The organism is Paracoccus kondratievae (assembly GCF_009301415.1).
Taxonomy (GTDB): Bacteria; Pseudomonadota; Alphaproteobacteria; order Rhodobacterales; family Rhodobacteraceae; genus Paracoccus; species Paracoccus kondratievae.
The window spans coordinates 731,503-789,173 of record NZ_CP045073.1; the positions used below are offsets into that span (position 1 = coordinate 731,503).

General features: G+C 62.9%; 43 protein-coding genes and 6 pseudogenes (2 of these 49 only partly in view). 17 read left to right on the top strand and 32 right to left on the bottom strand.

Going from position 1 to position 57,671, the window contains the following annotated elements; all coding sequences use genetic code 11:
* From tssC to F8A10_RS15020, 15 genes are all read right to left on the bottom strand, one after another.
* A protein-coding gene (gene tssC / locus F8A10_RS14950; RefSeq protein ID WP_152367738.1) for a type VI secretion system contractile sheath large subunit crosses the window boundary here: on the bottom strand, positions 1-598 show its 5' end (the start). The gene continues 890 nt to the left of window position 1, outside the view; only the first 598 of its 1,488 coding nucleotides appear in the window; its start codon is at positions 596-598; its stop codon lies off the left edge, out of view.
* Entirely contained in the window at positions 598-1,119 is a 522-nt protein-coding gene (gene tssB, locus F8A10_RS14955) for a type VI secretion system contractile sheath small subunit (protein ID WP_152367739.1), read from the bottom strand. The genes tssC and tssB overlap by 1 nt, the downstream gene beginning before the upstream one ends.
* Before the next feature lie 67 nt (positions 1,120-1,186).
* Complete coding sequence (locus F8A10_RS14960; protein WP_152367740.1) at positions 1,187-2,524, bottom strand: type VI secretion system ImpA family N-terminal domain-containing protein; 1,338 nt, start codon at positions 2,522-2,524, stop codon at positions 1,187-1,189.
* Positions 2,525-2,557: 33 nt separating this feature from the next.
* Entirely contained in the window at positions 2,558-3,688 is a 1,131-nt protein-coding gene (gene tagH / locus F8A10_RS14965; protein ID WP_152367741.1) for a type VI secretion system-associated FHA domain protein TagH, read from the bottom strand.
* 6 nt (positions 3,689-3,694) lie between these two features.
* Entirely contained in the window at positions 3,695-4,279 is a 585-nt protein-coding gene (locus F8A10_RS14970) for a DUF6931 family protein (protein WP_227493526.1), read from the bottom strand.
* 476 nt (positions 4,280-4,755) lie between these two features.
* Positions 4,756-6,669 carry a serine/threonine-protein kinase gene (locus F8A10_RS14975; protein WP_152367742.1) on the bottom strand — a complete coding sequence of 638 codons (1,914 nt, stop codon included), beginning with the start codon at positions 6,667-6,669 and terminating at the stop codon, positions 4,756-4,758.
* Positions 6,666-7,439, bottom strand: a complete 774-nt coding sequence (locus F8A10_RS14980) for a PP2C family protein-serine/threonine phosphatase (protein ID WP_152367743.1) — start codon at positions 7,437-7,439, stop codon at positions 6,666-6,668. The genes F8A10_RS14975 and F8A10_RS14980 overlap by 4 nt, the downstream gene beginning before the upstream one ends.
* Positions 7,436-8,113: a type VI secretion system-associated protein TagF gene (gene tagF, locus F8A10_RS14985; protein ID WP_152367744.1), complete on the bottom strand. Its 678-nt coding sequence runs from the start codon at positions 8,111-8,113 to the stop codon at positions 7,436-7,438. The genes F8A10_RS14980 and tagF overlap by 4 nt, the downstream gene beginning before the upstream one ends.
* Entirely contained in the window at positions 8,092-11,724 is a 3,633-nt protein-coding gene (gene tssM / locus F8A10_RS14990) for a type VI secretion system membrane subunit TssM (protein ID WP_152367745.1), read from the bottom strand. The genes tagF and tssM overlap by 22 nt, the downstream gene beginning before the upstream one ends.
* Complete coding sequence (gene icmH, locus F8A10_RS14995) at positions 11,721-13,367, bottom strand: type IVB secretion system protein IcmH/DotU (protein ID WP_152367746.1); 1,647 nt, start codon at positions 13,365-13,367, stop codon at positions 11,721-11,723. The genes tssM and icmH overlap by 4 nt, the downstream gene beginning before the upstream one ends.
* Positions 13,367-14,701 carry a type VI secretion system baseplate subunit TssK gene (tssK, locus tag F8A10_RS15000; RefSeq protein WP_152367747.1) on the bottom strand — a complete coding sequence of 445 codons (1,335 nt, stop codon included), beginning with the start codon at positions 14,699-14,701 and terminating at the stop codon, positions 13,367-13,369. The genes icmH and tssK overlap by 1 nt, the downstream gene beginning before the upstream one ends.
* A 99-nt stretch (positions 14,702-14,800) precedes the next feature.
* Positions 14,801-23,122 (bottom strand): hypothetical protein, encoded by an 8,322-nt coding sequence (locus F8A10_RS15005; RefSeq protein ID WP_152367748.1) that lies wholly within the window; start codon positions 23,120-23,122, stop codon positions 14,801-14,803.
* A gap of 222 nt (positions 23,123-23,344) precedes the next feature.
* Positions 23,345-25,486, bottom strand: a complete 2,142-nt coding sequence (locus F8A10_RS15010; protein ID WP_152367749.1) for a M23 family metallopeptidase — start codon at positions 25,484-25,486, stop codon at positions 23,345-23,347.
* Positions 25,487-25,489: 3 nt separating this feature from the next.
* Positions 25,490-26,269 (bottom strand): hypothetical protein, encoded by a 780-nt coding sequence (locus F8A10_RS15015; protein WP_152367750.1) that lies wholly within the window; start codon positions 26,267-26,269, stop codon positions 25,490-25,492.
* 11 nt (positions 26,270-26,280) lie between these two features.
* Entirely contained in the window at positions 26,281-26,718 is a 438-nt protein-coding gene (locus F8A10_RS15020; RefSeq protein WP_152367751.1) for a DUF1036 domain-containing protein, read from the bottom strand.
* 46 nt (positions 26,719-26,764) lie between these two features.
* Between F8A10_RS15020 and F8A10_RS15025 the strand changes: the two genes are divergently transcribed.
* The 5 genes from F8A10_RS15025 to F8A10_RS15045 are packed head-to-tail and all read left to right on the top strand — an operon-like array spanning position 26,765 to position 29,743.
* On the top strand, positions 26,765-27,226 hold the full coding sequence (locus tag F8A10_RS15025) for a hypothetical protein (protein ID WP_152367752.1): 462 nt from the start codon (positions 26,765-26,767) through the stop codon (positions 27,224-27,226).
* Entirely contained in the window at positions 27,223-27,852 is a 630-nt protein-coding gene (locus F8A10_RS15030; RefSeq protein ID WP_227493441.1) for a MotA/TolQ/ExbB proton channel family protein, read from the top strand. The genes F8A10_RS15025 and F8A10_RS15030 overlap by 4 nt, the downstream gene beginning before the upstream one ends.
* A 3-nt stretch (positions 27,853-27,855) precedes the next feature.
* Positions 27,856-28,326, top strand: a complete 471-nt coding sequence (locus tag F8A10_RS15035) for an ExbD/TolR family protein (protein ID WP_152367753.1) — start codon at positions 27,856-27,858, stop codon at positions 28,324-28,326.
* Positions 28,326-28,718 (top strand): biopolymer transporter ExbD, encoded by a 393-nt coding sequence (locus F8A10_RS15040; protein ID WP_152367754.1) that lies wholly within the window; start codon positions 28,326-28,328, stop codon positions 28,716-28,718. Before F8A10_RS15035 ends, F8A10_RS15040 begins: the two co-directional genes overlap by 1 nt.
* On the top strand, positions 28,715-29,743 hold the full coding sequence (locus tag F8A10_RS15045) for a hypothetical protein (protein WP_152367755.1): 1,029 nt from the start codon (positions 28,715-28,717) through the stop codon (positions 29,741-29,743). Before F8A10_RS15040 ends, F8A10_RS15045 begins: the two co-directional genes overlap by 4 nt.
* Before the next feature lie 767 nt (positions 29,744-30,510).
* Here F8A10_RS15045 and F8A10_RS15050 read toward each other — a convergent pair.
* From F8A10_RS15050 to F8A10_RS15080, 7 genes and pseudogenes are all read right to left on the bottom strand, one after another.
* Positions 30,511-30,684 carry a DUF2207 domain-containing protein gene (locus F8A10_RS15050; RefSeq protein WP_264675555.1) on the bottom strand — a complete coding sequence of 58 codons (174 nt, stop codon included), beginning with the start codon at positions 30,682-30,684 and terminating at the stop codon, positions 30,511-30,513.
* Positions 30,684-31,190 (bottom strand): hypothetical protein, encoded by a 507-nt coding sequence (locus F8A10_RS15055; RefSeq protein ID WP_152367757.1) that lies wholly within the window; start codon positions 31,188-31,190, stop codon positions 30,684-30,686. The genes F8A10_RS15050 and F8A10_RS15055 overlap by 1 nt, the downstream gene beginning before the upstream one ends.
* Before the next feature lie 655 nt (positions 31,191-31,845).
* A complete protein-coding gene (locus F8A10_RS15060) occupies positions 31,846-32,037 on the bottom strand; it encodes a hypothetical protein (protein ID WP_193668216.1) in 192 nt (63 codons plus the stop codon).
* 378 nt (positions 32,038-32,415) lie between these two features.
* Positions 32,416-34,896, bottom strand: a complete 2,481-nt coding sequence (locus F8A10_RS15065; RefSeq protein ID WP_152367759.1) for a TonB-dependent siderophore receptor — start codon at positions 34,894-34,896, stop codon at positions 32,416-32,418.
* Between the two features lie 102 nt (positions 34,897-34,998).
* Positions 34,999-36,009, bottom strand: a complete 1,011-nt coding sequence (locus tag F8A10_RS15070; protein ID WP_152367760.1) for a FecR family protein — start codon at positions 36,007-36,009, stop codon at positions 34,999-35,001.
* Positions 36,010-36,107: 98 nt separating this feature from the next.
* Positions 36,108-36,620, bottom strand: a complete 513-nt coding sequence (locus F8A10_RS15075; RefSeq protein ID WP_227493442.1) for an RNA polymerase sigma factor — start codon at positions 36,618-36,620, stop codon at positions 36,108-36,110.
* Between the two features lie 280 nt (positions 36,621-36,900).
* A pseudogene (locus tag F8A10_RS15080) lies at positions 36,901-37,586 on the bottom strand (IS5 family transposase).
* Positions 37,587-37,714: 128 nt separating this feature from the next.
* On the opposite strand from F8A10_RS15080, the pseudogene F8A10_RS15085 reads away from it, so the two are divergent.
* The 4 genes and pseudogenes from F8A10_RS15085 to F8A10_RS21745 all read left to right on the top strand — a co-directional run.
* Positions 37,715-37,813: pseudogene (locus tag F8A10_RS15085) on the top strand (transposase); the annotation flags it as partial.
* Positions 37,814-37,932: 119 nt separating this feature from the next.
* Positions 37,933-38,934 (top strand): cation diffusion facilitator family transporter, encoded by a 1,002-nt coding sequence (locus F8A10_RS15090; RefSeq protein ID WP_152367761.1) that lies wholly within the window; start codon positions 37,933-37,935, stop codon positions 38,932-38,934.
* Positions 38,935-38,966: 32 nt separating this feature from the next.
* Positions 38,967-39,263 carry an ArsR/SmtB family transcription factor gene (locus F8A10_RS15095; protein ID WP_454557386.1) on the top strand — a complete coding sequence of 99 codons (297 nt, stop codon included), beginning with the start codon at positions 38,967-38,969 and terminating at the stop codon, positions 39,261-39,263.
* 248 nt (positions 39,264-39,511) lie between these two features.
* On the top strand, positions 39,512-39,643 hold the full coding sequence (locus F8A10_RS21745; RefSeq protein WP_264675556.1) for a hypothetical protein: 132 nt from the start codon (positions 39,512-39,514) through the stop codon (positions 39,641-39,643).
* 223 nt (positions 39,644-39,866) lie between these two features.
* Here the strand turns inward: F8A10_RS21745 and F8A10_RS15100 are convergent.
* Positions 39,867-40,016 (bottom strand): annotated as a pseudogene (locus F8A10_RS15100) (integrase core domain-containing protein); the annotation flags it as partial.
* 232 nt (positions 40,017-40,248) lie between these two features.
* Here F8A10_RS15100 and F8A10_RS15105 point away from each other — a divergent pair.
* Positions 40,249-41,235, top strand: coding sequence for a tyrosine-type recombinase/integrase (locus F8A10_RS15105; protein WP_227493443.1), 987 nt, complete (start codon positions 40,249-40,251; stop codon positions 41,233-41,235).
* 81 nt (positions 41,236-41,316) lie between these two features.
* The gene (locus tag F8A10_RS21155) at positions 41,317-41,649 is read left to right on the top strand and encodes a hypothetical protein (protein WP_193668339.1); all 333 of its coding nucleotides are present in this window, start codon (positions 41,317-41,319) and stop codon (positions 41,647-41,649) included.
* Between the two features lie 35 nt (positions 41,650-41,684).
* Here F8A10_RS21155 and F8A10_RS15110 read toward each other — a convergent pair.
* From F8A10_RS15110 to F8A10_RS15140, 7 genes and pseudogenes are all read right to left on the bottom strand, one after another.
* A pseudogene (locus tag F8A10_RS15110) lies at positions 41,685-41,867 on the bottom strand (IS110 family transposase); the annotation flags it as partial.
* Positions 41,868-42,010: 143 nt separating this feature from the next.
* The gene (locus F8A10_RS15115) at positions 42,011-43,039 is read right to left on the bottom strand and encodes a methionine synthase (protein WP_152367763.1); all 1,029 of its coding nucleotides are present in this window, start codon (positions 43,037-43,039) and stop codon (positions 42,011-42,013) included.
* 27 nt (positions 43,040-43,066) lie between these two features.
* The gene (locus tag F8A10_RS15120) at positions 43,067-44,053 is read right to left on the bottom strand and encodes a DUF1852 domain-containing protein (protein ID WP_152367764.1); all 987 of its coding nucleotides are present in this window, start codon (positions 44,051-44,053) and stop codon (positions 43,067-43,069) included.
* A gap of 427 nt (positions 44,054-44,480) precedes the next feature.
* Positions 44,481-45,311 carry an isocitrate lyase/phosphoenolpyruvate mutase family protein gene (locus tag F8A10_RS15125; RefSeq protein ID WP_152367765.1) on the bottom strand — a complete coding sequence of 277 codons (831 nt, stop codon included), beginning with the start codon at positions 45,309-45,311 and terminating at the stop codon, positions 44,481-44,483.
* 26 nt (positions 45,312-45,337) lie between these two features.
* Positions 45,338-46,486: a bifunctional 2-methylcitrate synthase/citrate synthase gene (gene prpC, locus F8A10_RS15130; RefSeq protein WP_152367766.1), complete on the bottom strand. Its 1,149-nt coding sequence runs from the start codon at positions 46,484-46,486 to the stop codon at positions 45,338-45,340.
* Positions 46,487-46,525: 39 nt separating this feature from the next.
* Positions 46,526-48,034, bottom strand: coding sequence for an MmgE/PrpD family protein (locus F8A10_RS15135; protein ID WP_152367767.1), 1,509 nt, complete (start codon positions 48,032-48,034; stop codon positions 46,526-46,528).
* Entirely contained in the window at positions 48,031-48,429 is a 399-nt protein-coding gene (locus F8A10_RS15140) for an acyl-CoA thioesterase (protein WP_152367768.1), read from the bottom strand. The genes F8A10_RS15135 and F8A10_RS15140 overlap by 4 nt, the downstream gene beginning before the upstream one ends.
* Positions 48,430-48,548: 119 nt before the next feature.
* Here F8A10_RS15140 and F8A10_RS15145 point away from each other — a divergent pair, with 119 nt between their 5' ends.
* Positions 48,549-49,847 (top strand): short-chain fatty acyl-CoA regulator family protein, encoded by a 1,299-nt coding sequence (locus tag F8A10_RS15145; RefSeq protein ID WP_152367769.1) that lies wholly within the window; start codon positions 48,549-48,551, stop codon positions 49,845-49,847.
* Here F8A10_RS15145 and F8A10_RS15150 read toward each other — a convergent pair.
* Positions 49,829-50,722, bottom strand: coding sequence for a LysR family transcriptional regulator (locus F8A10_RS15150; protein ID WP_152367770.1), 894 nt, complete (start codon positions 50,720-50,722; stop codon positions 49,829-49,831). The genes F8A10_RS15145 and F8A10_RS15150 overlap by 19 nt on opposite strands.
* Before the next feature lie 354 nt (positions 50,723-51,076).
* On the opposite strand from F8A10_RS15150, the gene F8A10_RS15155 reads away from it, so the two are divergent.
* Positions 51,077-51,778, top strand: a complete 702-nt coding sequence (locus tag F8A10_RS15155) for a methylenetetrahydrofolate reductase (RefSeq protein WP_152367771.1) — start codon at positions 51,077-51,079, stop codon at positions 51,776-51,778.
* Positions 51,779-52,212: 434 nt separating this feature from the next.
* Positions 52,213-52,916, top strand: a pseudogene (locus F8A10_RS15160) (IS6 family transposase).
* 84 nt (positions 52,917-53,000) lie between these two features.
* On the opposite strand, the pseudogene F8A10_RS21490 reads toward F8A10_RS15160, so the two are convergent.
* A pseudogene (locus F8A10_RS21490) lies at positions 53,001-53,126 on the bottom strand (IS3 family transposase); the annotation flags it as partial.
* Positions 53,127-53,576: 450 nt separating this feature from the next.
* Between F8A10_RS21490 and F8A10_RS15165 the strand changes: the two are divergent.
* From F8A10_RS15165 to fhuB, 3 genes are all read left to right on the top strand, one after another.
* Positions 53,577-55,673 (top strand): TonB-dependent siderophore receptor, encoded by a 2,097-nt coding sequence (locus F8A10_RS15165; RefSeq protein ID WP_152367772.1) that lies wholly within the window; start codon positions 53,577-53,579, stop codon positions 55,671-55,673.
* Between the two features lie 89 nt (positions 55,674-55,762).
* On the top strand, positions 55,763-56,557 hold the full coding sequence (locus F8A10_RS15170) for an iron-siderophore ABC transporter substrate-binding protein (RefSeq protein WP_152367773.1): 795 nt from the start codon (positions 55,763-55,765) through the stop codon (positions 56,555-56,557).
* Positions 56,554-57,671, top strand: partial view of a Fe(3+)-hydroxamate ABC transporter permease FhuB gene (gene fhuB / locus F8A10_RS15175; protein ID WP_152367774.1) — the 5' portion only. The gene runs 856 nt beyond the window's last position; only the first 1,118 of its 1,974 coding nucleotides appear in the window; it begins with the start codon at positions 56,554-56,556; the stop codon falls past the right edge of the window. The genes F8A10_RS15170 and fhuB overlap by 4 nt, the downstream gene beginning before the upstream one ends.

A 57,671-nucleotide genomic window follows, 5' to 3' on the forward strand; every position in this document is an offset into this window, starting at 1 on the left:
ATTCGGGAGAGGCCGCTGAAATAAAGGGCGCATGAGCAACTGCGGCGATCTTGGAAATATCGCGCAGCAGGGCCACATCAGCCGTCGAATGATCGAAATAATAGTCCCCGATCAGCGCGCCAAAGGGCTTGCCGCCCAACGTGCCGAATTCCGCCTCGTAGATACGCAGGTTCAGCGGAGATTTGTCCCATTTAGCGCCGGGATAGCGCCGGAACATCTGCTGCAGTTCCTTTTTCGAGACGTTCATCACCTTGATTCGCAGTGAAGCGTCCGTCTCGGAGTGGTTGACCGTATAGGCCAAGCCGCGCCAACTGGATTCCAGCTTCTGGAATTCCTCGTGGTGGATGACCTCGTTCAGTTGCTCGGTCAGTTTCTGATCCAGCTTCGACAGAATGGCATCGATCGTGTCGATCACATCCTCGGCGATCAGGCTTTCGTCATCCAACGCTTCGCGCACCAGCGCGGCGACGGCATTGTCCACCTCTTTAGCGGCGACATCGGTGCGCGGCTTGATGGTCTGCTTGAGGATATCCGAAAACTCGTCCAGGCTCCCAAGAGCGTCCTGACTGGCAACCTGGGCCTGCGATTCCTGCGCCATCAGCTATCCTCTTCCTCGGCGGGTTTCGTCTTTTCGCGCTCAGCCAGCGCAGCCATCAGCTCGGGGTCAGCCAAAAGCTTGCGAAGCTGCTCCTGCGCCTTGGGTTTCGAGTTCATGTAGCGTTGCAGGTTGGCCAGATGCTGGCGTGCCTCCAGCAGTTTTTTCAGCGCCGGAATCTGGCGCGCCACGGCAGCCGGATTGAAATCATCCATGCTTTGGAAGGTCAGCGACACGCCCAACCGGTCATCGCCGTCGCTCAGCTTGTTCTCGACATTGAAGCTGACGCCGGGGGCCACGCTTTTCATGTAGTCGTCAAGCGACGAGGCAGTCACATCGACAAAGTCGCGCACGTCCATCTCGGGCTTCTCGACGTCCGAGGCATTACCCGACAGGTCGGACATCACACCCATGACAAAGGGCAACTCGACCATCTTCTCGGAATCGTAGGGATCTTCGTACGAAATATTCACCCGAGGCGGGCGGTTGCGCTTGATAAAATCGGTCGCCTTGTCCGAAGCCATCAGATCAATCCTCCATTGCACAAGGCAAACTGCAAAACCAACACCAAGTCAATGCCCGCAATATCGCCTAGTTTTCACCGGACGGCGGGGCCGCTGCAAGTAACTCCGCGATAATAGCGTCAAAGCGCGCGTGCAGCATGTCACGCCCTTTTGCGAGTAGCAATGGCACAGGACTGGCCGGTTCATTATTTGTATAATATCCCTCAACTCCCAACAGAGTTGCAACAAGATCTGCCCGCCGGACAATGGGTTGCATGGGCTTAGGCGGATTTTCGCCTGCCGGCTGACCATCCAGCCCGGCCTGTGTCAGCGCCTGCAACCGCTCCATCGGCAGGGCGAAGGGTGTGCCTTGTCCGATTTTCAGCAGCGCGCGCCCGGCCTCGGCAGGCATCAGGATCCGCAATGCCTCAACCAGCGGCTTGCCGATAAGCTCCCGCGCCTGCGCCACCAGAACCAGCGCGGGCGAAGATGGTTCGTGCACAGCCAGCCAGTTGCAGGCCGCATCCAGCGCCGCCGCCGCTGTGGCACGGTCGAAAACCGGACGGTCGCCCACCGGCGCCTGCGGAATGGGGACCAGCCCTGCCACCGGCTCATCCCCCTGTGGCTGCGCCGGCTCTTGCACGATGCCCGGCTGCCAGGGGCGCAGCTCTGGCCGGGCCGTAGCAATCATCTGCTGCATGTCCTCGATCGCGCTGCGCAGGGCAGCAAGATCGGGATGAAAGGGTGCCGTCGCCTGCGCTGCCGCTACCCGTGTCAGGCGATGAATGGCATCAGACAGCCGCAGCAGTCGGCCATGCGTCGCAGTCAGGGCCGCAAGCTTTGCGTCGCTGCGCAGCGGCCCCATGAAGTCGGTGCCCTCCAGATCCGCCTCGGAACTGCGGGGCGTGGCCTTGCCGGTCACCACCATATAGCGACGTAGCGTCACATTCGTCTCGGGCAGCAACGGCAGGTGCAGCAGCGGCATCACGACCGTCGCCTGCGTGTTCAGCGCCTCGATGGCCGAGCGCCGGTCGGCGCCCTGCGGATGGATGTCCTCGGGCCATTGCGCCAACGCCGCTGCCATATCCTCGACAGTCGAGGTAAATTCCTCCAGCCTCCCAGCCAGAATCTGGAAGCGTGCCAGCAGACTTAGCAAGCGCAGATCGCGTGAGCGGTGCAACAGCGCGGTAATGGCGGCTGTTTCCTCATCCAACCGAACCGAACGCGGGTCGAACAGCCGGTCTTTCAATGCACGGGGATCTGACTGGTCCTGATTGCCGGTCTGGCTGGGGATGAAATAACGCTCGGGCAGACGAGACTCGGCCTCGAAATAGTAATCCAGGAATTCCTCATCATCCTGCTGTTCGAGGTCGGGGCCGCAAGGCTCCTCGGACGAGATCGGTTCGAGTAAATTGAAATCGGCCAATTCCGAAGCCCCTTTCTGAAAGTCGCGCCCAGGCTAAAGCCCCGGGCCACCGCCGTCATCCGCCTTGCGATAGGCCTCGGCGAACAAACGCAAAAATTCATCCAGAATGCCGTTCTCGCTGGCGGTACGGGCATCCCAGCGGGCGACATATTCGTCCCAGGCACGAGCCTTGCGATTGCCGATAAGCCCGCCAGATTTCGCTGTGCCCTCGATCTCTTCGGGGGCAAGCTCAGCCACCAGACCCAACAGCGCCGGCTGCAAGGCGGCAAACAGCGCGGCCTGGTGGCGGCGCAGATCGCCCAGCGCATTGTCGAAACCCTCGGCACCGGTCATGAAACCGGCACGCGGACGCAGGAATAGCGCATCCAGCGCCTCGCCTGCATCTGGCAGGAATTTCAGCGGATTGTTGTCGGTCGCCCCACGCATGGTACGCGTGGCCGAGCGGGTGAAATGTCGAGCTGCGGCCCGATCCTGAAGCGCGGCCATGACCTGATCGGCAATCGTACGCATTGCCTGGCCCAACGCCCGGGCCAGATCCTCGGCCGCAACATGGCGCGCCATCTCGACCGGGATACCAGCACCCTCGCAAAAAGCGCGCAGGAAGGTCGAGGGGTCCTCAGCCACGGGTTCCGGTACCGGCTCGGCAGAGCGCGGGGCCGGTTGATACACAGGGAACTTCACGAAATCGCTGGCGAAATCCGGGCCGCGGCGCTGCTCGACCCCGGGGCCCACATCTATCGGCTCGACCGCCGGGGCAATTGCCCATGGGTCGTCGATCACCGCTTCGTCCACCGGGCTGTCCACGCGGTGCACCGGCAGCGATTCGGGCGTCATCGGCTGTTCTGCCGGCATGTCGAACAGCGCGACGACGATATACTGCCCGACCTGGAAACGATCGCCATGGCTCAGCGCATGAGGTCCATCCAGACGATGCCGCTGGCCTTGCAGGAATGTCCCGTTGGTCGAACAGTCGCGCAAAACCCAGCGCCCGCCCTCGAACCCGACATCAAAGTGATGGCCCGAAATATAGCGGCTGGCATCGGGCAGCACCCAGTCCATACCGACGCCGCGCCCGACCTGAATACCGCGTTCCGGTACAACGACGCTAACCGGACCACCATCATCCAGGACGTGAAAATTCTCGATTTGCAGGGTCAGCTTCATCTTGCGTCAATAGGCACGGAACAACGCCTCAGCCATGTCCAGAAACCGAGCCAGATAAAATGAGCGCCGGGACAGTTCAGCGCGCGCGAGGCAGGACAATACAGCACTGTTCAGGGCCACCGGGGTCTTATGCGCGGGTGAGCGTTCGGGATCATTCGGTGCGGGCGTACCCGTGGACCAGCCCACCGCCAGCGCCAGTAGCACAGCCGGGCTGCGCGATGGCGCCCAAAGCGCGTCGCGCATAAGTTCGTGCCGCTGTCTGGTACTGGGCGAGGCCAGCCATGTCGCGATACGTTCCATCACCGGGCGATCATGCGGTTGCAGGTGATCGGCCATCAGACGCAGACATTCATAGCCCCACCCCGTCGCCACGCTGGGCAGGGCAGCGAAGGCGGTAAAGGTCACTGCCTCTTCGGGCGTGGTCGAGGCGCGCAGCCGGGCCAGAAAGCTCAGCCCGTCCTCACCCTCCCGCGCGCGCAGCTTGACCAGTTCGGCCAGCTGCGGGATGTCGGCGAAAAGCTCTGCAGGCGTCGCGTCACGCAGCATCCGCCGCGGAGGCTTGGTCCTCTCATCTATAGCTGTCGCATCCATCCCGGGCCGTCACATGCAGAACTCTGAACGTTGGCGACTATGAAACCGCTGGGCAAGATCCGCAACCTCTGTTGCGTCTGGCACGGTTTGGACTGGCAGCCCGACAGATGCCGCGACCAAACCCCTCGCAACGGGCATACCCAGCCGTCGACCTGCTGCGAAAAGAATGCCGGCCCACCATTCTCCGGGTCCGGGCCGGCAGCTCTTGCGGCAGACAAGAAACGCCGCGCCATGAGGCCATGGCCAACAACCCGGGGGCGTGCGAAAACCGAAAGGTCTACCGGGACCCACCATGCTGGTTTCATAAGACGAATCCCGTGCTTTGCCCGGGCAGCAAAGCCGTTCTACCCCAATCGCCGGACAGATGGCTCATATGCTCTGACCCTTCAGGCAGTTCGTCTGCTTCAAAGGTACGGCTCAGTCGGCCTGTCTGTTTGAAACATGCCCCGCGTGCGGCACGCGGTACGGGCACCGGCCTAGGGCGCCGGGTTCGCTCCCAACACCTGCACGGCCATAGAAGGCGCCTCGCCGGCCGCGCGCAACTCATTCAGCACACGCGGCAACAGTTCCGTTGCCGGCACACCCGAGGGGGCCGCCGCCACCGCCGCAATCGGCGCGTTGGTGGACAAAGCGACCAACAGATAGCCGTTTTTCCCGGCCTCCTCGCCACGTGCATCCGCCAGTGCAAAGCCAAAGGACCGGTCGCCACCTTCTGCCGCGCCAAGCTGCGGGGAGAGGTCGTAAACCTCGCCCGAAGGCGGCACGATCCACAGCCACAGGTTCCGCCCTTGCTGCGCATCGACCGAACCGCGCACCTGCAGTTGCCCCCCGGCGCTGGCAGCCTGCGCCTGCAGCAGCACCGCCGGCGCGGGGCGGCCGGAGACTTCGCGCAGGAAATCCAGAACCGGGCATTGATCCGGCGCGACCTCGACCCGACGCAGCGAAGGGGTCACGCCGAACTGAGCGCCATAGGCAGCCAGCAGCGGCCCGGCATCCAGATCGGCCGGGGCCAGCAGCAGGATCTGCCCGGCATGCGGCCCGGCGCCGATCCGCTCGGCCAGCGCGCAGGCGGGCAAAGGCTGCTCCGCAAGAAAACCCTCACGCGTGACCGGATCGCGCGGGATCAGATCAGGGGCCAGAGGTGCGGGTTCGGGACGGGACGTTGTCACCTCGGGACGGGTCAGCAGCAGCGCCGCAACAGCCATCACCGCGACAGCCGCGCCACCGCTGATCAACAGCCAGTTCCGGCGCGGTGCAATCTGCACCGGTTCCGGCACGGGCTGGGGCGAGGACGGCGCAGGAATCATGTCAAAGGGGGTAGCGGAATGCAGCTGCCCCGACGGATCGGGGCCGGTGACAAAGCCGCCGGTGACGGGTTCAGGCGTCCGGCCACCCCAAAGCGGCAGCCGATAGCGCGATGCAATCAGCGACGGGTCATCCATCATCCGCAGCACCGTTCCCATATCCGCCGGACGCCGGGCCGGGTCCGGTTCAAGCATATGCTGCAACAGCGGGAACAGCCGGTGCGAGATGCCGTCCAGATTGGGAATCTCCTGTCGCGCTGCCGAGGCCGAGACCACGGAATCGCCCATCTCAAGCGGTTGGCCGCGCGCCACGGCGGCGATCAGCAGCGCCAGCCCGTAGACATCGGTGTGCGGACCAACGCCACCGCCCCAATGGCCCAGCTGTTCGGGAGCGATATATTTGAACTTACCGGCAAAGCGTCCTGCCAGCCCGTCCCCCAGCTCGGTCGAACGGGCGATGCCAAAGTCGATCAGCACCGCTTCGTCGACCCTGTCGTTACGCAAGATGACATTATCAGGCGAAAGGTCACGATGGGTGACGCCCTGATCATGCGCCCGTGCCAGACCAGCACCGATACGGCGCATCAGCGTCAGCGCGCCGACGTCGTCCAGCGCGCCATCACCCTTTAGCCGGTCGCCCAGATGCCGGCCCTCGACGAACTCCATGATCAGGCAATAGCGGCCCAGATCGGGGTCCAGCACAAAATTGTGGTAGCGCACGATGGCTTCGTCGTGCAGTTGCACCAGCACCCGGGCCTCATGCCGGAACATCTCCAGCACCGCCTGATCATCAGCGAGATTGGGCAGGATCACCTTGACCGCAACCGGATCACCGGTGAAGACGTTTTCGGCCCGATAGACCTCGCCCATACCACCGACGCTGACCAGCGAGATGATACGGTAATTGTTGTTGATCAGGGTACCTGGCTTGACCAGCCGCGCCGCCCCGGGCGGCTGCGCAGTGGCCAGGCAGACCGTCGCATCTGCTGCCGGCACATCGTCAGCGGGCGCGTCCAAAGGTGCCATGATCGTACGGTCGGTATTTGACCCGCTGTCTGCGGGTTCTTCGGGCGGCGTGCCTGTCATGGCCGCTCCATATCCTCCGCCTCGCCCGGTGAAGGTGGCGGGACCAGACAGTCAACCACGATCACACTGACATTGTCGCGCGCACCACGTTCCAGCGTGCCGGCAATCAGCCGCGCGGCAACCTCTGACGCCCGGGCAGCCTCTCCTAGCAGGGCGGCGATCTCGGCATCCTCAAAATGCTCGGTCAGTCCGTCAGAGCAGATCAGAAAGCGATCCCGGTCCTTGGCAAGTCCGGTGACCAGTTCCGGCTCGGCGGCAGGGCCAAGGCCAATGGCGCGGGTAATGACGTTACGCCGGCCCGAGGCGCGCGCCTCGACCTCGGTCATCCGGCCCGAGGCAATCAGCATCTCGACCTCGCTATGGTCGCGGGTCAGCCGGGTCAGCCGGCCATCGCGCAGCAGGTAGATGCGACTATCGCCCGCCCAGACACAGGTCAGCTCGGTTTCGTGCAGCAGCAGCGCCGCCACGGTCGAACCGGCACCGCCATTCTCGCCGGTATGGTTGCGGATGCGGCGATTGGCACGGTCGATACGTTCGATTACCCGGGCGCGCTGGTCCTGCGCGCTGACCGGTATCCCGGTCGAGGCAAGCTCCTCGACGATGATGCCGCTGGCAATCTCTCCGGCCGCATGGCCACCCATGCCGTCAGCGACCGCCCAGACACCGTATTCCGGCAGGGCGATCACGCTGTCCTCATTCTGCTCTCGCCGACATCCACGATCGGTCAGCGCCGCGAAATCGTAGAGGAATCCGGATGCGGTACCGTTCATGCCGGAACCTTCGGCCCCTGACCGGCGCGCAACAGCCAGTCCAGCTCTTCCGTGCTGGGCCAGCCTTGGCAGCACAGCACGCCGGATGGGCCATCCTCGCCACCGGAAAACCACCAGTAGCTGCGCGCCGCCGTCGCATGGGCATGGTCGGCGCCTGCCAGCTGCGCCAACAAAGCCTGCGGTCCCAGAGCCGGATTGCCGGCCCAGAAGCCGGGCCAGCCGGGACCCTCTGCCCCGGGGGACGGCAGGTCCAGCGCCGCCTGCGCCTCGCGCGGCTCGAAACCCGGTGTGGCCAGCAGGGCGGCCAGTGCCTGGGCAGCGGCAGCGTAGAAGTCCTGCGCCGGGTCCAGGACCGGTGCCGCGCCGCCAGTCTGCGCAACTGCCAGGGGAAAGCGCCGCCCGCTACGATCACGCGACGGAGCCATGATGCCCCGCAACGATTGGCCGATACCGCAAAGCACTGGCCCGATCCAGAAGCACAATACGGGCGCGGCGTCGAAACGCGCCTGCCAGTCTTCGCCCAAGCCGTCGCGCCACTGACCCAAAGCAGCCTGCACCCAATCGCCAAAACCGCGCCAGCCTTCGGCAAGCCCGGCCGAAACGAAATCGCCAAAACCGGGATGCTTGCCGTAAAGCCCGGCCTCGCCTGTGATCAGTCGATGCTCTGCGGACATTGGAAATCCCTGATTTCGGGCATGGTAAAGGGGTTGGTCACAGCATTGATGGTAAAATCATAGGTGATATTGCGCCCACCCAGCATGAAGGTCGCACGCAGCGTATCCCCGCGCTGTTCCTTGTAGCGGGCCGAGGCGAGAAACTGCATAAAGGTCCACGAACTACCCTCAAAACGTAGCACCGAATCGCGTTCGAGTGGCGGTTCCAGCACAAGGATCGTGGATTTACCCGTCCCCGGCCAGATCACCGTGCGCGGCAGCGAGCCGGTGGCCGTTTCCACCCGCATGTCGTTGATGACCAGCAAAGCCGAGCGCACTGTCGGATGCGCGTCGACCTGCGCCACCGTCAGTTCGACCGAAGGGCTGGTGCCGCCGCCGGCAAAAAAGGCGCGGCGGATACGCTCGGCCCGCTCGAACTGGCGCAGGGTGGCGGTGGAAAGGCGTTGGGCGATCTCTTTGTCGGCGCGCCATGACAGCCCTTCGGGCGTACGTTCGACATAGGGTTCCAGATACTCGGTGAAATATCTGTCCATCTCGCCGCCCGGTCCAAAGAAACGGGCGAAATTGTCGATGGACAGGCTGCGTGAACTGTCGGCAAAGGGATAGACCGGCGCGATGGTGTCACGGCACATGAAGGTGATGCGGTCGGTCAGCGCCCTGTTCATCACCTCGATCGAGGCATCCGAGGCACCCGAGCGGAAATCCCCCTCGGTCCTGGTGACCATACGTGCCAGCGGCTCGGGCAATTGCGAATTATACTGCGTCAGCGTGTTCAGCAGCGTTGGCAGCGCGGCCGCTGACTGGTCGGGGTTATGCTCGGCCAGCCGCAGGTTTTCCCAGATCGCACCCAGATTCCCCAGAAGCGTGTCGATGGGTCGCCTGCCCGGCTCACCCACGACCAGTAGCTGCCAGTTCTCGAACGCCTTTGAGATTGCCTCAATAGGGGCGGTGACACTGTTGCTTTCAGCCTCGGCGGCACCGACACCGGCGCGGCGCACACCTTTGCCCTGATTTTGCAAGGCGGCATCCATCAGGATACGCTGCACCCCGGTCGAACGCGACTGCGCCCGCGAAGCGACCTGCTTGCCGATAGCATCGGCCAGCCCGCCGGCGTTGCCGCCCTCATCGGACGTACCGGGCTGGGCCTCCTGCATGGTGCCGTCCAGCTGTTCATATTCGCGCGACAGCCGGGTTTCTTCGGCCACCGATTTGACCAGATCCAACAGCGGCGAGTTCTGCGCCTGGGCCGCCGTCCCCAACGCCGCATATTGCGGCTTGTCCGCGACCATCGAGACCAGCGTCAGATTGTCCAGCACCTTGTTCCATGCCGCGATGAATTCCGCACGGTAGCGGTCCAGCAAATCGCGGTCCAGCCGCGCCAGCCGGCCTTCGATTTCGGCCGAGCTGGCGAAATCGCCCAGAACCCACTGGTCGCGGCGCAGATCCTCACCCACCACGGCCAACTGGTCATAGAAGTAGCCCCAGAAACCCTCGTAGGTGTAAAGCCCCGGCACGGTCATCGCCGCCAGATCGCTGCCGTCGCGAGTGGTAAAGACCTGCGTAGCCGCATTGCCTCCCGCCGCCTGCACCAGCTCCCAATCTGGCAATCCGGCGGCCAAGGCCCCATCCTTGATGATGGCATAGGCCTGTTCATCCAGCGGCAATTGCGAAATCGCCGCCCGCGCCTTGTCCACCGTCGCCTGATCCGGTTTGATCAGCGGATTGGTCCGGTCGTCCAGCGCCAGCATCGCTTTCAGATGGCCCGAGAGCTGGTCAATGATTTCCAGCCCGGCCCGGCCCGGGTAATCCTGCCGCCAGCTTTGCACAAACCACGCCTCAATGGCAGGATCGTCGGTCGTCCCGCCCTGCTTGCCCAGCAGCAGATAAACCTTCAGCGCACGATAAATCTCGGTCATCTCGCCCGAGGCGATGATCTGCGGCATCCGCTTTTCCAGATCCAGCATCAGACGAGGGCGCAGCATGCGCTCTAACGCGCTGGAGTAGCTTTCCGTCGCAACCTTCTTCAGCCGCTCGCGCTGCGACAGGCCAAAGCCCTCCCACAGGCCGGGTTTTTCGCTGTCGCCATAGCCCGCCGGCATGGTGGCAAGGTCGTTCAGCAGCGGCAGCACCCCGGTAAGGTTCGGATCGTCGATTACGTCGCGCTGCAGCTCCTCGGCTGCGTCACGGCGCCATGCGGCGATGTCAGCCTGTGCATTGCGCACCAGTTCGCGGTTTTTCCAGTAGCTGACACCCACGGCAGTGCCGAGGCCCAGCGTCACCACAGCGATCGCCGCCAGCATGACCGAGCGCAGCACAAAAGCCCGCCGCACCGCCTTGCGATCATGCGAGACCCAGCCCTGTTCCGGAAAGATCACCCCGCGCAACAGGTCATGGATAAAGAAGCTTTTGCCCCGCCCTGACATGAAGCCCGAGCCGATGCCCATGCCGGGTTCCTGAATAGCCCCCAGCACCTGATCGATGGGCGTGCCCTCTTGTGTGCCCGAGGTGAAGTAGAACCCGCGCAGAATGGCGTTCGTCTTGTAGCGCGTCGGCTCGAACACCTTGCGCAGAAACGCGGCAACGTTGTCGCGCAACAATGCCATCTGTCCCGGCAGGCCGAAAATGGCGATGCGGGCGACGCCATCCGGCTCCTCGGAAAGGCGGTCGATAATCTCATCGGACAGGCGCGAAACAAGGCGGTCGAATTCAGCCGGAACCGCCTCATACGTAAGCGCCTTGCGATCGGCAGTCTGGAAAGTGACCCCCCAGACCAGCTTGCGCCGGTTCAGGCTGAAACTGCTGAAATATTCACGGAAGCCGGCGATCAGGTCAGCCTTGGTGAACATCACATAGACCGGAAAGTCGATCTTTAGATGCTCATGCAGCTCTGCCAGCCGTTCGCGCACCGTCTCGGCATGGGTTTGCAGGGCGGCTGCATCCTCTTTCATCATGTCCTCGGCCGAGAAGGACAGGATCACCCCGTTGATCGGCCGGTTCGGTCGGGTACGCTTCAGCAGGTCAAGGAAAGCGTCCCAGCTGGCCTTGTCAGCCACCTTGTCGCTGTCCTGCGTCGTATAGCGCCCGGCGGTGTCGATCAGCACCGCATCCTCGGCAAACCAGAAATCCATGTTCCGGGTGCCGCCGAAACCGCTGATCGCCTGTGTCTGCGCCAGCGGAAAATCAAGGCCCGAGTTCGCCAATGCCGTCGTCTTGCCCGCACCAGGCGGACCGATAATGACATACCACGGCAGATCGTAAAGCGAGGCCGCGCCGCCGGATTTCTTCAGCACGGCCAGCGCCTCGGTCATCTTTTCGGACAGCGCCTTGCCATCGCCCTCGGGCTCGGCCGGGACCAGAGCCGCCTCGATGGCGCGGGCGGCGCGAACGCGGCGGCGCCAGCGGATCAGCAGTACCGCCAGTGTCGTGACCAGAATAATCCCGATCAGCAAACCACGCCAGAACACCGAGGTGAGCGGTTCCCAGCCCGTCATCGGCCCGCCGATCCAAACCGCCGCGCAAAGCGCCGCGATCCCCAGCAGGGTAACGGTCCAGCGCCACCAGCCATGCTGATTCCAACGTGGGGTGGGCAGGTAGAATCCGAGCAGTCTCAATTCGCGACCTCCTGCGGGGTGGGGGCGTCGTAGGTGCCCTCGCGCGCCAGCATGATCTCGACCCGACGGTTGGCGGCCTGCCCATCGGGGGTGGCGTTGTCACCAACCGGGTCGTCCTCGCCTCTTCCTTCGGTGGCGATGCGGGCAGGGTCTTTCAGCAGCGGCTTCAGAACCCCGGCCACACCCTCGGCGCGGGCGGCCGAGATCTGGTAATTGTCCTTGAACCGTCCCCGACCCGAGACGGGCACATTGTCGGTATGCCCCTCAATCAGAATCGGGCCAGTTTCGGCGTTCAACACCTCAGCGATACGGGTGGCCAGTTCGGCAAAACCCGGCTTCACCTTGACCGACCCAAGGTCAAAAAGCTGCAGGTTGCCGACACGGATGGCAATGTAATCGCCCTTGGTCTCGACGCCGACACGGCCATCGGCGATCTCGGTCGCGAAGGCATCGCGGATGCGTTGCAACTGCGAAGTTTCGGCGACATAGACCTCGCCCGGGGTGCGGTCGATCTGCAGGGCCGGCGCGTCCAATGTGATCCGGCGCAGATCCTCGGCCGTGACAGAAGCATCACGGTTGATCAGCGTCAGCAGCGCGGCAAAGCCCGCAACCAGCGCCACGGCGGCTACACCCGCCACCGCCGGCACCGGAATGGCGCCGAAACGGCGCGCCTTGCCCTGCACCACCGGCGTCCACATGACGGAAATATCCTCGTCCGGGCGCGGATTTACCCGGCGAAGGCTTTCATAAATGGCGCTGCGGATGCGTGACAGTTCCGCCGCACCGTTCGGCATGGTGCGGAACTGGCCCTCGAACCCCAGCGACAGGCAGACCAGCATCAGCTCCAGCAGGTTGTAATGCTGCGCCGGAGCGTAAAGGGCTTTCTCAGCCTCCTGAAAGAAGCCCACCCCGGAATCGCGCTTGTGAAAGAAGCGCGCGACCATCGAATATTGCTGCCAGTTGCCGCGGTCCGAGCCGGGCAGGTTCTGCACGATATCGTCGGCCGTGCCAGACAGCGCATATTTCGCTACCAGCGCCTCATGCGGGTTGACGCCGTGGGAAAGGGCGTTGCGCTCAAACCGGTCGATCTCGCGCGTGACATGTTCCATCAGCGGAGCGACCTGCAACTCGACAAGGCCGGTGCGCAGCCGGCCCAGCAAGATCAGCAACGGCGCGGCAGAGGCAAGCAGAGGGTTCGATGAGCTGGCAGCACCCAGTTCGCGCACCTGCATCGCCTGCGCCTGCGGGATACGCGGCGTGACGCGGGCCTGAGGTTCCTGCTGCCCGCCGAGTTCGGGGAAAAAGCCGCGCTGATCCGAACCTGCCGCTCGCCCGATCTGCGAGGGATCGGCAGATCCGAACGGGCTTTGCCCGCCCGGCCCCGACGACGCCGGGCCGGGTTGCGGCGGATAGGCAGGATAACCGCTCGGCCCACCATGCTGAGGCACGCCACTGATCCAGGTCTGGCCGCTGGACGGCGGCTGACCAAAGGGGGACCCCGGGGCTTGTCCCGGCGGCCGCCCGATCACCGTGCGCGGGTCTTCGGCCGCTGGCGCCGGGCGTGACCATGCACCCTGCGATGACTGTCCGGGCAGCGGGCCGCCGAAGACTGTCTTGTCGCCGTCGTCATCCTTGCCTGCCATTACGACCTCTCGGGCACGGCCCAAAGCTCAAGTTTCAGGTTCGGCCAGTCGCCGGCGAAATGCATGCCGATGGCCGTGGCATTGGAAAACTCACGCCACAGAGGCGAATTGCGCTCAAGCCGGAAATAGACGTTCGAGGACAGCACCCTGATCTGGCGCGGCGGGTTAGGCAGGTGTTGCAGCGCGATGCCGGGCAGGTTGTTGTTGACAATCTCGGTCATGCGGGTGTTCGGCCCGACCTTGCACAGTTCGGGAAATTGCATCTGCACCTGCGACAGAGGCTTGGCGCTTTCGACCTCGATGATAAAGCTTGCCTCGCGGAACAGGTTGCGGTCGGCGACGACGGCAAGATACGAATTCTCGCGCACCTGCTGCAAAGGCAGCCGGATCGCCCGGCCGACATCGCGCGACAGCAGACGCTGAATATCGGCCACGATCTCGGCAAAGCTTTGCTTGGGGTCTTCGTGGTCATAGGCAGGGTAGTCCGGAGCATGGCGGCTGGCGCTGTCGAAACTGGCCAGTTCACCGGCCAGCGAGACCAGTTCACGGTAAAGCTGCTCGGGATGCACCGCCAGCGTTCGCGACAGGTGGCGCAAGACGCCGATCTGCCGGTTCAGCGTCATCAGCATCAGATAATCGCTGGCCTGCAGGCCGCCTCCGGCCGAGGGATCTGTGGCATAACGCGCAAGGCTTTCCAGACGCGCCTCGATCCATCCGATGACGCGGGTCAGATAGCCCATGACCTGCGGATGAGCTCCAATGATCAGCGAAGGCGGGGGAAAGGTCTCGTCCAGCGTGACCACGCCGTCGCGCACCTCGGCGATGCGGGCCAGACGCAGGTTCTGATAACCCGGGCGCGGGGTCTTGCGAATGGCGATCTCCAGCCGGGGGACCGCCAGTTCCAGCACCTGCTCGATCCGGGCGGATGAGGCGCTGTCGCTGACGGTTTCCGTCACCACACCCCAGCGGGTGGCCACGCCTTCGTCTTCATAGGGGGCCGCATCGCGCATGTTGGGGCTGCTGTCAGGCAGGGTCAGCCAGACGAATTGCCCGGCAGCATCCTCTGGCACCCGGACAGGGACTGGCAAAGGGCCGGTGCCCGGCGCGTCGAAAGGGGTACCGTCAGGCATGATGCCGGCCACGGCGCGCAGCGCCAGTATACCCTGCTGCGCCTGATCGCGATCCAGCACCAACTCACTCACGCCCCAGGGATAGGGGGTGATCAGCCGGGTCCGGGCCTGAACCAGATACTCATGATAGCGGTCGGCCTGCTGCAGATGCTGAGGCTGCAGAAACAGCCCCTCTTTCCAGGCAACCTTGCTGAACCAGGACATGCGCCAACGAACTCCCGTTATTCCCGTCAGGCCGGCCGAGGTCCCGACGGGACTTGCGGCGACTGTGTCAAACTAGCCCCGGGCCGCGGCCCAGACCAGTCAGAATTGCCAGCGGAACTGGCCCGAGACGCCGACGCTGTCCAGACGGTCGCCAAAACGCGCGTCGATGCGGGCACCGGCGCTGATCTGGCGGCCCCGGGATTTCTGCCCCAGCACCTTGATCCAGTTCGCACCGATACTGATCTCGCCATAGGTGCCGAGGTTTTGGGATGTCAGCTCCTGCCGGTCGAACTCGTCCGACTTGGTCGAGTAAAACACCGAAACCGTGGGATCGGCGAAATCCTTGTAGACCGTGCCAGTGACGAAGGTGTTCAGCGCCGAGTTCTGGCTGGGCTGGACGAAGGTCTTGGCGACAGTTGCGCCAACAAAGCCAACCTTGCGGCTGCTGTCCTTGAAGCTCAGCTTGTATCCGTCGGCGAACATGATTGATTCGGTCGAAAGCTTCGACCAGGCGAATCCCACCGTCGGCACCACCACCCAGCCGCTGTCGCGGATCGGAAGCGCATAGCTGATCGAGCCGCTGAGCGTATGGGCATCGCTGGAGAATTCGGTCTCGTCCAGTCCCAGCCCGGTGTAACCCGGCAGCGGGTTGTCCGAAATGGTGAAATCCGTACGCTCGAAACGATATTGCAGATCGGCCTGAAGGCGGTCACGGGTCGCGGTTGCGTAAACCCCGGCATAGCGCTGTTCGAAATCCGTCGAAGTGTGCGAGGTCAGGATCCCCGTCAGGTTCTGCGAGTTACCGGGGTCGATCGCATAGACCGGCTGAACGGTCGAGCCGCGGTTGATGCCGCCCAGGACGCCCAAGGCGACGTTCCACCCATTGTAACGGCTATCGAAACAGGCCAGATCGGTCCCGACCTGCATACCGTAGTATTCGGCCTCGATCTTGGTCGCAACCCGGCTGACACCGTTGTCGGTCGAGCCGCTGGCAGTGGCGTGACCGCCGATGGAACGGCCCCAGCTGCCCACGCCGCAGGGCTTTTCCTTGTCTTCATAAGCCAGCGAGGTGACATAGGGGCTGGTCGGCCGGTTTACAACCGAACCGATCAGCGATTGCACCAGCGTCACGTTGCCAAAGATCGCGCCCATGGCCGGGTTCAGCTGACTGATCAGATTCAGGTCGCCGAACTGGCCGTCGCGCTCGATCGAATAGACGACGCGCTCCGAGCCGATCGGCAGGGCATCGTGGCGGAAAGTGAAATCATTGGCCGAGCCAAAGCTTTCGTCCACATCAATCAGCGTCAGGCGGACGCCGCCGCGCGGCGCTGTGTTGATACCGGTCTGGTTGAAAGACAGGTAGATATCGCCATGTGCTGCACCGCCCTCGACCTCGATGCGATCAGCCTTCATGTTGCGGAAATCCAGGTCCAGCTGATAGGTGCCGCTGCCGGCCATGCCGTTCAAGGTCAGCCGGCCCGAGGTATCGCCGTCCGCCATGTTGATGACGCCGTTGTTCGTCGCGACACCGGCAACCCGGGCGTGGCTGCCAATCACATCTACCCGGCCCTGATTCAGCAAGTCGCCCCCGAGCATACCTGCCAGCCCCAGCACATTGCCGTCGGTCACCACAGTGCGCGTGGCATTCACGGTCTGGTCAGCAGCAAGGGTATAGCTGTCGTTCAGGATGAAATCGCGGTCGATGCGTATTCCGTCGCGCAGGGTCAGCGAACCGCCATCATGGATCAGATCGCCGGTGATGTGACCTCCCAGCCGTGCCGTGCCGGTGTTGCGCACCGAACCCTCGACCACGCCCTGCTGATCCAGCAGGCCAGCGTTATCGACATCGCCCACCAGAGTACCGTTCAGGAACATGCTGCCGCCGGACAGGTTCACCGCATTGTCCACCGTCAGCCGACTGCCCGAAGCGACAACGAACTCTGCCCCCGACTGGTTGTTCATCAGCCCCCGCACCGTGACGTCGTCCTGCGTCATGAAACGGCCCGAGACGTTGTTCAGATTGCCCAGTATCGTACCGCCCCAGCTGGCGGAGCCCTGATTCTCGACACTGCCGGTGATGGTGCCGTCCCCTTTCAGCGCACCGCTGTTGACCAGATCGCCAGCAAGCGTGCCCTGCACCGTCAAACTGCCGGTGCTACGGTTCCATGCCGGTTTATCGGTCATGGTCAGTTGCCCGCTCTCTGCGATGGTGGTGCTGCCCGCGTTCGACAGTTCGGTCACGGTCACGGCTCCTGCGACGTTGAGCACGCCGCTGTCCTGGTTCCGCAGCACCTGATCGACCGTCAGCCGCTCGCCCGCGCCAACATCGGTGGTGCCCGCGTTCGTCAGGCTGCCGACCCGCAGATCGCCGGTCAGATCAAGCGTGCCGCCGTTCTCGACCGAACCGGTGATGGTGCCATGCGCGCTCAGGGTGGCGTCGTTCACGACATCGCCCTCGATCCGGCCACCCAGAAGCTCCGTCGTCCCCGCCGAGTTCAGAAGATCCCCCGCAAGCGTGCCGTAGATATGTGTCTGCCCTTCGTTCACCACCTGCCGCGATGAACTCAGACGGTCACCCGCCGAGATGGTCGTGTCGCCCCCGCTCCCGGTGACCAGCTCCCCCACCGACACATCGCCCCGCGTGCCGACCGTGCCGCTGTTCGAAAGACGGTCGTCGATCCGACCGGCAATCTCCATCGTGCCGGCGTTCGTGACATCGCCGCTGATACGGCCCCCATCGCCCATCACCGTGTGGCCCGTCGCCGAGTTCGACAACCCCCCGATCAGCCGGCCGTCAATGCTGAGGTCGCGATCGTTCTGCACCTGGCTGTCCGAGCGCAGCGTGCCGCCGGCGGCGATCTCGACCTGCCCGCCGTTCGTCAGACCGCCGACACGAAGCTCGTCCTGATCGGCCCGCACGGTCCCCGTATTGCTCACCGTCCCCGTGATCCGGCCAGTCCCGCTCAGCAGGCCGCCATTCGTCAGAGAACCATCAAGAACGCCGCCGGACAGCCCCAGCCGACCCGTCCCCGACGTCTCAACAGAACCATCAAGACGACCAGAAAGACTAATAACACCAGCGTTCAGTACAACACTGTCCGAGGCCAGTGTGCTGCCCGCAGCCACATTCAGAAGCTCGTTATTGACCAGTCCCGCAACGCTGAGCCGGCCAGAGCTGGTCAGGGTGCCGTTGTTGGTCACCGTGCCGCCGACGCGACCGCCGATCCGCGCCTCGTCATTGTTCAGCAATGAGCCGGTAATGGTCCCGTCACCCTGCAACCGGCCGTCGTTGGTCACAGCACCAGCAATGGTGCCGCCCGACAGCGTGACCGTGCCGGTATTGGCAACATCCGCCGACAGACGTCCGGCGACGTTCAGCTGGTTCTCGTTCGCGACAGCACTGTCCGAGACCAGCGTGCTGCCCGCAGCCACATTCACCGTGCCGGTATTGTGCAGCGAAGCGGTGCGCAGCGTGCCTGCACTGGTCAGGGTCCCGCTGTTCTCGGCACCGGCCATCAGCCTGCCGCCCAGCGTGGCGGTGCCGCTGTTGGTCAGCAGCCCGGACAGCGTGCCGGTGCCGGTGATGGTGCCCGCATTGCCGACCGCGCCGCTGATCCTGCCACCGTTCAGCGTCAGATGCCCGGTGCCTGCGTTCGACAGGCCCGCATCAAGCAACCCCGAGACGGTCATGCGGTCGTTGTTCTGCACCTCACTGGCCGAGCGCAGGATGCTGCCGCTGGCGATATCGACGATCTCGTTATTGACCAGACCGCCCACTATCAGCGTACCATCCGGCGCCAGCGTGCCATTGTTGGTGACGCTGCCGGTTACGGTGCCGTTGCCCCGCAACTGGCCGTCGTTCGTCACAGCGCCCGCGATGGCGCCGCCCGACAGCCGGGTCGTGCCAGTGTTCTCCAGCCCGGCATTGACCTGGCCCGAAACGGTCAGCTGACCCGCGTTCTGCACCGCCCCGGCCGAGTTCAGCGTGCCCGCCACCGTCATCTGCCCGCCGCTCAGGTTGCTGACGGCCTGCGCATTGGCCTGGGCGTCGGCGGCCACCGTGAAGCTGCCGTCATTGGTCAGCTGGGCGACATTGGCCAGATTGCCGTTGGAATCCGCATCATTCGTGACGGTAAAATTGCCGTGGTTGGTCACGTCGTGGTTGCGCATGTCCAGCTGCGCCGAGACCCTTACCGTGCCCGCCGCACCATTGGTCAGGTCGCCGTCCAGAAAGCTGTCACGGTCATAGATCACCGTGCTGCGGTTCTCCATGTCGCCGATGACGTCCACATTGGTCACCGTGCCGCCCTCTTCGACCGCGAAAAGATCGGTGACAATGGTCAGGTTGCCCGCGGCGCTGCCGGTCACCGTGCCTGAGTTGGAGAAAGTGCCATCCACCGTCAGCGTCACATCGCCGCCCCCGCCGCCCATCTCCAGCAGCTCGCGGTTGGTCAGATTGCCGTTGATCTGCGACGAGGACAGCACCTGCATCGTACCACGGTTGGTGACATTGCCGGTGACTTCGGCGCCGTCCAGCGTCAGCTCACCATCGTTCTGGATGCCGTCGCTGCCGGTCACGGTCACGGCTCCTGCGACGTTGAGCACGCCGCTGTCCTGGTTCCGCAGCACCTGATCGACCGTCAGCCGCTCGCCCGCGCCAACATCGGTGGTGCCCGCGTTCGTCAGGCTGCCGACCCGCAGATCGCCGGTCAGATCAAGCGTGCCGCCGTTCTCGACCGAACCGGTGATGGTGCCATGCGCGCTCAGGGTGGCGTCGTTCACGACATCGCCCTCGATCCGGCCACCCAGAAGCTCCGTCGTCCCCGCCGAGTTCAGAAGATCCCCCGCAAGCGTGCCGTAGATATGTGTCTGCCCTTCGTTCACCACCTGCCGCGATGAACTCAGACGGTCACCCGCCGAGATGGTCGTGTCGCCCCCGCTCCCGGTGACCAGCTCCCCCACCGACACATCGCCCCGCGTGCCGACCGTGCCGCTGTTCGAAAGACGGTCGTCGATCCGACCGGCAATCTCCATCGTGCCGGCGTTCGTGACATCGCCGCTGATACGGCCCCCATCGCCCATCACCGTGTGGCCCGTCGCCGAGTTCGACAACCCCCCGATCAGCCGGCCGTCAATGCTGAGGTCGCGATCGTTCTGCACCTGGCTGTCCGAGCGCAGCGTGCCGCCGGCGGCGATCTCGACCTGCCCGCCGTTCGTCAGACCGCCGACACGAAGCTCGTCCTGATCGGCCCGCACGGTCCCCGTATTGCTCACCGTCCCCGTGATCCGGCCAGTCCCGCTCAGCAGGCCGCCATTCGTCAGAGAACCATCAAGAACGCCGCCGGACAGCCCCAGCCGACCCGTCCCCGACGTCTCAACAGAACCATCAAGACGACCAGAAAGACTAATAACACCAGCGTTCAGTACAACACTGTCCGAGGCCAGTGTGCTGCCCGCAGCCACATTCAGAAGCTCGTTATTGACCAGTCCCGCAACGCTGAGCCGGCCAGAGCTGGTCAGGGTGCCGTTGTTGGTCACCGTGCCGCCGACGCGACCGCCGATCCGCGCCTCGTCATTGTTCAGCAATGAGCCGGTAATGGTCCCGTCACCCTGCAACCGGCCGTCGTTGGTCACAGCACCAGCAATGGTGCCGCCCGACAGCGTGACCGTGCCGGTATTGGCAACATCCGCCGACAGACGTCCGGCGACGTTCAGCTGGTTCTCGTTCGCGACAGCACTGTCCGAGACCAGCGTGCTGCCCGCAGCCACATTCACCGTGCCGGTATTGTGCAGCGAAGCGGTGCGCAGCGTGCCTGCACTGGTCAGGGTCCCGCTGTTCTCGGCACCGGCCATCAGCCTGCCGCCCAGCGTGGCGGTGCCGCTGTTGGTCAGCAGCCCGGACAGCGTGCCGGTGCCGGTGATGGTGCCCGCATTGCCGACCGCGCCGCTGATCCTGCCACCGTTCAGCGTCAGATGCCCGGTGCCTGCGTTCGACAGGCCCGCATCAAGCAACCCCGAGACGGTCATGCGGTCGTTGTTCTGCACCTCACTGGCCGAGCGCAGGATGCTGCCGCTGGCGATATCGACGATCTCGTTATTGACCAGACCGCCCACTATCAGCGTACCATCCGGCGCCAGCGTGCCATTGTTGGTGACGCTGCCGGTTACGGTGCCGTTGCCCCGCAACTGGCCGTCGTTCGTCACAGCGCCCGCGATGGCGCCGCCCGACAGCCGGGTCGTGCCAGTGTTCTCCAGCCCGGCATTGACCTGGCCCGAAACGGTCAGCTGACCCGCGTTCTGCACCGCCCCGGCCGAGTTCAGCGTGCCCGCCACCGTCATCTGCCCGCCGCTCAGGTTGCTGACGGCCTGCGCATTGGCCTGGGCGTCGGCGGCCACCGTGAAGCTGCCGTCATTGGTCAGCTGGGCGACATTGGCCAGATTGCCGTTGGAATCCGCATCATTCGTGACGGTAAAATTGCCGTGGTTGGTCACGTCGTGGTTGCGCATGTCCAGCTGCGCCGAGACCCTTACCGTGCCCGCCGCACCATTGGTCAGGTCGCCGTCCAGAAAGCTGTCACGGTCATAGATCACCGTGCTGCGGTTCTCCATGTCGCCGATGACGTCCACATTGGTCACCGTGCCGCCCTCTTCGACCGCGAAAAGATCGGTGACAATGGTCAGGTTGCCCGCGGCGCTGCCGGTCACCGTGCCTGAGTTGGAGAAAGTGCCATCCACCGTCAGCGTCACATCGCCGCCCCCGCCGCCCATCTCCAGCAGCTCGCGGTTGGTCAGATTGCCGTTGATCTGCGACGAGGACAGCACCTGCATCGTACCACGGTTGGTGACATTGCCGGTGACTTCGGCGCCGTCCAGCGTCAGCTCACCATCGTTCTGGATGCCGTCGCTGCCGGTCACGGTCACGGCTCCTGCGACGTTGAGCACGCCGCTCTCCTGGTTCCGCAGCACCTGATCGACCGTCAGCCGCTCGCCCGCGCCAACATCGGTGGTGCCCGCGTTCGTCAGGCTGCCGACCCGCAGATCGCCGGTCAGATCAAGCGTGCCGCCGTTCTCGACCGAACCGGTGATGGTGCCATGCGCGCTCAGGGTGGCGTCGTTCACGACATCGCCCTCGATCCGGCCACCCAGAAGCTCCGTCGTCCCCGCCGAGTTCAGAAGATCCCCCGCAAGCGTGCCGTAGATATGTGTCTGCCCTTCGTTCACCACCTGCCGCGATGAACTCAGACGGTCACCCGCCGAGATGGTCGTGTCGCCCCCGCTCCCGGTGACCAGCTCCCCCACCGACACATCGCCCCGCGTGCCGACCGTGCCGCTGTTCGAAAGACGGTCGTCGATCCGACCGGCAATCTCCATCGTGCCGGCGTTCGTGACATCGCCGCTGATACGGCCCCCATCGCCCATCACCGTGTGGCCCGTCGCCGAGTTCGACAACCCCCCGATCAGCCGGCCGTCAATGCTGAGGTCGCGATCGTTCTGCACCTGGCTGTCCGAGCGCAGCGTGCCGCCGGCGGCGATCTCGACCTGCCCGCCGTTCGTCAGACCGCCGACACGAAGCTCGTCCTGATCGGCCCGCACGGTCCCCGTATTGCTCACCGTTCCCGTGATCCGGCCAGTCCCGCTCAGCAGGCCGCCATTCGTCAGAGAGCCATCAAGAACGCCTCCGGACAGCCCCAGCCGACCCGTCCCCGACGTCTCAACAGAACCGTCAAGACGACCAGAAAGACTAATAACACCAGCGTTCAGTACAACACTGTCTACCGTCAGCGTCTGGTCCGCTGATATGGTGACCTGGCCGTTCTCATTGTTGACGAGATCGTCGACATGGCTGTCGTCAGAAACGACAACCTCGCCCGAGTTATCCAGAGTGGCGGCAATGGTGCCGCCCGACAGCGTGACCGTGCCGGTATTGGTCACGTCGTCATTGACTTCACCCTGGATGTCCAGCCAGTTCGAGTTCTGGACGGTACCGTTATGTTCGCCCCCCAGCCGCAGCCGACCATCGTTGACGATATCGCCATCGGTCCTGCCAAGCAGCGCCAGATCGCCGTTCCCGGCATTCGGATCGGCGCTGTAGCGGTTGACCTGAATATCGCCGTCGATATCGGAATAGATTTCGAACCTCGCGCCTTCCGCCACGGAAAACGCCAGATGCGACACCATCCATCCCGGGGCCAGTGTGCCCTGCCGCAGCGTGAAATCTCCCGATTCCAGCGTCAGCCCACCCGCCGTGGTGTCGAACAGGAATGTGTCCAGCTCTACCGTTGCGCTTTCACCGGGATTGACGCGGATGATGCCGATCTCGTCCCCCGGCAAAGCGGCGAGAGGGGCAGTGCCATCCTCGTTGGTCCAGATATGATCCCCATTCGCCCAATGGCCGTTGGCAGCGTCCAGGTCCAGATACATCTGCGCCCGCGCCATGCCGGGACGGAGGGGCAACCCAGCCAGCGAAATCAGCGCGGTGGTTATGAAAAGGCGGGAACGCAGAAAACGATGCGCGGGCAAAAAGAAGATTGGATGCATACGGGCACTGGTTACTTCAATGATTGGGACGATGCGGAGACGAAAGCTGGCGGCATCTTGCCCGCACGGATGCCGCCAAGACAAGTCCCATGCGTTTTTTTTCGCTCATCCCTGTTCTTTGCGCCGCAGTCGGTCCATCTCATCCACATAGGCGCGCAATTCGGGGGTCAGAGGCCGCTCGGGGATAATGGTGCCGACAACACCGCCGGCCGGTCCGCTCATCTTGCGGTCGGCCCAGTTGCGCAGATCGGCGACGGACCAGCCCCGCAGGAAGGGGTTGGCCACGACCACTGCCTGCCCCATCACCGCCTCAACCGACTGCGCAGGATCGGCACGCAACGCCTGATCTGCGCCTGCCGGACCAAGAAAATGCGCCAGATACAGCCGCCCGGCCGAAATAGAGTGACCGCGGGCGCGCAGGAAGGCCTCGTTCTCCTGCGCGAGGTGTCGCACCATCTGCCGCGACAGGCCGGCGTCCAGCCGCAGGTCCAGCAGTTCGCGCCGGCTCAGCGAACCCACCAGATCGGGGCGATAGCTGTGCATCATCCGCAACCAGGTACTCTCGATGAATTGTCCCAGCCCGGTCGCGGTCGAGCGCGGATTCTTGGCCCCGGCATCGCCGCCGCTTTCGACCCGGATGATGTGGCCGATCAGCGATTCGATGGAATCCGAGGCCAGAACCTCGGCCCCGCCACCCAGCATCGGCAGGGGATCGATCGGCACGCCGTCACGCAAAAGCTGGAAAGCCAGCCCCGGTTCGGAGCGACCTGGCGGGACGCCGACCTGCCCGACCGGAGCGCCACGCGCCACTTCGGCACCACGCGACAGCTCCTGCGCCACCGAGACAAGCCCGGCATAGCGACTGACCAGCCCGCCGGGATGGGTGATCTCGACCCGGTCGCCATCCAGCGCCGTCACGCGACCGGCAGCGGCGGCCAGTACCGGGCTGTCCTGCGGTGCGGTCCAGACCACCTGCCCCCGCCCCGGATCATCATTCCCACCGGCGGCGGGCGGTACGAATCGCTGCGACAGCACGCCACCCACCGGCTGCAACAGTCCGGCCGAATCCAGCCGCCGCAGCCGCGCGCCGGGGGCATAACACTCGAACCCTTCATCCGCCGGCACGACATAGCAGGCCTTGTCCCCCGACTTACCCGAAACGCCGACAAACAGCACCGAGCCAGCCCGGTCAGCCGCACCCTCGGCATAGATCAGGGACAGCCGATCCTCGGGGTCGGCATAGCTGTCCAGGTCGTAAACCTGTGCCATCAGCGCCAGCGCCTCGCCGATCAGTTCCGGCGGCACGTCATTGCGCAGCGCGGCGGAATAGATCACGTCCAGCAGCCGCCGCTGCCCCTGCGGCGCGGCATCTTCGGCCTTGGCCATGGCATTGCGCATCAGCGGCTGGTCAACCCAGGGATCGGCACCCGGCACCAGTTGGCCCGCCGCCGACAGCGCCAGCGAGCCAAGATAGCCGCCCGGTCCGTAAAGCGACAGCTGGATCACCTCGCGCCCGCCATGGCGCGGCCGCCAGCGCATCGCCAGTACGGTGCCAGCCGCCAGCGCATCGCCCTGTCCCAGTTGCGCCTGCATCCGCCGGGCCAGCCGCGCGGCCTCGGCCGCGTCAAAGCCGTTCTCGGCCAACAGCGCCTCGGCCGTGGTGTCGCGCGCGGTCTCAAGGATCAGCTCGCGCCACAGCGGACTACGCAGCGTACCGTCGCGCAGAAAGACGATGTCCGATGCAGGATCGCCCGCCGCAGCCTGCGGCTGAGCGAAACTGGCATTAGTCAGCCGCTCGCGGCTGCGCTCGGCCTGAAACAGCGCGAACTCCTCACGCGTCGAGGGCAGCGCCGCAACCAGTTGCCGGTCGCGTGGCACCAACGCGCTGTCAAGCAGCGCCAGCCGCGCCGCGCGGCCCGTCACCCGTCCGGTCGCGGCCAGCGCCGCCGGAGCAGGAACCTGCCGCGCCTCGGCCTCGGCCCCGGATTCGGGCGGCGGGATGATGATCGGATCGCCAATGATGTCGGTGAAGGTGTCGCCTCGCACGACCGGGGCGATCTCAAACTGCGATTCCACCTGCACCATCTGGGGCGCAGGCGACAGGACGCTGATCAGCCATGGCCAGCACCATAACCCCAGCCCGCCCAAAGCTGCCGCGACCACCCCCATGCGCAGGACATTCACCCGGCGGCGGCGGCGCCGCGCGCCCCGGCCCATCTGGCGAAAGCGGGGATCGACCTCGGTCATCGCCTAGCGATACATGCCCGAGCCGGTCACCGTCATATTGATACGCGGCGATTGGGGTTGAGCGGCCGGCGCGGCGGGCCGGGCCGCGTTGGCGCGTGGCGTCGCGGCGTTACCGGCCGTAGCCCGGCGCGGTGCCGAACCAGCCGCGCCCGCAGTGCGCGGCTGGCCTGTGCCGCGCGCCACAGCTGGCGCAGGGGTCGGGGCTGGGGCCGAAACGCAGCGGACCCCGTCTTTGCCGACGATGGCGCGAAACAGCGGCACCTCTGGCTCATTGTCAGCAGGGCTGTCTGCCGCTTCGGACCAGCGCCCGACAGCACGGATCGAACCGGCACCCCAGTCGCCGTCGATGCTGCCGGTATAGCAATCCATGCGCTGCAACTCGGTCTGGATCGCCTCGGCCAAACGGTCTGTGTCGGGATCAAAGGCACCACGCCCCAGCAACCGGTCGAACAGCGCCCGATCACGCTGGCGGATCGTTTCGCGCGTCGCTAAGGGCAGGCCGATCGGACTGCGCGGGTCAAAGCCGGCCAGCACCGCCATGTCACCAACGATGATCGAGGGGCGCGGCAGACCTGTGCGCTGCGGCACGTCCGGCTGCGTGGCCATGGCAACAGGCATAGCGGTCGGGGAGACGGGCGTTGCGACCGGCTCTGTCACCGGCGCCTCAGCTGCGCGGATCACCTCCCCCGGCGGCAGCGGCGTGATGACCAGTCCCTGCGCCAACGCAGCGGGAGCGGCGCAAAACGCCACAAACCCCGCCAGCCATACGCCTTGCCGCACCATACGTCCCACCCTCAATTCGGTCTTGGCGTCACGAAAACCGTCCAGTCGGGACGGTCCTGCGTATCCACCTCGGCAAAGCGGGCATCCAGATAGCCGCGCAGCAGGCAATCCTGCTGCCCTTCGATCTGAAAGCGCCGCGGCGCCACGCACATCGGAATCGATCCTACAAGAACCTCGTTTCCGAATACATCCGCCGCGAAGACGTAATAATAGCGAGATCGCAACGCTTCGCGCTCCAGCATGGCGCATTGGTTCGGCGCAACGCGCCACCACCCCCGGGTCGCGAAACCCTGCCCCGAGGGCTGAGCCAGCGCAACATTCAGCACATCGAAGGACTGGTTGCACAGCCGCAACCCGGCCTGAACCGCCGTACCGCCGGCAACCAGCAGCAGCGTTGCAGCCAGGACATGCAGGACAAGGCTGATCCAGCGCCGATTGAGCAATGCCATCCGCCATGTTACAGCCCATTCCGGGCAAAGGGAGTTTCTAACAGGCATGAAACCGATCCTGACGGCAGACGCAACCTTCCCGGGCAAGACCGCGGCTTTGCTGACCGCGCTGGCCCTGCTGAGCACACCCCTGCACGCGCAGGAACCTGCTGAGACGCTGGCGATGGAACTGAACGGCGCCGTCTCGACCGCCGAGGGCGCCTGCCAGCTGACAATCGTACTTGCCAACCGGCTGACGCAGGGCCTGCGCCGTGCGGCCTGGCAAGTGGCGGTCTTTGACAAGGATGGCGTGGTCAAGGGCCTGCCGGTCCTGGACTTCGGCACGCTGCCCCCCGGCAAGACCCGGATCGCGCAATTCGCCCTGCCGGGCGGCGACTGCGACGCGCTGAGCCGGATCGTGATCAACGATGTGGCGGAATGCACCGCCGATGACGGTACCGACCACCGCGCCGATTGCCTGACCGGGCTGGCCACCAGCAACCGCAGCGATATCGAGTTCGGGCTATGATGCCTGCCGACCTGCCGATCAGCAGCTGGATCGTCTTTGCCGCGCTGGCCGGGCTTTCCGTGCTGACCCTGACTGTGGCGATCTTCAAGGTGATGCAGTTTCGCCGCATGGGCGTCGGCCGGCACCAGCTGGGCGAACAGATTCTGGATGACTGGCTTAACGGCCGCCCGGACGAGGCGCAGCGAAAGGCCCAGCCCGGCCGCACCGTGCTGACCCGGGTGCTTCGCGCCACCTTGTCCGGCCTTCGCGCCCGCCCGGCCGAGCCGGAATATGGCGAGGAGCTGGCCCGTCAGGTCGCGCTGGCCGAGCTGATTCAGCTGGGTGCCCGCATGCGCCTGCTGGAGGCCGTCGTGCAGATCGCACCGACGCTGGGGCTGCTGGGGACAGTGATCGGCATGATCGACGCTTTCGGCAATCTGGCCCTCAGTCAACAAATCTCGGACCCACGCCTGCTGGCAGGCGGCATCTGGACGGCACTGACCACCACCGCAGCAGGGCTGGCACTGGCACTGGTCGCCTATTTCATCTCGGCCTGGCTGGAAGGACGCATCGAGGACGAGCGACAAGGGATCGAGCTTGCCGTCTCGTCCGCGATCCATGGCCGGATCGCCCAGCCGGGACGCTGAACCATGCAGGTCACACGGCCCTCGATGCGTTTACCGGGTCTGGGCCTGCCGCGCCCGGAAAGACGCGGCCGCATCTCTGCGATGATCGCCCTGGCAGACGTGCTGTTCCAGCTGCTGATCTTTTTCATGCTTTCGGCCAATCTGATGGGCTATTCCATGTTGCTCCTGCAGGCCGGAGCGATCCGTGACACCGGCAAGGGCGAGGCCGCACCGAGCCCCGGCACCACTGTGACCGAGGCAAGCGCCACCGCCGTCTGGACGTTGCGACCGGACGGTATCGTCGCCTCGGGGCAGCAGTTCAACATCGAGCGCGTATCCATGCTGGCCGAGGCACTGGCGGCGCAGGGTACGCGCAACCTGCTGATCGTGCTGCAACCGCAGGTGCCGGTGCAGGATGTGGTCACGGTGCTGGAAACGCTTGCGGCGCGCGGCATCGATTCGGTACAGATCGCCGAAGCGACCGGAGCAGGATGATGAGCCTGCACCTGCCTGCGCCCGGCAAAAGGCCGCGCATCGACGCCTCGCTGGCCATCGTCAATATCGTGCTTCTGCTGATCTTTTTCTTCCTGCTTAGCGGGCAGGAACCGCAGATACGTACCCCTCTGGACCTGTCCACCACCACGACACTGGCGGCCGAAGACCTGCCCTCGCCCGTGCTGGAAATCCGTGGCCCCGAGGATTGGCTGCTCGACAGCGCCCCTATCAGACCCGAAATGCTGCCAGCGGCACTGGCCTCGGCGCCGGGGCCGGTGCATGTGCTGATGGACCGCGCCGCGCCGGCCGGTTTGCTGGTCGCGGTATTGCGCCGGCCGGAACTGGCCGGACATGAATTGCGGCTGGTAACGCTGCGAAACGGCGGGCCATGATCGGGCAGCCCTCATCCACGGGCGGCTGGGTTCTGGCCGCGGGCCTGTCGCTGGCGGTACATGGTGCGGCAGCCGGGGCGCTGCTGTGGCGCCCGACGCTGCCATGGCCCGGCGCAACGGGTGACCCCGCCCCGGCAGTGATTTCCGTCACTGCCCTGCCCCCGCCGAAGGCCGAGCCAGCGGCCGAGGTGCTGACCCCGGTGACCACCCCCGCACCGCCGCCCGAGCCGCAGCTTTTGACCGACACGGGCAATGAAAGCGCACCCGAGCCGGCGTCGCCGGAAACATCTCCCGTGCTGAGCAATACTGCGCTGCCGCTGGCCAGCGACACCGGATCCGCGCCCGAAGAACCCGCCACCCCCGCTGGGGATGCCGAAACCGGAACCGTGGTCGAGACCGACCCAAGGCTGGCCGAGGTCTTTGACCGTATCCGTACCCGGCTGACCGCGCCCTGCCTGCTTGCCCTGCCGGTGGCGGATGCGGCAGGCGATCTGCAACTGGACCTGCTTGCCGCCGATGATGAGCAGATCCCGGCGATGATGCGCGAATTGACCGAAGGGCTGGAAACCCGCGTCTCGGTTCAGGCGGTCCTGCTGGACCAGCGGCAATGCCCGGCATTGACCTTTGCACGCCGTGACCAGCGCTATCCGGTCCTGCCGCTTGCGATCCAACTGGACACCCCGGACATTGCAAGCGGCGAAAACCTGCGCGGCACCGTAGCCGGAGCCGGAGGCCGACCGGTCACGCTGCTGCTGATCGACGACAATGGTGTCACCCACGACATACGTCGCTTTCTGGTCATCGCCGGCGGGCAAATGCGCTTTGACCTGCCTATCGCACGCGAAGGTGCAGCCCGCGACACCCGACAGGTTCTGCTGGCCATCGCTACCCCGAACCGCCTGACCAGTGTCGGCGCGCTGGCAGGCGAACTGGCCGAGGATTTCTTTGCCCGCCTGTCGCTTGAGGTCGGCCCCGAGGCGCTGATCGGCGTCAGCAGCATCCACGTCCGACCCAGACCCTGGTAAAGCACTGCTCCCGCTATGCAGGCGCTGGTCGCTGCCCATGAAAAGGCGACATGCTGCTTCGGACATTGTCGCGATTGCCCGCCGCCGCCCAAAGGATGGGGTCGGGCACAATACGGATCAGCCGTTCGCCAGCCATGAATTCGATCACGAAATCCCGCTCATCTCCCAGTTACGGCCTGTGTGCGGCGTTCCCGCCGCAGCCGAGGCGATCCGGACCTCGCCCTCGACCCGATATCGACCCGATATTCGGACACATCATCCAGCCTTGACAAAACAAAAACACCTTCCCCGAGTCCGCCGATCAGACAGCCAAGCCGCTCTGCCTGCCCAAGAGGTAAGTTCTGCTGCCTTCTTCGAAACATATCATTTGTGAGAGTTGCTATGGGACTGACAACGTTGTCCGGTTCATAGAAAAGCGAATACGAACCTCGACCGCAGCGCATACGGAGGCGGCTTTCCGACGCGGGAACGCTTACCGGCCACCGCCGCAACCAGAGGAACTGCCCGGCGAACCAGCAGAAGATGAACCGGACGAGCCCGATGATGAAAACCCCGGTGCGGAGGAACTGCTGACCGGCAATTGCAGCGGTCAGCCCGGAAGCAAGCTGCCGGTGCAGGGGTTGCCCGCGCAAGGAATGTGTTGACTGGCGCCGGTAGAATGCCGCGGGCCACTCGCATTCATGCAAGAGCCCGGCGCCGTTCGGCACTGTCGAAACAGCCAGATCCCCTGTGCGGGCCAGCCATTCCTGAAACAACCCAATGCTTTTTCATCCCCAGCGCATCGCATAGGGCAGGATACGCGCGAAATGCGTGACCGACATTTCCGGGGCGCCCGCAATCCTCAGCCGTTCCAACTCTGCCGCATTGATATAGTCATGCACCCCCTTGATCTGGTCCAGAAGCGCGCGGGCGACGGTGGTGACCCGCCCCAGAATGAACATTAAGATCGAGTGCACCAGCAGCAGACCAGCCATCGCCAAAAGGCATATCCACTGTTCCGCCTTGATCCAGATGCAGCCGGGTCAGCACCACCTCCAGCCCCGTCAGGACGGCCACGCCAGCCAGTCCGCTGATCAGCGCCACAGCGCCGGATACAGGCGACGACAGCGGCATGAAAAATGAGCGGGCGCAGCATGGTGACAAAGTTCCATGCGATAAGCGAGGCGTGCAACGGGTAGGGCAGCAGGAAAGGCAGACCAGCTATAAGGCCGGTATTGATTACCAGAGCCAGAAGCACCCACCAGCCGTTGTCCTGCCGTTGCTTGCTTTGCCCCGGTCGCCGACGCTGATCGTCGTTCAGCGCGTCCTGCAGGGTCTTGATAGCCGCTACATCTGCCTCGCGCAGACGCAGCTCGCCCCCCCGCCGTGTCGAGATGATCCAGAACAAGCCGCAGATCATGGGCCAGATCGACGGGCAAATCACCATCTGTGCGGGCGAAACGACCATTACGTGCCACCTCGACCAACGCCAGCACCAGGGCCTGCGAAGGGTCAGGAACCAAGCCTTTTGCCAAGCCACCTGCGTCATCGCCACACTCAGCCCCTCGGGGGAGCGACGACTCCGCATACCGGATCACGGCCGCGCCATAACCACAACTGCAGACAGGCGACAAGTACCGCGGCAAGTGCCGCGAATACCTTAAGGGCGGGCTGTGATCGCACAGGAACCATTGCCTTTCCTGCCCGGCATCCGGTGGCGGTAGCGCGCCTTTGGGCAGCCAGACCTCCACCGTCGTGCCTTCGCGCAGGGCCAGCGGCACCGTAATCTCAAAGCGGAGGATGCCACCACTGTTCTGTACGAGACGTGTATCCTTTTCCCGCGCCCCGAAAGGGCCGGTGTAGAAAGCAGCATCTCGCGCAATCACCCCGGCAGGCAGCCGGATGGTTGCGCTGGCATGGTCGATCGGAAACAGTCATCCGGTACCAGTCGCGTTCCAGTACACCTCGTCATGGCCGGCAAAGAACCGCAACTGCCGGTCAGTGCGATACAGATGCTCGCCCCCGCCGCCAGAAACCCATCCGGATCGCCGATGCGGATGCGCAGCACCCGCGCCCCTCGACAAGTTCAAAGAGTTCGCCCCGCCTTTCGCGTTGCGCCGAGATCAACTCGGAACCCACTCGCTGGTTATGCCGCCGGTTTCGACCAGTTCCAGAATATCGCGAAAGATGCCGCGCCGGATCAGATCGCTCTCGCTGCGCAGACGGATGGCTTTGGTTACAAGGAAGTCACCGTCCGGTTCGACGGTCAGGTTGACCCGATACGTCCGGATTGCCTCAAGCAAGCGCCTTTGCACCACCCGCCGGACAACTGGCCTGAACCAGCTTGCCTTTCACATCACTCGCCTCTGATTTCCCTCTTTTCCGATATGATCGACGTGCTGAAGTGCAGCAAACCCTACCAAGCACCAGCAAGAGATCCGGCCCACTCCAACCTACAGTCGGAGTGGCCGCAATGCCCGTCTTGCCGAGCGCATGGGCGGCTCTGGCGATGCCCCCTACCTACCCTGCTACGGCGACGTGATAGCCTGCGAACAGCGCGAGAAAGAAAACGGCCGGAACCCGTTCGAAACGGAAACCCGGTTCGGGAATTGCGCAAGCCGCTCTCCAGGTTCATGAAATTTCTCGAAAAACCATCCGCAACCTCACCGATGAATAGATGGGGCTGCGATCTATCAGAACCTGTAGTTGAGATTAGCCGCAATCGTCCTGCCCTGACCATAGAAACAGCCGTTCAGATAGCTGCACCCGGACACATAACGCCTGTCGAACAGGTTTGTCGCCGTCACATTCAGCAGCAAACCGTCAAGATCGGGATTCCGGGATCCGAACTCATAAGACAGATTGGCGTCAAAGACAGTGTAGGACGGATATTTGAACGAGTTCGCATCATCACCATATCCACTGCCAGAATAGCGAACACCCGCCCCGACACCAAGACCCGCAAACGGCCCGGTGTGAAAATTGTATTTGGCCCAGAGCGAGGCCGAGACCGGCGGCATATACCGGACCTTGTTACCCTGTGTATCATCCTCGGTTTCAGAATAAACCGAATCCGTGTATGAAGCCGCAGCAATAATATCCAGACTGTCGAGAAGCGTCGCTTTCGCCTCCAGCTCTACCCCCCTGACGTGGATCTCCCCGGTCTGATGCGCAACGCCAAGCTGATCCCAACTCGGGACGTTCTGTTGTTTAAGGTCATAGGCAGAAAGTGAAATGAACGCGTTCTGACCCGCTGGCTGATATTTCACCCCGATCTCATATTGCTGCCCGGTGGTGGGCTTGAAGGGGTTCTGATTCCCGTCAAAGCCAGAATATGGCATGAACGACGTCGCATAGCTTGCGTAGGGGGCTAATCCGTTATCAAACAGATACGTCAGCCCGGCACGATAAGTGAATTCCCGGTTGGTCTTTTCGGTCTCGACAGAGTTCATGGTATCGTGATCCTCCTGCCGGGCGATATCGTAGCGTCCGCCAAGGGTCAGAACCCACTTGTCCCACTTGATCTGATCCTGCGCATAAAAGCCAAGCTGGCTTATTCTGTTGTCCCACCGCGCCCCAAGAACCGGCCGGTTGAAGGTTCCATATTGTGGATTCGTGATGCTGATGGGCGTGTTTCCCCAGCCATAATAACCCCAGTAGTCATTCTTGAACCACTTGTAGTCGACGCCGACGATGGCGTTATGCTCTACCTCACCTGCCTTGAGGTTGAGTTGCAGGTTCGTGTCTGCCGCGAACACCGTATTCTTTGATGCGTAATCATAGGCATTGCGATTCAGCATTGTATAATCGGTCACACCGTCTGTCGTGACATAACCATTGCTGAAAAAGGTCTTGTAAGAGTCGTCCACATATATGTATTTCGCGCTGTGATGAAGCGAAAGCCTGTCGCTGAATTCATGCCTGAAATCATAGCCGATTACGCTCTGCTTCCTGTCGTAATTATTGTAATCCAGCTCACCCGAAAAGAAATCCTTGTCTATATAGCCAAGCGGACTGGACACAACTGTCCCCACATATGGCAGCGGTCGATAATCCGGCCTGCCGCTGTCTTTCTGAAAATGGGTCAGGATGGTGAGTTCCGTTCCATCCTGCGGCTTCCACGTCAGGGACGGCGCAATCATGACGCGCTTTTCGTTTGTATAGTCGATATTCGTGCCGGTTCTGGTCGCAACGCCCGTAAAGCGGAATGAAAAGTCGCGACTGCGGGGAACCGGCCCGGAAAAGTCGAATGCGGCATAGGCCCGGTCATGGGACCCGGAACCGACGATAACCTCGCGCAGCGGCGTCTCGGTTGGCCGTTTGCTGACCATGTTGACCATACCGCCGGGATAGTTCTGCCCATAAAGCACCGACGAAGGCCCTTTGAGAACCTCTACCCGCTCCAGCAGATAAGGATCTATCTGCGGCGAGCCTCCGGAGTCCCCGATATAAGGCAGATATGTTCCATCCAGATAAAGCGGAGTAGGCGCAAAGCCACGTACTTCGATGTTATCGAAGGACCGGAGCGAACTACTGGCACCGCCCGCACCGACCCCCGCGCTGTATCTGACGGCATCCTTTACGGATTCTGCCCCCCGCTGCCTGATTTCGTCCGCCGCGATCACGCTGATGGATTGCGGCACTTCGATCAAGGGCGCATCGGTCTTGGTACCTGTAGCCGACCGCGTGGCGACAATGCCGGGGACAGCCCCCCAGGCACTTTCACCCGAACTCTGGATCACTATGGGGTCCAGCACGATCGCACCATCATCCGGGATGCTGACCGCCACTCCCGGCAGATCAACAAGCGCAGCGGATCCAGCGCCAGCGATGCTTACCGAAATACCCGTGCCCGCAACCAGACGTTGCAGTGCTGATCTGGGGGCGATGTTACCGTTCACCCCGGGCGACATCTTGCCTCGCACAAGCGCGGAAGAATAGCTGATCTGCCAGCCGCTTTGCCGGATGAACGCATCGATAGCCGAGGAAAGCGGCTGCGCCGGAATCCGGAAACTCACGGCCTCATTCGCTGCCTGTTGTGCATAAGCCTCATGCCCGTTGAAGGGCAGCACCCCACCGAAAACCGTCGACAACAGAAGCAGCGCCAGCAGGCGCCTGCCCTTTAGCCCTGATCCCGTTGCATGACGCGATGTCACCGCAGTCTTCCTGACCATGTTTTTACTGTCCTCTCATGCTCATGAGGGCAGCAGGCCTGTCGTTACCCTCTGCTACCTAGACGCAGCAGAGGGGCGAAACCGGCAAAAATAGTTTATAAGTTATCTCAGGATTATGAGGCCGCCGGGCAATCGGGTTATCTTCACTCCCGCGGCGTCAGCCAGGGTCCGGATCGCACCCTCAATATTGTCGAGGCGATAGTGGCCGGTGACGACAAGGTCGCCAATACGGTCGCTGACAACAAGGATGCTGCCGCCATAGTAGCGGGCAAGTTCGTCGGCTACATCACCGAGGCGGACATCCTCGAATACGATCCGGCCTTCGCGCCAGGCCAGAAGACGGTCGGGATTGGCGGGCAAGGCTGCAAGAGGCCCGGCATCTGTAACCGTCACCGCCTCACCCGGCTGCAGCCTGATCTGTTCGGCGCTGTCACAAAGGCATGAGACATCGACCCGCCCAGTTTCAAGAACGATCTCATCCCGATCCGGCCGACGCCGGACCGCGAATGTCGTACCCTTGACCACCGCCTGACCGAAGCCGCCAGAGACGCGGAACGGATGTGCCGGATCATGCTGGACATCGAACCAGGCTTCGCCTTGCAGCAGAACAATGTCTCGGCGACCGTCCTGAAAGTCGACATCCACGCCGGTATCAGTGTTGAGGATCATCGTCGATCCATCGGGAAGCATAACCGTCGACCGATCTCCGGCGACCGTCATGTAATCGGCCCGCCACCGGAGCATCAGCTTGGGGGATTGCCAGGCACAGATCGCCAAAACCGCGACCGCAGCCACAGCCGCAGCGGCGACACGTGGGGACCAGCGGTGCGTGCTGCGCCGAAAGGCAGGTGCCGGGTCATCGGAGTGAGAAGGCGGCAAGGACTTCACCGCCCTCAGGAAGGCAGTGGATCCCCATATTGCCTCCAGATCGCGAAACTCGCTTTCATGCCGGGGATCCTGATCGAGCCAATGCCGAAATTCGGCCAGCACGGCCGGATCCCCTTCAGCTTCACGAAGCCTGCCAAACCAGTCCAGCGCAGCATCGACCGCCGGGTCCTCATGGACATAGTCCTTTTCCGTCCCCTCGGTCCGTTCGTGCACTTTCTCACCCATGTCCGGCTCGGGCCTCCGTTACCTTGACGTTCCCCAGGTTCAAAACCGGCAAAAATACCAGCAAGCGAGTGAAGGCGGGCTTATACCGGTTCGGGCGATCACGGTTTTTCATACCGCGCCACAGCATCACGGCAATGCCCCATGGCAAGCTTCAGGTCACTGAAAACCGTTCTCTCCGAAATACCCAGATGCTCTGCGATCCGACGGTTGGGCCAGTTTTCGACCCTGCTGAGGATCATCACTGTCCGAGCACGTTCCGGAAGGCCCGATAGCGCCTGCGCAAAAAGGCCAAAACGTTGTCGCTCGATGATCGCGTCTTCGATCGAAAGGACATCCTCTGCAACATGCTGCATGGCAAGCGAATCGGCATCTGCTACCTCGATCCGCGAGCGGGTTCCTTTCCGGCGCAGATGGTCAACAGCAAGATTGCGGGCAGTCTGGTGCAGAAAGGCCTCGACATGCTCGACCGGGGCCTGATCCATCGCCTTCTTCGCCCTGATATAGGTTTCCTGCGTCAGATCCTCGGCTATCTGTCGGTCGCGAACAATGCGCATGACACTCCACATCAGCGACTGCCGTACGCCCATGAAGACATTGGTCAATGCGCCCATCACACCCCAAATCCACATGCCGGATCGGCCAGAGACGGCCAAATGAATTTCCGACGAACCCCTGCAGTCCGCCGGTTTTGTGGGTGCAGTCGGCTGGCCACTGGTCGGAATCTGACCAGAGCTTGCTGCGCGCGGATCATGGAGGCCCGGCTATGTGCGCCCGACGGAACAAAAGACCAAAGGGCGCGCCAGATACCACATGCCCGCGCAGCACTGCGAACTGGCCCTCAATAGCAACAGTTCACCGGAGTGCAACAGATGAACCAGAACGGCTGCTGAATTAAGCCAGAACCAGCAAGCGATCGTATCGGGTTCCGATGCAGCGCCAGTCCTTGAGACGTGCGAACATGTTCTCGATCCGGTGGCGCAGGCGGTAGAGTCCGGTGTCATGCGGGATCGAGGTTTTCCGGCCGGTGCGGGGGGGGGGATGCCCGGCGAAATACCCGTCCCGATCAGCGCGTTGCGGAACCAGCCGGCATCATGACCCCGGTCTGCAAGCAGCGCCCGCGCGCCAATGTAGCCGGAGGTCTGGCCTGCCGACAGGAACATCCGGATCGGACGGCCCTTTGCATCCGCTAGGACGTGCAGTTTCGGGTTCAGACCGCCTCTTGGTCTGCCCGATCAGCCGTCGGCGACCCCTTTTGAACCGCCAGGCTCGATGCGGTTCGATGGGCCCTGGCGTGGGTCGCGTCGATCATTACGATCCCGGTCTCCTGCGCTCCGGCAGCCTGCTCGGTCATGATCGTGGCGAACACGCCCATCCGGCTCCACCGCTTCCAGCGGTTACAGAGCGTCTTCGGCGGGGCATGGCCGCAGGCGCGACCTTTCACATCAACCCATTGCGCTGGATGAAGATTATCCCGCTCAACACCCGCAGGTCATCGGCCCTCGGCCTGCCCGGGACTTCGGAAAGAACGGCCGCAGCCGCTCAATCTGCGCGTCTGTCAGCCAGTAAAGTTCGCTCATGATCCCTCCCCAAGTCGGGAGTTTGAAGCATCCCGCCCGCCGGCACTCAAGAATATAGGTCCTGACCTGCCCCCCGGAAGTTCCTTCGCCGTGATGTAGAATCTGCCCAATCTGAAGGAGCAGACAAGATGAGGAAGAGCCGTTTTACCGAAGCGCAGATTATCGGGATGATCAAGGAACAGGAGGCTGGTTTGCCCACGTTCGAGCTTTGCCGGAAGCATGGGCTAAGAGTGACCCGCTACGCCGCCGTAGGCCTTGCCAGCTGGGACGAATTGCTAGCGGAGCGGTTGACATAAAACATATGAACACTTATTCATGTGTTCATGTCAAACTGATGAGCCCTGAAATGTCCCATTCACACAGCCATGGTCATTCTCACGATGACCATTCCCACGATCACTCCCATGCGCCGACCGTCACGGGCGATAATGAGCGCAAGGTACTTCTCTCGTTTTTCCTGATCTTCACGTTCATGATCGTGGAGGTGATCGGCGGTCTGATCTCAGGATCGCTGGCGCTGCTTGCCGACGCCGGACATATGTTGAGCGACGCGGGTGCGCTGGCGCTGGCCTATGCGGCCTTTCGGTTCGGACGGCGCGCGGCCGACTCCAGGCGAACCTTCGGCTATCTGCGTTTCGAGGTCCTTGCCGGTTTCATCAATGCGATCACGCTGTTTGCGATCGTCGTCTGGATTGTCTATGAAGCTTGGCAGCGCTTCCAGGAACCGCACGTGATCTTGGCGGGACCGATGCTCGGTGTTGCCATCGCCGGCCTTCTCATCAATATTCTGGTGTTCTGGATTCTGACGCGCGGCGATAGCGAACACGTCAACATCAAGGGCGCCGCCCTTCATGTCATGGGTGACCTGCTCGGTTCCGTGGGTGCGGTTTCAGCAGCCATCGTGATCTCTTACACGGGTTGGACCCCGATCGATCCCATCCTGTCGGTGGTTGTCTCCCTGCTGATCCTGCGCAGCGCCTGGGGCCTTCTCGGCAAGTCGATCCATATCCTGCTCGAGGGTGCACCCGACAACGCGACGCCCGAAAAGATTCAGCGTCATCTCGTCGAAAATATCCCTGGCGTGGCGTCCGTAAGCCACATCCATGTCTGGTCGATCACCTCCGGGCGGACCTTGGCCACGATGCATGTGCGACCGGCTGCCGATGTCGATGCTCGCTTGATCGTGCGCGGAATCGAGAATGAACTGAAGTCACAGTTTATGATCGAACATGCGACTATCGCTATCGACTGGAATGACGAAGCGGAAGCATGCAGTCTGTCCCAACCCCCTGTTCCGACGGGCCACGCGCATGGGGATGGACACGACCATGAGCACGTCCGCGCCTGACAGGAGCATGAGCATTGAAACGAGCCCCATCCTTGACGCAGCACGACGTAACCGTATTGGCGGAGACTTTCCGCCTGCTGGGTGATCCCACAAGATTGAGAATCCTGCTCTTTTGCCTGCCAGGTCCAAGGTCTGTTGGCGAGATTGTTGAGAATCTGGAGTTATCGCAGACGTTGGTCAGCCATCATTTGCGGCTGCTCAGAGGTGCGAGGCTCGTCAGAGGGGAGCGTCGGTCAAAGCAGGTTTTCTACGAAGTGGCGGACAGCCATGTAAGCGACATGCTGATCGACATGGCGTTCCATATCCACGAAGACCATGCAGATGACTAGGCAAAATCAGCGGAGCCATCCGAAACACGATGTGAATTCGGCACCTGCGCCCGTGGCTCCGCACGGCTTACTCATCGCCTCGCTTCGTGTCTGAGCCGTACTACGAAGATTGAGCTCGCCGCGTTCAGTCGGACGCGCGAGCTTGGGTCGGCTTGCCGGAATCAGATGAAATCGGATCTTGACCTTCCAACCATTGGAGACCGCGCAGTTCTGTCTGAGGCCCGATTGACGAAGGGAAAGAGACGGTAATGCACGCTTTGGTGAAGAACAACTTGTCGGTTGAAACGAAATCCGGCCCGCCGGTCAAAGGCACGGCCTGCGTGCGCTTTGACGCGGTCCAGTTTGGCCCGGCCGAGCGCGAATTTTTCACCAGCCATTAGGACCGCCATGGTTTCGATCCTCGCCAACCGGACATATCGTAATCTCTTCGCCGCGAAGGTCCTTTGCGGCGGACCTTGCAGCTGCTGCAGCAAGCGTCCCATTCTATTTGATTGGCTGGTCCTATAATTGCAGTTCTCGAACAGGTGACTATCTGACCGTTCGTGTGGCCTGTCCTGAAAATATGCCAGCCGAGCTGATTCAAGAGCTATTTCACACTGCGTTCTCTTCGTTGAGGCATTCGTCGCGCAGGCTGCTATTGAATGACCGAATGTAGTCATTTTTCCGGGGCTTGCCCGGATCGATATAATGCCATTCGACGCCGTTCTCTTTGGCCCACTTCAGGATCGCCTTGCCGGTGAACTCGGTGCCCCTCCTCGGGAAAACGATCCCCCGGATCGTTTTCTGATCCTCGTCGATCACTGACGACACAGGCCGGCTGTCGTCGAGGAAGTTCAGCGGATGGCGTATCATGTCCTCAAGGCCTGGTCCGGATTCGATAGTACGAACGTGCTCCGCAGGGAGGAGCTTGAAGCCTCTTTCCGCAAGGACCTCGAAGGGGTCGCGCCGTGTCAACATCGGGCTGCATGGTGCGATGACACCGGAAATGGCCCGCACCGAGGCGATGAAGTATTTCTCGGATGTTCGTCTCGGCGCTGATCCCGCCGGCGAGCGTGATCGCAGAAAGGCGTCCCCGACCATGAAGGAGTTCGGCAAGCGCTTCCTCGCCGATCACGTCGCGCTGCATTGCAAAGCCTCGACCTATGGCGAGTACGAGCGGTCCATCAACCTGTTCATCAATCCGAAATTCGGCAGCCACCGCATCATCGACATCACCCGGGCCGACGTCGTCGGGCTGCACCAGTCCATGAAGCATATCCCCTATCAGGCGAACCGGACCCTCGGCGTCCTCTCGGTGATGTTCACCGTGGCCCATACCTGGGGCGCGTGCACCGACGGAGTGAACCCCTGCTGGAAGGTGAAGCGATACCGGGAGGAAAAGCGCGAGCGTTATCTCACCCCGGACGAGTTGGCACGCCTCGGCAAGGTTCTGAACGACGCGAAGGACGAACCCGAGGCCGCATCCTACATCCGGCTGTTGCTGCTGACCGGCTGTCGCCTCAGCGAGATCCAGACCCTGAAATGGCGCTACGTCGATTACCGCAATAGCCTTCTCCGCCTGCCGGATTCCAAGACCGGCGCCAAGCTGGTCCCGATCGGCAAGGCAGCGATCGAGGTGCTGAAAGCCATCCCGAAGATTGATGGGAACCCCTTTGTCATCACCGGTCGCAAAGAGGGTCAGCATCTCACCGACATGCAGAAGCCGTGGCGACGGTTGCGCAAGCGCGCCGGGCTGGATGATCTCCGCATCCATGATCTGCGCCATTCCTTCGCCTCGGATGCCCTGCAGCTCGGGCAGGACCTGACGATGATCGGGCGGCTCCTCGGACACACGCAGGTGCAGACCACCGCCCGCTATGCCCACCTGAAGACCGATCCGGTCCGCTCGGCGGCGGACGCAGTCTCTCGTGCCGTGGCGCAGGCATTGGCTCGTCCCATCACCGAGGACGGTGATGAAGGTGCCGCAGCATGATCTCAGAGGAATCGCATTTGAAGAAAAGGGGTTTCCTTTTGGGTCGATCTGGATTCTGCCATGTGCTCCGGAGGAGGACACATGGCCCCGGCAGATGCGCCTGGAGAGATCCCTGACCTTCGACGGGGGAATCCGCGGCAGCACGAATTTCTAGATATCCTTGCGATTGCGCTCGTCGCGTCGATCTGCGGGGCGGAGAACTGCGTGGACTTCGGACGGACGTTCTCGGCCTTACTCGACGATCCCGGCGCCGGTGGCGCGGGGGTGCTGGCGATCGACAGCAAAACGCTGCGCCGCTCTTTTGGGCCGGTGAAGATCTTCGTGGCGATGCGGCCAGTGGACTTTCGCAATGTGCGTGTTCCAGCTGATGGTGGGCAGCCATTCCAGGGGATGATGGGCGGCCGTTCTACGTGATCTTGGGCGGTCCGGCGTGACTGACAGTCAGAAGCTAAGGTGACCTGAGCGTCTTTCGGGTCGTTCTTGTCCCAACTGTTGTGCAAGGTCTCGCGCGTCCGAGCGAGACCGACAGAGGGAACGAGCTTCAGTTCGAATCCGGCCTGTCCGAGATGATGCGCCAAGGGTCTGTGATAGTTGTCGGTCGCCTCGAACCCGATCCGAACAGGTATGTCATAACCGACCAGCGCCGCGGACAAGCGATGGAGAATGCCTAGGCATCCGACGATGATGGTAGGCCACAAACGAGCATGAAAACCCTGCGGCAGGGTTACAGCGTTTGCCTCTAAAAACAAAACGCGACAAGATAAGGTCTGGAATGTCAGGCAGAGATCTCTGTTCTGACGATTGCGGCACCAGCTCCTAGCGCCGCCAGCTTTCCTCTTGCCACACGCCGCGGCAACGGTGCCATGCCGCAGTTGGTGCAAGGGTAAAGCTTGTCGGCATCGACAAACCGAAGAGCCTTGCGCAGCGTATCTGCCACCTCTTCCGGGGTCTCGACGGCTTCGCTGGCCACATCAATGGCCCCGACCATCACCTTCTTGCCGCGCAGAAGTTCGATCAGGTCCATCGGCACATGGGAGTTCTGGCACTCGAGCGAGATCATGCCAATACTGGATTTCTGCAGCTTGGGGAAAGATTCCTCATACTGGCGCCATTCCGACCCCAGTGTCTTTTTCCAGTCGGTATTGGCCTTGATGCCGTAGCCATAGCAGATATGGACGGCCGTTTCGCATTTCAGGCCCTCGATAGCACGCTCCAGCGTAGCCACGCCCCAGTCATTCACCTCATCGAAGAAGACGTTGAAGGCAGGCTCGTCGAACTGGATGATATCGACACCCGCGGCCTCCAGCTCGCGGGCCTCCCGATTAAGTATCGTGGCGAACTCCCAAGCGAGTTTCTCGCGGCTTTTGTAATGGGCGTCATAGAGCGTGTCGATCATGGTCATGGGGCCGGGCAGCGCCCATTTGATCGGCTGCCGGGTCTGCTGGCGCAGGAACCGCGCGTCTTCGACGAAGACCGGCTTGCGGCGCGCCACAGCACCAACGACCGTGGGCACGCTGGCATCATAGCGGTCACGGATCCGAACCGTCTCGCGTTTCTCGAAATCGACACCGTCGAGATGCTCGATGAAGGTGGTAACGAAATGTTGCCGTGTCTGTTCGCCATCGCTGACGATATCGATCCCGGCCTGCTGCTGGTCCATCAAGGCCAGCCGCAGCGCATCCTGCTTGCCTTCGATCAGCGCCTCTCCCTGAAGTTTCCAGGGCGACCAGAGTTTTTCAGGCTCGGCAAGCCAGGAGGGCTTGGGCAGACTGCCGGCAGTCGAGGTGGGGAGCAACTTGTTCATCGTCGGTGACCTTGTATTTCGGTGTCGTCAGAGCGAGGTGCTGGCGGACCAGTGTTCAAGGATAGCATGATACGGCTTGATGAAATGCTCCTGTGTAAACCTGCGCTGTTCGACGGCCAGCCGACTGCGTTCCTCCCGATCATAGACGATTCGGGACCGCGAGAAGTCCTGATGCTTCAGGCTGGGCTGGTAGATCTGACCGGCTGAGGAGTTAGCGTTGTAGATCTCGGGGCGGTAGATTTTCTGGAATGTTTCCATGGTGCTGATAGTGCTGATCAACTCGAGATTGCTGTAGTCGTTCAGCAGATCGCCGCCAAAGTAAAAGGCCAGCGGGGCAACGCTGCCCGGAGGCATGAAGAAGCGCACCTGCAACCCCATCTTTTCGAAATAGTGGTCGGTCGTGGAAAGCGCGTCCTGTTTATATTCGACACCCAGAATCGGATGATGGTTGTCGGTGCGGCGATATCTCCGGCTGCTCGATACGCTGAGACAGATCACCGGCGCCTTGCTGAAATTGGCCGTATAGGCAGCCGAGTTCACGAAATACCGGAAGAGCTTTCCATGCAGATCACCAAAGCCGTCCGGCGCGCTGAATTGTGTCCGGTCCCGGTTGTATTCGGGCAGCAGAATGCTGAAATCATAATCGCGTACATAGGATGAGAAATTGTTTCCGACGATTCCTTCGATCCGCGCGCCGGTCTTCCGATCAAGGATGATCGTTTTCAGGATCTCGATCAGCGGAAATGCGTCACTCGTGCCTTCAGCGCCAAGGCTCATTGCAACGGAAATGATCTCCAGCCCGACAGAGTAACGATCCGCTGTAGGGTTGTCCCAATGCGCCAGAGCGTTGAAGCGATTGTCGATCATCGTCAACGCGTTGCGCAGGTTCTCGCGACAGCTTTCTCCCCGCGCCAGATTAGCAAAATTCGTCGTGATCCGCGTACTGTCCGAAGGGCAATAATCTTCGTCGAACGGGGTTGTCGTTATTGAGAATGCAAACTGTCTGTCAGTCATGATCTGGCATCCTAGTGACCGGGACCAACCTGATTGCAATGCTCAGGGCGCCCCGTGTTCTTCTCCGGCTCACTCGGCCAACGGCCATCAAACCGACTGCCTTCATAAGCAACCCGGCCTCTATACCCGAGCCGTTGGTTGAGAGAAAATGATCTTATCTCATCGACACATGAACTGGGATCATGTGTGCCTCCGGAAAGATAGAACCATGACCTTGCGGGGCCCGACTGAATCGAATCGTTCAGGCAGTTCCAGCACCACATTGATGAAATTCCGGCAACGCTTAGGCTCCGGCGCATCTTCGCGCTGCCCGGTCCGTTGTGATCGGCACGATGGCCTACAGGCTTCAGGGATGGGGCCGGAACGGCGGCACCCGCCCAGGCGAAACCGCCGCCCGGAGGTTCAGGACGGGACGGCGGTGATCGGATCAGGGTGCGACGGAAAGGGCGATGTTTGCGTCCAGCGCCTCGAAGGCATTGAGGCCGATGGTGTCGTAAAGTTCGGACCTAGTCTGCATCTCGGGGATCATCGCGGTGGTTGCACCATCGCGGGCCAGCGTCGCGTAAAGTTTCGCCTGCGCCTTGTTGGCCACCCGCAGCGACGAGACCGGCCAGATCACCATGTCATAGCCGAGATCCTGGAACTCTTGCGCCGTCAGCGCCGGAGTGCGGCCGAACTCGGTCATATTGGCAAGCAGCTTGACGCCGGGCAGCGCCGCGCGGACCTCTTTGAACATCTCGACGGATGTGAGCGCCTCGGGGAAGATGGCATCCGCTCCGGCCTCGACGTAGAGTTTTGCGCGCGCGACGGTGCCTTCGATACCCTCGCTGGCGGCCGCATCGGTGCGGGCGATGATCACCAGATCGCGCCGGGCGCGGGCTGCGGCGGCGACTTTGGCCGCCATGTCCTGCGCGCCGGCGAGTTTCTTGTCGTTCAGATGGCCGCATTTCTTGGGCAACAACTGATCTTCCAGATGCACGGCCCCTGCGCCGGCCTCCTCGAACACCCGCACCATATGCATGACGTTCAGCGCCTCGCCATAGCCGGTGTCGCCATCGACCAGCAGCGGCAGGCCCATGCTGGCAGTCATGGCAGCACCCGACAGATAGAGCGCGTCGAAGCCAGCGGCTTTGGCCTGAAGCGCGGCTTGGCCGTTATGCGCGCCGGGCAGGCGCAGAATGCCGGGGCGCGACAGGGCCGCGCGGAAGCTCTGGCCCGCCGGCGCAAGCGGCAGATCGTCTGCGATCAGATAGGGCATGGTTCAGGCCTCCTGCCGGGGTGCGGTCAGAAGCCCGCGTTTTTCGATGGGGTGAAGGCGCGGTTGTCCGGCCCGATATAGTTCGCCGAGGGGCGGATGATCTTGTTGTCCTGCCGCTGCTCGATCACATGCGCACCCCAGCCGGACGTACGCGAGATCACGAAGATCGGCGTGAACATCGAGGTCGGCACGCCAAGCAGGTGATAAGAGACAGCGGAATACCAATCCAGATTGGGGAACATCCGCTTTTCGTCCATCATCACCTTTTCGATCCGCTCGGCGATGTCGAACATTTTCGGGCTGCCAGCGTCGTCTGACAGCCGCTTCGCCACACGTTTGATCACTACATTGCGCGGATCGGCGATGGTATAGGCCGGACGGCCAAAACCAATAATGACCTCCTTGCGCTCTATCCGCGCGCGGATATCAGCCTCGGCCTCATCGGGATTGTCATAGCGTTTCTGGATCTCGAACGCGACCTCGTTGGCCCCGCCATGTTTCGGCCCACGTAGCGCGCCGATGGCGCCAGCGATGGCGGAATAGACATCCGATCCCGTTCCCGCGATGGTGCGCGCAGCAAATGTCGAGGCATTGAACTCGTGTTCTGCATAGAGATTCAGCATGGTCTGCATCGCCCGCACTTCCGCCTCCTTGGGTGCGCCCCCATGCAAAAGGTGCAGGAAATGCGCGGCGATGGTGTCATCATCGGTTTCCACCTCGATGCGACGGCCGTTCTGGGCAAAGTGGTGCCAATAGAGCAGCATCGAGCCTTGAGCCGCCATCAGACGGTCGATGATGTCGCGCGCTCCGGGGATATTGTGGTCATGCGCCTCGGGCAGCACGCAGCCAAGCGCCGAAACGCCCGAGCGCAGCACATCCATCGGATGCGCGGCGGCAGGGATTGCCTCCAATGTCTCGCGCACGCCTTTCGGAAGGCCTCGCAGGGCCTTCAGTTTCGCTTTGTAGGCCCGCAGTTCGGGCGCGCCCGGCAGGGTGCCGTGCACCAAAAGATGTGCGATCTCTTCGAAGGTGCAGGCCTCGGCCAGATCAAGGATGTCATAGCCGCGATAGTGCAGATCATTGCCTGACTGGCCCACCGAACACAGGACGGTATTCCCGGCGACCACACCGGAAAGGGCTACAGATTTCTTGGGTCTTACGACAGTACCGCTCATCTCTCCCTCCTCATTTCAGTACCGCTCATCTCTCCCTCCTCATTTCCAGTCGAAGATGCCGTTTGGGCGCGGGACCCCAAGACGATCCGCGCCGACGGTAAAGTTCAGCGCCGCCAGTTCGCCGGCCTTCAGGCTTTCCAGCGCTTCGGCTGCCTGCAAGAAACGGGTCTGCTCGGCGCTGGCGATGATGCCGTCCGAAAGGGTCAGGAACTTGTTGACGTAATTCTCGCGCACAAAGGGGCGGGCGCCATCGGGATAGGCATTGGCCAGCGCCAGCGCATCGGTTATCACGCGGCCATCCTTCAGCTTGACCTCGACGCGGCCACCGAAAGCCTTCACCTTCGGATCCTGCGAATGGTAGCGGCGGGTCCATTCCGGGTCTTCGGTTGTCGAAATCTTGTGCCACAACGCCACCGTCTCGGGCCGGTTGGCGCGTTCGGGTGCGTAGGATTTTTCGTGGTGCCAGCCGCCATCCTCCAGCGCGACCGCGAAGATATACATGATCGAATGGTCCAGCGTCTCACGCGAGGCTTTGGGGTCCATCTTTTGCGGGTCATTGGCGCCGGTGCCGATCACGTAATGGGTGTGATGGCTGGTATGGATGACGATGCTATCGATCTGGGACAGATCACCGATTTTCGGCCCCATGCAGCGGGCCAGGTCGATAAGGGCCTGCGACTGATATTCCGCCGAATGCTCCTTGGTATAAGTATCAAGGATGGCGCGCTTGGCCTCGCCCCTGCCGGGCAGTGGCATCTGATAGCGGGCATTGGGCCCGGACAGAAGATAGGCAATGAACCCGTCTTCACCTTCCCATGCCGGGCTGGGCGCACCTTCGCCACGCATCACGCGGTCAATGGCCTCAATGGCCATCTTGCCAGCAAAGCTGGGGGCAAAGGCTTTCCAGGACGAGATCTCGCCCTTGCGTGACTGGCGGGCGGTGGTGGTAACATGCAGCGCCTGCTGCACAGCCTGATAAATGGTCTCGGTGGGCAGGTTCAGCAGCGTCCCGATCCCGGCGGCGGCTGACGGCCCAAGATGGGCGATATGGTCGATCTTGTGCTCGTGCAGGCAAATGCCGCGCACGAGGTTCACCTGAATCTCATAGCCGGTCGCGATGCCCCGGATCAGGTCCGCGCCCGATTTTCCGGTATGCTGCGCGACCGCCAGAATCGGCGGGATGTTATCGCCGGGGTGCGAATAATCGGCAGCAAGGAAGGTGTCGTGAAAGTCCAGCTCGCGCACTGCCGTGCCATTGGCCCAGACCGCCCATTCCGGGCTGACGCGATCATTCGCAAGGCCAAAGATTGTCGCACCCGGTTTCATCGGGTGACACAAAGCCTGTGCGCGGGCCGAAGCCACAGGCCCCCGCGCGACCGAGGCCGCAGCCACAGCGGCATTGTCAATGATCCGGTTGATGATCATCTCACTTACTGCCGGTTCCACCGCCACGGGATCGGCCGCAACTTCGGCGATTTTCCATGCCAGCTGGTCTTCGCGTGGCAGATGTTCAGCGGATTTATAGGTCCGCAGGTCGTGCGTGATCATTCGGTCTGTCCTTCGTTAAAGCAGTTGCGGGCGATCGGCTGAGGACGTCCGTCCCCATCCACTGCCACCATTTCGAATTTTCCCGTCAGCGCAGCGCGCCTGGCACTTCCCGAGACCGGCAAGGCATTGCCGACCACCGCGACCGTCATCGAGCCGCGACCGGTGCGGGTCACTTCGGCGCTGAGTTCCAGCATCTCGCCAAGCCGGATCTGTGTGGCGAAGTTGACGCTTTCGGACCGTGCCATGACGACCGGGCAACCGGCATGACGGGTCGCCGCAACAAAGGCCGCCTTCGCCATCAGGGGCAGTGCATTGCCGCCAAACAGCGTCCCGTAATGGTTCGCCTGATCGGGAAAGATCATCTCGATTATTCGGGTTTCGGAATGGGCGGGCATCGACGGTGGCTTTCGCAGGATTGTCCACGCCACTTTTTCACAACCACGAACAGATGATAAACTACTGAAAATGCAATGGTTTGCGAATGATTGGCTTGTAAATTGCGAAGGTTGCAAAGATGAGCAAGGCCTATCTCGGCGTCCGATTGCGCCGCCTGCGCGAAGAACGCGCCATCACCCAGGCCGCATTGGCCCGCGCGCTGGAGATCAGCCCCAGCTATCTGAACCAGATCGAACAGAACAACCGCCCCATTACCATGCCGGTACTGCTAAAGCTGAACGCTGTCTTCGGGCTTGATGTGCAGCTGTTCTCCGAGGCGGATGAGGCCCGGCTGATCACCGAGCTACGCAGCGCCTTTGCCGAACAGGGCGCGGGCATCGCCATGGCGGAAATTCGAGAGCTTGCCTCGGCCATGCCCGATGTCGCCCGCACGATCATCGCCATGCAGCGCCGTCTGCGCGAAACAGCGGACCGGGCCGACCTCTTCGCCGGCCATATCACCGGGGGCCCCGGCCAATCTCCCGCAGCCTTCGAGGCCGTTCACGAATGGTTCTATGAGCGCCGCAACCATGTTGCCGAGCTCGACATGGCGGCCGAGGCCATCGGCGATACCCTGCCCCCGGGACGGATGGCACCGGGGCTGATCGACCGCCTTGCCGAACACCTCGATCCGGGGCAGATGGCGTTCCAGATCGCCACGCAACTGGCTTTTCTTGAGCAGGGCGAGACCATCACCCGGCTGTCGGAGGATCCGGCGCTGTCTGCGGATGCCCGCACGCTGTTGCGGATCGGGCTTGCCAACTACTTTGCCGGGGCGCTGATCCTACCCCATCGTACATTCCTCGCTACGGCCAAGCGCGCGCGATACGATATCACCCTGATCGCCCGACGTTTCGGTGTCGGATTTGAGACCACCTGCCATCGTCTTTCGACGCTGCAACGTCCCGAGGCACGCGGCGTGCCGTTCTTTTTCATCCGGGTGGACCGGGCCGGAAACATATCGAAACGGCAATCAGCGACAGATTTCCACTTCATCCGTATCGGCGGATCCTGCCCGTTGTGGAACATCTATGAGGCCTTCGCGCGGCCGGGCGAGATCATCCGGCAGGTGGCTCAGATGCCGGACGGGCGCAGCTATCTGTGGATCGCGCGTCAGGTGCAAAGCGGTCAGGGCGGCTTCGGCGCGCCGGTCAAGACCTTTGCGGTCGCCCTTGGATGCGACCTGTACCATGCCGAGCGTCTGGTCTATGCTCGTGGTCTCGACCTTCGCAACCCTGAAACGGCAACGAAGATCGGCCCCGGCTGCAAGATCTGCGAGCGCACATCCTGTCCGCAACGCGCCTTTCCGATGGTCGGACGACCTTTGGCCGCGCGTCTCGAAGAGGCCCGCTTCGCGCCCTATTCCGGCACAGGCTGAGCGCCTGCCTGGCGCGCGAGTGCAAGAAACCCCGCGATGTAATCCGTTTTCTGCTCGCCTTTGCGCACGCCGATATGCAGCCCTTTCGAGATACCCTGCCCCAGCCTGACGGCACGGACCGGCAGCCCTGCACCTTCCTCGCGCAGGATCCAGTCCGGCACCGCACTGACACCACGTTCAGCTGCGACAAGTTGCAACATCATCTCGGTCGTCTCGACCGTGCGATGTCGTTTGGGAAGGCAGTGCCCTGGCACCAGGAATTGCGTAAAGATGTCAAGCCGTTCGGGTGACACCGGATAGGTGATCAGGGTTTCACGCGTAAGATCCTGCGGCCGCGCCACAGCACCGATGGCATGCGCCTCGGGTACCGCAAGCACCAGTTCGTAGTCGAAGACCCGCGTGTAGTGGATCCCCGGCAGATCAAGCGGATCAGGTGTGATCAGCAGGTCGATCTCATGCCCTAACAGGGCACCGATTCCGCCGAAACGGAAGGCCGTGCGCAGATCCAGATCCACATCCGGCCAAGCCTTCAGATAAGGTGCGATTACCCGCATCAGCCAGTGCTGGCAGGGATGGCATTCCATACCTGTCCTGAGCGCGCCGCGATGTCCTTGCGCGAATTCCACCAAGACCTGCTCGGCATGGTCGAACTGTGGCAGCACGCGATGCGCCAGCGCCAGCAGAAACTCGCCCGCCTGTGTGAAGCGCGGCCCCCGGCCCTGTTTTTCCCAGACCTTCACCCCGAAGCGGTCCTCGAACTTGCGCATCGTATGCGAGATGGCCGACTGGGTCAGGTTGAGCCGGTCGGCCGCAAGGGTAAGCGATCCCAGACGGTCAATCTCGCGCAGGATGGCCAGATGATGGCGGTCTATCATGCGTGGTCCCCATCAATTTCATCATAAAGTTTTCTGCCCACAATTAGCCATTCGGATGCGGGGCGAGAATATCTGCCTTGGGCCGGGATTTTATCTGGACCCCATCGCGAGACAGACATAGCACCGGGCTGACGGAACGAAGGCAAATGATGTCCAGCACTGACGAAATCGCTATCGGCACGGTACCGCGCAACCTGCTCGCTTCGGCCTCTTTTGAGGTGACCCCGAAAAGCTGGCGCAAATTCCGGGCATCTGATCCCGGAAAAGCCGCGATGATCCCTGTCGGGACAAGGGTGCTCACCGCGCAGATCGCGGACACCCCGACGGACGAGATTGATCGGCACGGCACGCGATTTGCGGGACCGTGGCCTGGTGCCGGTTCCCCATGTTCCGGCGCGACTGATCCGCGACAGGCCCCATCTGGACGATCTGCTCTCCGCCTACCGTGCCGAGGCAGATGTGTCCTCTGCGCTGGTCATTGCAGGCGGTGTGGCGGCGCCAGCCGGTGCATTCGCCTCTTCGATGGATCTCGTGGCGACGGGCCTTTTCAACAAACTCGGCTTTACGGGGATCGCCTTTGCCGGCCACCCCGAGGGCAGTCGCGATATCGATCCGGGCGGCGTCACGGCGCAAGCAGATGAGGCCCTGCGCTGGAAACAGGACTGGCGGAACCGCAGCGGCGTGGATGCGTCTCTGCTGACCCAGTTTCTGTTTTCCAGTACCCCGGTTCTCGACTGGGCAAGGCGGCTGCGCAGCGCAGGGGTCGATATGCCGATCACCACCGGTCTTGCGGGTCCGACGCGGCTTGCCGATCTGATCCGATACGGGATCAGTTGCGGTGTCGGTCCATCTCTGGTCATCCTGCAACGCAGGGCGCTTGATCTGAGGAAGCTTATGCGCCCGATCACTCCCGACGAGTTGATTGCAGAACTGGCGGCGGGCGTCGATCAAGCCGGAGCCCCATTGATCGCGGGCGTGCATATTTTCCCGTTTGGCGGTCTATCCGACTTTCTGGACTGGCGGACGAAAGCTACCCTGGCCGTGACAACGGAATAGCGGTCCGGAAAGCCTTCCCGCAGAACGTGACCGGCACAGGTCCTTGCTGCGCCAGTGACCATGCGTCATCCTGACCGGTTTCCCTTTTACCCGGAGCTTAACCCGGCACCTGAATCAGCCCTTAAAATTCTCTGCGGCGCGCAAAGTGTCAATGACCCGGGCCTTGAAATTCCCTCATCAAAAACATGAACCAGAACGCGAGATCAGCAGGTTTGCTGCAACGCCATTATCTTGACAGTGCTGTGCAGTAAGGAAAGCACAGACTGCATCCAGATCACATCGGAAACAGCAAAGACAGCATAGCTGTAGTTTCAGCCGTGCCTGCTTGCCGGGATTCGCTCGATGGGCTCAATCCCGATTTCCTCGCGCAGGTGTTGAAACGGCATTGTCAGTTTTGTCTGTGATCGGCCGATGGCCTATGTCTGGCCCATGATTTGTCGCCTGATTCTGCTCGGCTGAAAGGCTGTCGCTTTCCACGTAGCGTCATCGGCTATGCGGTCTGGCTGTACCACCGTTTCGCGCTCAGCCCGCGCGGTGCCGCGATATTCTGGCCGAGCGCGGGATCCGGGACAGCCACGAGACGATCCGCATCTGGTGTCTGCGATTTGGGCCCCAGTTCGCTGCCGCGATCCGGCGGGACCGCCCCGACCCGGCCGACAAATGGCACATGGACGAGATGGTCATCTCCATCGGCGGCCGGAAACACTGGCTTTGGCGCGCGGTTGACGCTAACGGCGGTACCCGCGAATTCCTGGTTCAGAGCCGCCGCAATGCGCGATCCGCCAGGCGCTTTCTGAAGAAACTGATGAAGCGGTGGGGCAATCCCCGGGTTCCCGTGACCGACAAGCCGCGCAGCTACGGTGTCGCAATCCGGGAGCTTTGTCCCGGGGTTGACCATCGGCGGCACAAGGGCCTGAACAACCGATGTGAAGCCTCCCATCGCCACACCCGCCGCAGGGAGAAGGTGATGGGCCGGTTCAGATCCGCCCGGCAGGCACAGAGGTTTCTGTCCGTCCATGACCAGACCGCCGCTCTCTTCCGCTCCAAACGCCATTGCCTTTCCGCCATTTCATACCGCCACGCCCGGGCTGACGCATTCGGCCTCTGGGCAGACATGACCGAAGCACTCGCCGCCTGAGACCGAAAACGCAGCCCGGACGCACCGATCAAAAATAACCTGACAAGGCCCCGGCAGGCCCTGTTCAGGCTTGCGCCACCTCTAATATGTCAGATCGGAAACGCCGATCTGGCGAACAGCGTCCGCCATCGCCATGCCATGGGCGCGCAAAACCTCAACCTGCCGAAGCTTCGTGACGATTTCCTCCGGCTTGTGTCGCTTGGTGCCCATCGTGGTCCTCCTTCATGGTCAAACCATATTTCATGGTGGACCCGTTCAATCGCGGTAGATCAGAAGCCGGCACCGGAGGCCATCGGCCCCGACAACCACCCGGATCGGTTCCATCGGCGGCACAGGCGATAGCCGAAAAGCCGGTCATGCATTAAGACTGAAACCGGACCCCCTCGTGGGGGCAGGCCAGGTCCAGTCCTCGGAAAAGCCAAAATCGAAATCGTCGCATGAAGCCGACATGGGAATGCGCAGTTCAACTTCAGCGCCAAATAGCGCAACAAGTCCACGCCGCCCCTGCCGACTGCGACAAAAAAAGCACTCTGTTACTCTCCTGCCACGCTGCCGGTCGCGTTTTTGCTGGGTGATGAGCTTAAACCGTATTAAAACCCTCAGGAAATGAAATCGAGGCCTGCCCCTTCGCCGCAGGCCCTTGCAAAAAAGGTCTTTCGCATGCACATCCATGTTCGCATGGCCCTGCTGACCGGCACCAGCCTTTTCGCACTGGCGCTGCCTGCCGCCGCTCAGGATGCGGCAGAAGCCGAGACCGTGGTGCTGGATGAGGTGGTGCTGACCGCGACCACCGGTACCAAGGCCGCCGCCGATGGCTATGTCGCGACCTACAGTCAGATCGCCACCAAGTCCGACATCCCGCTGGCCGAAACGCAGCAATCCATCGCCGTTGTGACCAACCAGCAGATCCGCGACCAAGGTGCCGAGAACCTGGGTCAGGCGCTTGGCTATACCGCCGGTGTGCTGGCCGAGCCCTTCGGCAAGGATCCGCGCTTCGACACGCCCTATGTCAGGGGCTTCAGGGCCGAGCATGGTCAATATGTGAACGGCTTGCGCCAAGGGCGCTATTTCGGCGCCATCAAGCAGGAGCTCTATGGCATGCAGCAGATCGAGGTGCTGCGCGGTCCGTCCTCTTCGCTCTATGGCGCCGGTTCGCCTCAGGGCGTCATCAACATGGTGCAGAAACGTGCCCAGGCCTATGACTTCGGCGAGGCGGGTCTGGGCTTTGACAGCAATGGCAGCCAGCAGCTGTTCTTTGACATGAACAGGGCGCCCAGCGATGTGCTGGCATGGCGATTGACCGGGATCGGGCGCGACGACAGCACCCAGATCGAGGATCTGACCAACAAGGGTGGCTATCTGGCCGGCGCGCTGCGCTGGACCCCGGATGACGCGACCACGATCGACTTTCTGTTGACCTATACCAACGACGCGCCGATGCCGCCGACCGGGGTGCCCTTTGCGCTGACCGGGACCGGCCACGACAAACGGCTGCGCGAGCTTTACACCGGCCAGAAGGATTGGGACGACAGCGACCGCAAGTCCTACAGCATCGGGGTCGAGTTCAGCCACGCTTTCGACAATGGCTGGACGCTGAGCCAGGGCTTCCGCTATGAGAAACTGGACTGGGATTACCGCACCACCTACGCCTCGGCGGTCAATGGCGCAACGACCTTCAGCCGTGGTTCCAGCGAACAGCTGGAAAGCAGCGAGACGATCAGCCTGGATACCCGCCTGAACGGGCAGGTCACCACCGGCGCGATGACGCATAACCTGCTGTTCGGCGCGGATGTGCGCAAGTACGACGCCCATGAAAGCAGCCAGTTCTTTACCGCCGCCGATCTGGACTGGCGCAATCCCGAATACAACATCGACGCCCGCACCCCCTATGCGCCGGCCAATGCCGGACCGTCCTTGCTGCGGCAGGCGGGCATCTATGCCCAGGACGAGATAGAAGCCGGCAACTGGCGCGGTTCGGTGGGTCTGCGCTACGATTGGGTCAAGCAGACCGGCGAGCGTTACGGCTCGGTTTCCGAATACAAGGAGAACAAGGTCACTGGCCGCGCCGGTCTGGCCTATGTCTTCGACAATGGCATGATGCCTTATGTCAGCTATTCGACCTCGTTCGATCCGCAAGCCGGGCTGGACATCGACAACAATGTGCTGCGTCCGACCAAAGGCAGGCAGTGGGAGGCGGGCGTCAAGTATCAGCCACAATCCTTCAAAGGGCTGATCAGCCTGGCCGTCTATGACCTGCGGCAAACCAACGTGAACCGCACCGTTGATCTGCCCGATGGCGAAGGCAGCGGCATCCGCCAGATCGGCGAAGTCCGGTCGCAGGGGATCGAGCTCGAGGCCACCGCAGAACTGGCCGAAGGCTGGAAAATCCGCGGCGGCTATGCCTACAACAAGACTGAGCAGAAGGCTCCGGCGGGCGATGTGCTGGACGGCAATGAACTGGCGGACGCGCCGCGCCATCTGGCCAGCCTGTGGCTGGACCGCGATTTCGGCAACGGCCTGCGCATCGGCGGCGGCGTGCGGTATCTGGGCTCGCGCTATCGCAATGCCGAGAACACCGACAAGCTGGACAGCGTCACCCTGGTCGATCTTGGCGGCAGCTATACCTATCGCGATGTCGAAGCCTCGATTAACGTCAGTAACCTGACCGATGAGGTCTATGTTGGTGCCTGCGGCTTTTCCTATTGCAGCTATGGCGAAGGCCGCACGGTTCAGGCCAAGCTGACCTACAAGTGGTAAGCTGGCCTGCCCCTGGCCTCGGCCGGCGGGGCTTTCTTCTCTCCGCCGTGGCAGCCGCCGCGGCGGGGCCTTCGTTTGCGGGGGCGCCGATGCGGCTGGCGGCCGTGGACTGGGCGATGCTGGAGACTGCTATCGCCATCGGCCACAGTCCCGTCGCCGTCTGCGAATTACTGGCCTATCGCGACGAAAGCGCGGTGGGGGATCTGCCGGGCGTGGTGGATCTGGGCCTGCGCGGTGCGCCGAATTACGAGTTGTTGCAGCTGACCCGGCCCGATCTGATCCTGAGTTCGCCTTTTTATATGCAGCATGAGGCACGGCTGGCACGGGTCGCGCCAGTGCTGTCGCTGGGCATTTACACGCCGGGCGAGCCGCCCCTGGTCAAGGCGATGCGGGCTTTGGCGGATCTGGGTCGGGCCACCGGCGGCCTTGAGGCTGCCGCTCGTGCGCAGGCCGGAGCCGAGACGGCGCTGGACGCGCTGGCGTTGCGGTTGCGGCCCTATGCCGACCGTCCGGTCAGCGTGGTCGAGATCGGCGATGCCCGGCACCTGCGGGCCTTCGGCTTTGACAGCATGTTCGGGAATGTGCTGGTGCGGCTGGGCCTGCGCAATGCCCTGGGCGGCAAGACGCAGTTCAGTTTCCGCGCGCCGCTGCCGCTGGAGCGTCTGGCCGATGCACCCGAGTCGCGGCTGGTTGTCACCGGAGATCTGCCGACTGAGGCGATGGGCCCGTTGCGGCGCAGCGTGTTGTGGCGGGCGCTGCCGCAGGTGGCCGAGGGGCGGGTCTATCGCCTGCCCCGGGTCAATGCTTTCGGCGGGCTGCCTTCGGGTCTGCGTTTCGCCGGGGAGTTGGTGCAGGCATTCGAGGCGGGACCGATCACCCTATGACGAGACGCGCGATTTTCACCCTGCCGGTCGTGGCAGTGCTGGCGTTGTGCCTGTGGCTGCTGGCGGCGTTCCGGCTGCTGCCGGGCGATTGGCCCGCATGGCCTTTCGATCCCGGCACCATGAGCGTGCCGCAGATCCTGCTGGCCTTTGGCCTGATGCCGCGCGGCGCCATAGCGCTGGTGGCAGGCGCGGCTCTGGGCCTGTCGGGGGCGCTGTTGCAGGCGGTGCTGCGCAACCCGGTGGCCGATCCGACGACGCTGGGTATTTCGGGCGGCGCGCAACTGGCGCTGGTCGCGGCGACCATCCTGTCGCCGGGCCTGCTGGAGCACGGCCGCTGGCCGGTAGCGCTGGTCGGGGCGGGGCTGGCCGCCGGTCTGGTCATGGCCATCGGTGCAAGGCGGGCCTTTGCGCCGGTCACCATGGTCATTGCCGGAATGATGGTGGCCATGACCGCCTCGGCCATCGCCACTGCGATCACGCTGTCGCGCGGCAAGTACCTGCTGTCGCTGGTGATCTGGAACGGCGGCTCGCTGGTGCAGCAGGACTGGAGCGGAGTGCGCGTGCTGGCGGCGGTGCTGGGTTGCGCGGGCATCGGCGCGGCGCTGCTGGCGCGACCGCTACGGGTGCTGTCGCTGGGTGCGGTGGGGGCGCAGGGGCTGGGCATGAACGTCGCCGCCATGCGGCTGGCCGCCGTCGTGGTGGCGGTGGTGCTGGCCGCCGCCGTATCGGCGGAACTGGGCCTGATCGGCTTTGTCGGGCTGGCCGCTCCGGCGCTGGCGCGCAGCATGGGCGCGCGAACCATGGCGCAGGTCTTGGCGCTGTCGCCGATGATCGGGGCGCTGGTGCTGTCGGTCTGCGACGGTATGGTCATGGCGCTGGCGGGTGCGACCGGAGAGATGTTTCCCACCGGCGCGTTGACTGGGCTGATCGGCGGACCGCTGCTGATCTGGCTGCTGCCGCGCCTGCGCGGCTCGACCCCGCCGGGGACCGAGGCGGGCGAGGGGCCGGGAGTGCGGCTGGCGCATCCGGGGCGGGTGCTGGCCGGGCTGGCGGCGCTGGCGCTGGCGGCGGCGCTGGTTCTGGTTTGGGTCGGCCGGCTGCCGGGCGGCTGGGC

What these genes read in the sequence shown, in the direction of transcription:
- F8A10_RS15165 (WP_152367772.1), top strand. Translation starts at nt 53,577, where the DNA reads ATGCACATCCATGTTCGCATGGCCCTGCTGACCGGCACCAGCCTTTTC.
- F8A10_RS15105 (WP_227493443.1), top strand. Translation starts at nt 40,249, where the DNA reads ATGGCCCGCACCGAGGCGATGAAGTATTTCTCGGATGTTCGTCTCGGC.
- F8A10_RS15065 (WP_152367759.1), bottom strand. Translation starts at nt 34,896, where the DNA reads ATGGTCAGGAAGACTGCGGTGACATCGCGTCATGCAACGGGATCAGGG.
- F8A10_RS15040 (WP_152367754.1), top strand. Translation starts at nt 28,326, where the DNA reads ATGAGCCTGCACCTGCCTGCGCCCGGCAAAAGGCCGCGCATCGACGCC.
- F8A10_RS14975 (WP_152367742.1), bottom strand. Translation starts at nt 6,669, where the DNA reads ATGACAGGCACGCCGCCCGAAGAACCCGCAGACAGCGGGTCAAATACC.
- tssK (WP_152367747.1), bottom strand. Translation starts at nt 14,701, where the DNA reads ATGTCCTGGTTCAGCAAGGTTGCCTGGAAAGAGGGGCTGTTTCTGCAG.
- F8A10_RS15030 (WP_227493441.1), top strand. Translation starts at nt 27,223, where the DNA reads ATGATGCCTGCCGACCTGCCGATCAGCAGCTGGATCGTCTTTGCCGCG.
- F8A10_RS15035 (WP_152367753.1), top strand. Translation starts at nt 27,856, where the DNA reads ATGCAGGTCACACGGCCCTCGATGCGTTTACCGGGTCTGGGCCTGCCG.
- F8A10_RS15015 (WP_152367750.1), bottom strand. Translation starts at nt 26,269, where the DNA reads ATGGTGCGGCAAGGCGTATGGCTGGCGGGGTTTGTGGCGTTTTGCGCC.
- tssB (WP_152367739.1), bottom strand. Translation starts at nt 1,119, where the DNA reads ATGGCTTCGGACAAGGCGACCGATTTTATCAAGCGCAACCGCCCGCCT.
- F8A10_RS15090 (WP_152367761.1), top strand. Translation starts at nt 37,933, where the DNA reads ATGTCCCATTCACACAGCCATGGTCATTCTCACGATGACCATTCCCAC.
- F8A10_RS15010 (WP_152367749.1), bottom strand. Translation starts at nt 25,486, where the DNA reads ATGACCGAGGTCGATCCCCGCTTTCGCCAGATGGGCCGGGGCGCGCGG.
- F8A10_RS15150 (WP_152367770.1), bottom strand. Translation starts at nt 50,722, where the DNA reads ATGATAGACCGCCATCATCTGGCCATCCTGCGCGAGATTGACCGTCTG.
- F8A10_RS15050 (WP_264675555.1), bottom strand. Translation starts at nt 30,684, where the DNA reads ATGTTCATTCTGGGGCGGGTCACCACCGTCGCCCGCGCGCTTCTGGAC.
- F8A10_RS15025 (WP_152367752.1), top strand. Translation starts at nt 26,765, where the DNA reads ATGAAACCGATCCTGACGGCAGACGCAACCTTCCCGGGCAAGACCGCG.
- F8A10_RS21745 (WP_264675556.1), top strand. Translation starts at nt 39,512, where the DNA reads ATGCACGCTTTGGTGAAGAACAACTTGTCGGTTGAAACGAAATCCGGC.
- F8A10_RS14980 (WP_152367743.1), bottom strand. Translation starts at nt 7,439, where the DNA reads ATGAACGGTACCGCATCCGGATTCCTCTACGATTTCGCGGCGCTGACC.
- F8A10_RS15170 (WP_152367773.1), top strand. Translation starts at nt 55,763, where the DNA reads ATGCGGCTGGCGGCCGTGGACTGGGCGATGCTGGAGACTGCTATCGCC.
- F8A10_RS15045 (WP_152367755.1), top strand. Translation starts at nt 28,715, where the DNA reads ATGATCGGGCAGCCCTCATCCACGGGCGGCTGGGTTCTGGCCGCGGGC.
- F8A10_RS15115 (WP_152367763.1), bottom strand. Translation starts at nt 43,039, where the DNA reads ATGAACAAGTTGCTCCCCACCTCGACTGCCGGCAGTCTGCCCAAGCCC.
- F8A10_RS15140 (WP_152367768.1), bottom strand. Translation starts at nt 48,429, where the DNA reads ATGCCCGCCCATTCCGAAACCCGAATAATCGAGATGATCTTTCCCGAT.
- F8A10_RS15070 (WP_152367760.1), bottom strand. Translation starts at nt 36,009, where the DNA reads ATGGGTGAGAAAGTGCACGAACGGACCGAGGGGACGGAAAAGGACTAT.
- F8A10_RS15125 (WP_152367765.1), bottom strand. Translation starts at nt 45,311, where the DNA reads ATGCCCTATCTGATCGCAGACGATCTGCCGCTTGCGCCGGCGGGCCAG.
- F8A10_RS15145 (WP_152367769.1), top strand. Translation starts at nt 48,549, where the DNA reads ATGAGCAAGGCCTATCTCGGCGTCCGATTGCGCCGCCTGCGCGAAGAA.
- tagH (WP_152367741.1), bottom strand. Translation starts at nt 3,688, where the DNA reads ATGAAGCTGACCCTGCAAATCGAGAATTTTCACGTCCTGGATGATGGT.
- F8A10_RS15120 (WP_152367764.1), bottom strand. Translation starts at nt 44,053, where the DNA reads ATGACTGACAGACAGTTTGCATTCTCAATAACGACAACCCCGTTCGAC.
- tagF (WP_152367744.1), bottom strand. Translation starts at nt 8,113, where the DNA reads ATGTCCGCAGAGCATCGACTGATCACAGGCGAGGCCGGGCTTTACGGC.
- F8A10_RS21155 (WP_193668339.1), top strand. Translation starts at nt 41,317, where the DNA reads ATGGCCCCGGCAGATGCGCCTGGAGAGATCCCTGACCTTCGACGGGGG.
- F8A10_RS15135 (WP_152367767.1), bottom strand. Translation starts at nt 48,034, where the DNA reads ATGATCACGCACGACCTGCGGACCTATAAATCCGCTGAACATCTGCCA.
- F8A10_RS14970 (WP_227493526.1), bottom strand. Translation starts at nt 4,279, where the DNA reads ATGGATGCGACAGCTATAGATGAGAGGACCAAGCCTCCGCGGCGGATG.
- prpC (WP_152367766.1), bottom strand. Translation starts at nt 46,486, where the DNA reads ATGAGCGGTACTGTCGTAAGACCCAAGAAATCTGTAGCCCTTTCCGGT.
- icmH (WP_152367746.1), bottom strand. Translation starts at nt 13,367, where the DNA reads ATGGCAGGCAAGGATGACGACGGCGACAAGACAGTCTTCGGCGGCCCG.
- F8A10_RS15020 (WP_152367751.1), bottom strand. Translation starts at nt 26,718, where the DNA reads ATGGCATTGCTCAATCGGCGCTGGATCAGCCTTGTCCTGCATGTCCTG.
- F8A10_RS15055 (WP_152367757.1), bottom strand. Translation starts at nt 31,190, where the DNA reads ATGGTCGTTTCGCCCGCACAGATGGTGATTTGCCCGTCGATCTGGCCC.
- F8A10_RS15005 (WP_152367748.1), bottom strand. Translation starts at nt 23,122, where the DNA reads ATGTATCTGGACCTGGACGCTGCCAACGGCCATTGGGCGAATGGGGAT.
- F8A10_RS15075 (WP_227493442.1), bottom strand. Translation starts at nt 36,620, where the DNA reads ATGGGCGCATTGACCAATGTCTTCATGGGCGTACGGCAGTCGCTGATG.